The sequence below is a fragment of the Mycolicibacterium phocaicum genome (assembly GCF_010731115.1).
Lineage (GTDB): Bacteria > Actinomycetota > Actinomycetes > Mycobacteriales > Mycobacteriaceae > Mycobacterium > Mycobacterium phocaicum.
Genome location: NZ_AP022616.1, coordinates 4107828 through 4164754 on the forward strand (window position 1 = coordinate 4107828; position 56927 = coordinate 4164754).

Below are 56927 nucleotides of genomic sequence, written 5' to 3' on the forward strand. Positions count from 1 at the left end.
CACCGGGCAGGACACCAAGGTCACCTGGGGCGCCAACTGGGACGACGACCTCGGCGGCGGACCCGAGCAGGTCGGGCGGGATCCGTTGCTGGCCAAGGTCGAAGAGGTCAGTCAGAAGGTCAAGCTCGAATTCGAGCAGACGTTCATGTTCTACCTGCCCCGCATCTGCGAGCACTGCCTGAACCCGGCGTGTGCTGCGTCGTGCCCGTCGGGCGCCATCTACAAGCGCGCAGAGGACGGCATCGTCCTGGTGGACCAGGACAAGTGTCGCGGCTGGCGCCAGTGCGTCACCGGTTGCCCGTACAAGAAGATCTACTTCAACCACAAGACCGGCAAGGCCGAGAAGTGCACGTTCTGCTACCCGCGTGTCGAGGTCGGCATCCCGACCGTCTGTTCGGAGACGTGCGTCGGCCGGTTGCGGTACATCGGCGTCATGCTCTACGACGCCGACAAGGTGCTGGAAGCGGCGTCGGTCACCGATGACAAGGACCTCTATCCGTCTCAGCTCGGCGTGTTCCTCAACCCGCATGATCCGCGGGTGGTCGCCGAGGCCGAGCGCGCCGGCATCTCACCGGAATGGATTGAGGCCGCGCAGAATTCACCGGTCTACCGGCTGATCGTCGACTATCAGGTGGCGCTGCCGCTGCACCCGGAGTACCGCACCATGCCGATGGTCTGGTACGTCCCGCCGCTGTCCCCGGTGGTCGACATCCTCAAGGAGACCGGCCACGACGGCGAGAACAAGAACAACCTGTTCGGCGCCATCGACACCCTGCGCATCCCGATCGAGTACCTCGCCGAGCTGTTCACCGCGGGGGAGGTCGGGCCGGTTCGGGCCTCCCTGCAGCGGTTGGCCGCCATGCGCGCCTACATGCGGTCGGCCAACCTCGGTGAGGAGTTCGACGAGACCATTCCCGAGTCGGTGCGTCTCACCGGCGAGGAGATCGAGTCGATGTACCGGCTGCTGGCCATCGCGAAATACCAGGACCGGTACGTCATTCCGAGCGGTGCCGGTTCCGACGCGCACCGTCTCGACGCTATCGCGACCGGCTGCAGCCTCGACGGTGACGGTGGCCCGGGGATGTCGGCCTTCGACGCGATGGCCGACAAGTTCCACCTCGTCGACACCAACAGCGCTGTGCCGAAGGATGATCCGACGCGCGTCAATCTGCTCAACTGGGACGGGCGCAGCCCTGACGGGCTGGTGCCGACCCGATGAAGCTCCTGTCCCTGGGGCGCCGGACGGCGACCGGTCCTGACCTGTCCGAGCATCAGCAGCGCCTCGTGTGGCGCGTCACTGCGCTGTTGCTCGACTACCCGACCGCCGAAACAAGCGCGCTCACAGATGAATTGGCGGCGGCTGCGGGCGAACTGCCCGAGCCGATCCGTACCCACGTGACCGACTTCCTGCGGTACTTCTGCGAGACGGACGCGACCGAGCGTGCCACCCGTTACGTCGAGACGTTCGACATGCGCCGGCGGGCCAGCTTGCATCTGACGTATTACGCCTACGGTGACACCCGTAAGCGCGGGATGGCGCTGCTGCGGTTCAAGCACTCCTACCGGCAGGCGGACATCACCATCGGCGACGAAGAGCTGCCCGACTACCTGCCGCTGGTGCTGGAATTCGCGGCCACCGTGGACCAGGCGCGCGGCGAGCGCCTCTTGGCCGAGCATGTCCCGGTACTCGAACTGCTCCGGCTCTCGTTGCAGGACAGCAATTCTCCGTACGCCGGTCTACTGGCCGCGGTTCTTGCGACCCTGCCGCCGATCAACACCGCCGACCGTCGGCGCATCACAGAACTCGCCGCCGACGGTCCGCCCGAGGAGGACGTCGGCCTGGACCCGTTCGGCATGGATCCGATGATGATGGATCCGGCCCTGGCTGGAGGGCGACGATGACCAACCTCTTGTGGATGACGTTGCCGTACATCGCTTTCACGTCGTTCGTGCTGGGGCACATCTGGCGCTACCGGACCGACCAATTCGGCTGGACCACCCGGTCGTCGCAGATCTACGAGAGCCGACTGCTGCGGCTGGGTAGCCCGCTGTTCCACTTCGGCATCCTCGGTGTGCTGGGCGGACACGTTGTCGGCCTGCTGATCCCGGAGTCGTGGACCTCGGCGATCGGCATTTCCGAGCACACCTACCACCTGCTGGCGATCGGCATGGGCGCGCCGGCCGGGTTCGCGGTGATCGCGGGCGCCGCCATTCTGCTGTACCGCCGCACCACGGTGCCGGCGGTACGTGCCGCCACCACCGCCGGCGACAAGCTCATGTACCTGCTGCTGGTCGGCGCCCTGGTCACCGGCATGGTCAACACCCTGGGCAATGTCGTGTCGGCGTACAACTACCGGGAGACGGTATCCCCGTGGCTGCGTAGCCTGTTCACGCCGCATCCCACGCCCGAGTTGATGTCGACCGCGCCGCTGTCGTTCCAGGTTCACGTGCTCATTGTCTTGGCGCTGTTCGGTATCTGGCCCTACACGCGGCTGGTGCACATGTTCAGTGCTCCCGTCGGTTACCTGGTGCGGCCATACGTCGTCTACCGGAGCCGGGATCCGCAGCGCGCGAGCAACAGTCGGTACGCCAAGGCCTGGGTGACGCCGCAGGCACCGCCGCCACGCAACCGTTGGGTGTGAGCCGGCTCTCTTCACACCCCGGCGGCGCGGCAGGTGAGTGAATCGTCACCACCGGGTCATCGCCCGGAGCGTCGGGGAAACATGAAAACCCTACGTTTGCAGTATGTTTCGATCGCGAACCATCACCGACTGGAACCCTGAAGACATCGTTGCCTGGGAAGCCGGCAACAAGTACGTCGCCCGGCGGAATCTGATCTGGTCGGTGATCGCGGAGCACATCGGGCTCTCGGTGTGGACCATGTGGTCGGTCATGGTGCTGTTCATGCCGCAGTCCGTGTACGGCTTCACCGCCGGGGACAAGTTCCTGCTGGCGGCCACCGCGACGCTCGTCGGTGGCTGCCTGCGCATCCCGTACACGATGGCGACCGCGACCTTCGGTGGCCGCAACTGGACCGTCTTCTCCGCGCTCGTCCTTTTCATTCCGACGCTGGGCAGCATGTGGCTGCTGGCCCACCCCGGACTCCCGTTGTGGCCGTACCTGGTGTGTGCGGCACTCGCCGGTCTCGGCGGCGGCAACTTCGCATCGTCCATGACGAACATCAACGCGTTCTACCCGCAGCGGCTCAAGGGCTGGGCGCTCGGAATCAACGCCGGCGGAGGCAATCTCGGTGTGCCGGCCATCCAGGTGGTGGGCCTGCTGGTGATCGCCGTCGCGGGTAACCGCGCGCCCTACTGGGTGTGCGCGATCTACCTGGTGCTGCTGGCCGTCGCGGCGATCGGTGCCGCGTTGTTCATGAACAACCTTGCGCAGCATCGGATCGATTCCGGCGCCATGCGCGCCATCCTGACCGAGTCCGACACCTGGAGCATCGCGTTCCTGTACATCGGCACCTTCGGCTCGTTCATCGGCTTCTCGTTCGCCTTCAGCCAGATCCTGCAGATCAACTTCGTCGCCGGTGGCCAGACCGCCGCGCAGGCGGCGCTGCACGCGGCGCAGATCGCGTTCGTGGGTCCGCTGCTCGGTTCGGTGGCTCGGGTCTACGGCGGTAAGCTCGCCGACCGCGTCGGCGGTGCCCGGGTGACCGTGGCGGCCTTCGCCGGCATGATCCTCTTTGGTGCACTGCTGATTTCGGCGTCGACCTACCACGACCACACCGGCGGCGCTGTCGACGCGGCCACCCTGGCGTGCTTCATCGTCGGCTTCGTCGCGCTGTTCATCCTGTCGGGCATCGGCAACGGTTCGGTGTACAAGATGATCCCGTCGATCTTCGAGGCCCGCAGCCACGCCGTGGTGGGTAGCGAGACCGACCGGCTGAACTGGTCGCGCGGAATGTCCGGTGCCCTCATCGGTTTCGCCGGCGCCATCGGCGCACTCGGGGGCGTGGGCATCAACCTGGCGCTGCGGCAGTCCTACCTGTCCAGCGGTTCGGCCACCGCGGCGTTCTGGGTCTTCGTCACCTTCTACGTGGCGGCACTGACCCTGACGTGGACCCGCTACATCCGCACCCCGCTGACTGTGGTCGCGCCTGCCGCGCCGGCCGAAGTCGTCAGTGTGGCTTAGTGTTTCCCGGAGTAGGTCGCGGTCACGGTGGGTGATGCGAACGCGATCAGCGGAGTCGACGGCGGGGTGGTGCTGGTGACTGTCGCCGGCCCGCCGGATGCCTCGAGAACAGACTGATCGTGTCGGGCGGTGGTGACCGCCAGGGTTCCCATGACCGCCAGGGCGCCGGCGCCGGCGATCGCCGCAACCGTGCGAACCACCGACGAGGTGGGTTGTGTTGTGTTAGCCATGTGTGTCTCCTTGTGCTCGTTGGGAAATATTTAGTGCTGGTGCTATTCGCCGCTCGCGGCAGCCAGACCGGCGCGCCGGGCTTCGCGGCGTAGTGCCGTACTCAGGTTTCCGGCTGCGCGCGGGTCTGAAATACCCAGCGCGGAAAGGCGTTCGGACTCGGAGACGCCGCCCCAGATGCCGTACGGCTCGCCGGAAAGCAGCGCGAAGGCGGCACACGGGGCCTTCACCGGGCACTGCTGACAAATCTCTTTGGCACGTTGTTCACGTTGTCTGCGCGCCCGACCGCGCTCGTTGTCGGGATGAAAGAAAACGCTGGAATCCATTGAGCGGCAACGGGCAGACTCCTGCCATTCCCATTCGTCGGCCACCGGCCGGATGGCCGGCGCGGGCAGTGGCAACGCGGTTCGCTTCCCGGTCATGTTCTACCTCGTGCTTCCTACTTGGTTGTTGGTCATGCGGTGACCCGTTGGCCTTTGCCGACGACCGTCACGCCGCCCTCTGATATGACGAAGCCGCGTGCCCGGTCGTGCTCGCTGTCGACCCCGATCTGCGCGCCCGGCGGAATCACGACGTTCTTGTCGACGATTGCGTTGCGTACCAAGGCATGTGCGCCCACCACGGTGTTGTCCAGAATCACCGAGCGGTCCACCGTGGCGTACTCCTCCACGCGCACACCCGGCGACAGCACGGATTCGCGTACCAGCGCGCCGGAGATGATCACGCCGTTGGAGATGACGCTGTTGACGGCGCGACCGACCCGGTCGCCGTCGTCGTGGACGAACTTCGCCGGCGGGTGCGGTGGAATGTGCGTGAGGATCGGCCATGTGCTGTTGTACAGGTCGAACGCCGGGACCACGGCACACAGGTCCATGTGAGCGTCGTAGTAGGAGTCCAGCGTGCCGACGTCGCGCCAGTAGCCGCTGTTCTCGGCATGAGAGCCCGGGACCAGGTTGCTCTGGAAGTCATAGACCTGGGCGCGGCCTTGCTCGACCATCATCGGCATGATGTCGCCGCCCATGTCGTGCTTGCTGAACTCATCGTCGGCGTCGGCACTCAGCGCGTCGATGAGCGCCTCGGTCGAGAAGACGTAGTTGCCCATCGAGACGAATGCCTCGTCGGGGGAGTCGGGTAGGCCCGGCGGGTCCGCCGGCTTCTCCAGGAACGCCTCGACCTGCCGGCCGTCGGGTGCGGTCTTGATCACGCCGAAGGCACTCGCCTCGGTGCGCGGCACCCGGATTCCGGCGACGGTGGCGCCCGCACCACCGTCGAGGTGCTGCTTGATCATCTGTCGTGGGTCCATGCGGTAGACGTGGTCGGCTCCGAATACCACGACCAGATCCGGTTTTTCGTCGTGAATGAGGTTCAGCGACTGGTGGATGGCGTTGGCCGAGCCGGTGTACCACTGCGGGCCCAGGCGCTGTTGCGCGGGTACGGGCGTCACGTAGTTGCCGAGCAGGCTGCTCATCCGCCACGTCGTGGTGATGTGGCGATCGAGGCTGTGGCTCTTGTACTGCGTGAGGACGGCGATCCGCAGAACCCCGGCGTTCACCAGGTTCGAGAGCGCGAAGTCGATCAGTCGATAGAGTCCGGCGAACGGCACCGCGGGCTTCGCCCGGTCGAGTGTCAGTGGCGACAGCCGCTTGCCTTCGCCTCCGGCCAGGACCAGGCCGAGGATCTTCGGATCGGCCATGTGATTTCTCCTTCTGGGCAGCGGGCAACGCCGTGGTGGATCACGCGATGTCGGACTGGTGAACTCAGCTCTTCGCGAAAGTCGTTGGGGTATCGGTAGATATCACGCCTGCTCCACGGTCACTCCGGCAGCGGAGAGTTCGGAGAGCTGATGGCTGTCGACGCCGGTGTCGGTGATGAGTAGGTGGATGTCTTCCAGCCGGCCGTACTGGGCGCCGCTGACGGCCCCGAACTTGCTGTGGTCGGCGAGCAGGATGCGGCGGTGCGCGCACGCGAGCATGCGTCGTTTCACGGCGGCTTCGGACGGGGCGGGGGTGGTGAGCCCGCGGTCGGCGCTGACGCCGTTGGCGCCCAGAAATGCGACGTCGACGTTGATCTCGGCGAGTGCGCGGGCGGCCCAATCATCAACTTCGGCAAAGGTTTTCGAACGGACCCGGCCACCCAAGGTGTAGACCGTGAGCTGTGGCCTGCTGACCAGGGTCAGTGCCTGCGTCAATGAGTTGGTGTACACGGTGAGTTCGCGGTCGCAGGGAAACTGCTCGACCAGTTGTGCGGTTGTGGAGCCGGCGTCGATCAGCACCGACCCACGGTCGGGAAGGTGTGCGAGCGCGGCCTTTGCGATGCGGGCCTTCTCGGCGAGGAACTCGGTCCGGGTCTCGACGGCAGGCTCGTAGGAGAGGTAGTCGACGCGCACCGCGCCACCGTGCACCCGGCGTAACAAGCCCTGGCGCTCCAGGAGGATGAGGTCCTTGCGGATGGTCTCGCCCGTCACGCCGAGCTCGGACGCGATCCGGGCGGCGTCGATGCGACCATCGCGCCGGAGCGTCTCGAGCAATTGCTGTTTGCGCTGATCGGCGTAGAGGGCTGCTGTCGCATCGCGCGGAGCGGGCCCTGTGGTTGCCACGACACCTCCCTCCATTTGTGAGCTGCACCACTTGGATTTGGTTGTTAATAATTGCGTTTAGTTGGGAATCTGTCAAGAGTGCTTGCCGTCGGCCCGTGGATGACACCTGTCCTAGCGTGGAGACGGTGAACAGACGCGCCAGCATCACAGTGATCTGCGCGGCCCTGACGTTCAGCGTCGCCGCCTGCGGAATCGGAAGCATCGAGGGAACCCCGGCCACCGCAGTGTTCGTGCAACCGCCCGCACACCTCGACGTCAGCCCCGCGTGCGCGCATGCGCCGGTGACGGTGGAGCAGTTCGTCGGCAGCTGGATGACAGGCAGTAGTGGCGTCGTCGGCTTCGGTAGGGACGGCTCGGCCGTCGTCCAGGAGCGGGCGGTGGGCCGGCGGGGAACCTGGAGCTACCAGCCGCGCGTGCCCGGTGGTCCGTGCGTGTTGCGGATGCGGTGGACAGTCGGCTTCGTGGCAGGCAGGCCAGACGAACCCATCGAGCCGCCGTCGGAGTGGGCGCTGGAGCCCGTGTCGGTGACGCCGACAGCGTTCACCCTCAGATCGGTCGGCAAGACCGGAGAACCCGACACCCACTGGTGGCGCCGGAAATGACCTCGAACGCCGAATGGCCTGGTAACCCAGGCCATTCGGCGCGGCGAGCTACGGCTTGATTCGCATCTTGCCCGGTGACCACAGTCCGCTGTGGACCGCGGTGCCCAGGTCCAGCTCGGCCGTCGTCGCGTCGACGACCGTCGTGAACGCGCGCAGCGAGCCCCAGTCCCGGCCCCAGTCGTCGGACAGGTACGTCGACATCACGTGGGCTTTCAGCAGTACGTCGGTGATGCCCAGCAGGCCGCCGTTGATGCCGTCCTGCCAGGTATCGGTGTCCTGCTTCTTGGCGGTGTAGTCCGGGGTGATGCGGAACTTCGGCACCTCGGTCACGCCGTTGCGCACCAACATCGGCTGCTGGCACGGGAACGCCAGGCCGACGGCCCAGTCCATCAACACCGGCTGGGTCTTGCCGATGAACTGCTCGACGGTCTTGAGTTCGGGAACCCGCGGCGGGGTGACGGCGATCCAGTCGCCCTCATTGAGCGAAAGGTTCACTGCCACAACGCGAACGTACGTGGCGTCGGCCGGAATCTGGCGACGGTCGAAGCGCAGGTTGCGCCACGACGGCGTCGGGCCGATGTCGTAGGGCACGACCCGCCCGCCCGGCACGGGGCGGCCGTCGGGGCCGGTGCGGCCGTACTCCAGCTCGACAGTCTGCCCCTCGGTGCGGCCCTTCAGCGAGCTGTTCCCGGTGATGGTGCCGGCGGCGGTGACGACGACCAGCGGATGCGCGGCATCAGCGGCGGGCAGGCCGTACCAGGCCGACGTCAGCTTGGCCTGCGAGTGCGGGCCGGTGGTGTACGTCCCGGCGACCGGTACCCGCGCGGGGTCCAAACCGTAGGGCAGCGGCACCGTCGACCCGTTGATGCCCGGGGTCGTCAGCTTGACTGCGGCATCCCAGTCGGCGTCGGTACCCGACACCGGGAAGTCGAGTCGAATTGCTTCGGCCACAATGCGATTCGGCACGCCATTGGGAGTGAAGCCAACGGGACCCACGCCGCCCAACGCGCCCAGCGGCCCGTAGTCGCCGGCCTGCGGCGTCAGGAACCCGGCGTTCGAGTCGGGCTCCACCAGCACGTTGTCGGCCAGCCCGCAGCCGCCCTTCAATGCCCGCAGGTTGCTCGCCAGGTTCGAGTACGTCGGGTATTCGCGCACCGCGCCGATGGCCATCGACGCCACACACACCACGACCATGAACGCGGCGGCCAGCGGAATGGGTGCCGCAGTGACCAGCCGGGTGAGCCGGCCCTCTGGGCGGTCACTGTTGAAGTGCAGCCAGAACGCCCACACCGCGGTGATGACGAACAGCACCAAGAAGATCGTGCTGAGCTTGATTCCGCCGACGGCGACCATGTCGTTGTTGAACGGCACGCCATAGCTCGACACGTACCACCAGCCGTTGGTGGTGGCCGAGACCAGCGCCAGCAGGAACAGCACCGCCGAGGTGACGGCCATGCGGTTGCGCGCCGACTTCAGTACCGAACGCGACACCAGCACGGTGGCCACCGCGGCCATCGCGGCGCCCACGGCCGCGAACAGGCCGAAGTGGTGCACCCACTTGGTCGGGGTGAACATCAGGCAGAACATGGTGGCGAAGATGATGCCCATCAGGCGCCACACCGGGCCGCGCGCGATGCCGGGAACCCGCTTGCGCCGGAGGATCATGAACATCGATGTGAAGAGGCTCAGCGCGGTCAGCAGGAAGCCGAAGCGCCGGGTCATCGAGCCGTCGACCGTCGGCAGGAACAGGTAGTAGTACCGCAGATTCTCGGTGTACCAGGCCTGGCTCGGGCCGATCGCGGTGCGAATCCTGGTGGCCTCCAACACCCCTGCCGCGGTCTGGTTGACGAACACCACGGTCAGGATCACGAAGCCGGCGGCGAGCAGCGGCATGATCAGCGGCCAGGTGCCGACCTCGCGGCGCCGCTTCACGAGGATGCGCAGGATCGGGCGGCCACCGGCGAGCAGGGCCGCCACGGCGATCAGGCCCGTCGGCTGGATGCCCAGGGTGAACGCCGCGCTGATGATGGCCAGGGCGGCCGGGGTCAGCCGGCTGGTGCCGATGGCGCGTTCGATGAGGACATAGGTGATCAGGGCGCCGGTGGCGATCTGGCCCTCGGGACGCAGGCCGTTGTCGAACGGCATCCACGCGGCCATCAGGACCAGGCCCGCGGCCCACATGGCGGCCTTGCTGCCCGCCACCGCGGGCCCGAGCCGGGGGAGCACTTCGCGCGACAGCAGCAGCCAGCAGATCAGCGCACAGATCAAGTCCGGCAGGCGAATCCAGATGCTGGCGTCGCTGACGTGCGTCATCAGGGCCAGCACGTTGTAGTACCAGCCGAACGGGTCCTCGGGGCTGCCGAACCAGCGGAAGTAGTTGATCATGTACTGCGCGTGCGGCGCGACGCGCGCCATCTGCAGGATGTAGCCGTCGTCAGATGACCCGGCGCCCAACACATGCCACAGCAGGAACCCGCCGACCACGACGCCGTCGACGATGTTGAAGGTCCGCCAACGGCTGGGGATCAGGCGCTGCATGCGGCGCCCGTCGAGCCGGTCCAGCCGCCAAAGGGCCAGCAGCGCAACGATGGTCGCCGCGATACCGCCGAACATGGCGGTGTACTTGATGATGGTCGGCCGGTTGATGAACCGGGTGTCGATCGTTGCGGACACCGAAAGCCCCTGCGGTGCAGCGCCCTTCAGGTCGGTGAAGATACCGACGACGGTGGGCCGCAGGTTCGGGTCGGCGAACCCGGTGCGCAGTTCCTTGCCGTCGGTACCGGTCAGGCCGACGAACGTCGCGAACGTCCCGTTCTTGTCGGAGATGATCTCGATGCGCGAACAACCTGGATTACCAATGGCTTTCAGCCGCGGCACGCTGGCGATCACCACATTGCGATCGGTGATGTCGACGCGGCTGCTGGACACGTTGACCAGCAAGCCGTTGAGCGCGGCCTGCTTGCCGTCCTTGGGTACCGTGCCGAACACCAGCCCGCCCGACGGCGGCAGCGTCCGCAGCACGTCGCACGGGATCGTCGCCGTCATCGTCACCGGCGTCTGCGAGATCAGCGGCGCGGTCACGTTGCCGAACTGACCCTGCTGCGGCCAGTTCAGCTGCGCGGTCGTCTGCACCACGGGCAGCAGCGGCGTCAGCGCCGACAGCACGAAGCCGATCAGGCCCGCGACGATCGCCACCCATCGGGTGACCTTGACTTGCTGTGCGTTCATTCCCGTCCCGGTCATGGCAGGGCCCGGATCGGGCCGCGGCGGCTCCAGCCGTTGACGGTCATGGTGCCTTGGTCAATCGCTGCAGGCGGGGCCACGGACGGCGGCACCACCGGGTCGTACCGCTCGATGGAGCCCCAATCTCGGTACCAGTCGTTGCGCAGGTACGTCGGGATGGTCGACGTCCGCAGCAGGGCCTGGATGAACAGGAACGGGCCACCCTTCTGCGCGGACTGCCACATGTTCGACGACACCACGACCTGCTTGGTGTTGGGCAGGATGCGGTACTGCGGCAGCTCCGCCACACCCAGATGCTCGGAGAACGGGCGCTGGCACGGGAAGTTCGCGGCGGTGGCGATGTCCATCAGGATCGGCGTCTGCGTCCCGAGGAACTGCTGCGCGCTCTGCAGCGTCGGGACCCGCGGCGGCGTGAACCCGAACCACTGGTCTTCCGACAGGTTGGGATCGTCGGCGACGATGCGGGCGACGTTGGCCTCCGGCGGCGCCCAGGCGAGCGGGAACCGCAGGTTGCGCCAGGCGTATTGAGCGAAGGTGTCGATGGGCTGAACCTCGGCGAGGGCCTGGTAGCTGCCGTCCGGCCGGTGCACACCCCACTGCAGCTTGAGCGACTGGCCGTAGTGGAACTCGTGCTCCTCGTCGTAGTACCAGATGGCGCCGGCGGCGGCGACGGTGACGAGAGGCCGGTCGGCACTGCGCGGCGGCAGCTGGTACCAGGCCGAGGTGGCCTTGGCGGCGACGCCGTTCTCCTTGAAGCTGCCCATCACCGGGGTGCGGGCGGGGTCCAGACCGAACGGCAGGAACACATTGGAGCCGTTGACGCCCGTCGGGCCGTAGCCGCCGCCGGTGCCGGCTGCGAAGGCGACGCCGACGTTGGGTTTGTTGGGCGACCCGTCGGAGTTGACGGTGCCGGGGTTCGCGACCACCGGGTGCGGCGGGGCGAGCGAGTCACTGACGCCGTTCGGGGTGAAGCCGACGGGGTTCTCGCCGCCCAGCGGTCCGTACTTGCCCCAGGTCTGGCCGGGCACGGGCTGCAGCGTGCCGGCGTTGGTGTCGGCTTCGACCAGCACGTCGTTGGCCATGGCGCAGCTCTTGTCGGACAATCCGAGCGCGTCCAGGTTGGCGCGGGCCGTCGTGTACTGCGGGTAGCGCTGCACGAAGCCCTTGGCCATCGAACCGACCTCGAGCACGACCATGATCACTGCGACGATCAGCAGCGGCGTCGATGCCAGCGCGCGGTTGCGGCGCGTCTCGGCGACCTCGGTGTGGCCGGCGTAGTCGATGCGGAAGTGCAGCCAGCCGGCGAGCAGCGCCGAGATGATCGCGAGCACCAGGAACATCGACGTGACGGGGTGACCGGCCAGCACGGGCTGACGATCGAACCACGGCACGCCGTAGTTGCCGACGTAGAACCAGCCGTTGATCCCGGACGTCGCCCAGGCCAGCACGAACAGCAGTGCCGTTACGTACAGCGCCAGGTTCCGCCGGCTGTGCAGTCCGACCGTCGCGAACGCGAACGCGATGACCGCGCCGAACGCCCCCGACAATCCGGCGAACGCACCGAACTGCACGGCCCACTTGGTCGGCGTGAAGTGCAGGAGCAGCAGGCCGAGCATGGTGCTGCCGAGCAGACGCCACACCGGACCGCTGGCCAGGCCGGGGACGCGGCCCTTGCGCAGCAGCAGCGCCAGGGTGGCGAAGAGGCACAGCAGCAGGATCAGCACCGAGAACCGGCGGGTCATGGAGCTGTCGACGCTGTCCTCGACGGTGAGGAAGTAGTAGCGCAGGAATTCCTGGTACCAGGAGATGGTCGGGCCGACGGTGTACTTGATGCGCGCCGATTCGGCGACGGTCGCCAGGGTCTGGTTCCGGAAGATCACTGTCAGGATCAGCGACGCCGATGCGGCCAGCGTGGCGATCGGGGCCAGCAGACCCGTTCCGGCCCGGCGGCTGCGGATCGTGCGGACCAGCGCACGGGCGCCGACGAGCAGCGGGGCCAGCGCGATCAGGCCCTGCGGCGCCGTCGTCGCGGTGAACGCCGCCACGATGATCGCGACGGCCGCGGGCGCCAGGCGCCGGGTGGCGATGGCGTATTCGATGAGCACCCAGGTCGCGATCACGCCGAAGGCGATCAGCGGCTCGGGGCGCAGGCCGTTGTTGAACGGGTACCAGGCCGCCAGGAATACCGCGGCCGCGGTCCAGATCGCGATCGCGTTCGCCGACACCCCGCGGGCGCCGGGGCCGAGTCGCGGCAGCACCCAGCGCGACAGCAATGTCCAGGTCGCGATGCCGGCCAGCAGCGCGGGCAGTCGCATCCACACGCCCGCGGTGCTGACGGTCGCCATGTGTGCGAGCACCGACTGGTACCAGTCGAACGGCGCCTCGGAGGCACCGAAGTAGCGGAAGTAGTTGGCGACGTAACCGGCCTGGCCGGAGACCCGCGCGATGGTCAGGTTGTAGCCGTCATCGGATGAGATCGCGCCGATCAGGTGCCAGCCGGCGAGGCCGAGGAACACCGCGATGTCGGCGAGCCAGTGCCAGCGGCCGACCTTCCAGAAGCGCTGCCAGCCGTCGTGCACGCGGCGGCCGTCCAGGCGGTCCAGCAGTGCCAGCGCGACGATCGAGACCAGCGTCAGCAGCACACCGAGCGCCATGGCGGCCGACTTGACGAACGTCGGGACCACGATGAACCGGGTGTCGACGTCTACGCGCGCGGACAGGCCGGGCTGCGCCGGCACCTTGAGACCGGTGAAGATGCCGGCCACCTGAGGCTTCTTCTCGACGCTGCCGGTGCCGGAGGCGCCGGGCAGGCCGATGAAGTCGGCGCCGACGCCGCCGTTGGTCGCCCAGAGGTGCAGATTGCTGCACTTCCCGATGTCGGACCGCTTGGCGACCGCGGCCACGGTGTCCCGGAACGCGACGACGACGTCGGTGGCGTTGGCGCGGACGAACAGGCCGTTGCGGCTGGCGTCGATGCCGTCGGGCGGGATCGTCGAGAAGACCAGACCACCCTCGGCGGGAAGGGTGGCGATGGCCGCGCACGGGATGGAGACATCCAGCGCAAGCGGTGCACCGGACACCAGCGGGGCGGTGAGGTCAGAGACGTTTCCGCTGGCATTTGGGGCCTGTGGCCACAAGATGGTCGCGGTCGTCTGCTTGACGGGCAGCAGTGGGGTCAGCGCGCAGAGCAGCAGACCGGCAAGGCCCGCGATGATCGCGACGAGACGGGCAGTCCTGGCAGGCACGAGGCTCAAGACTAGGCGACAGTTATATGTGGCCTGGGCCACTGCTACGGAATGTCGAGGTTGGTAAGCCGGAATGTGATGGTTGGAACCGAAGCGGTGCTTCGCATTTGACTGTGTCGGAGTCGAAGGAACCATCTTGGTTGTAGATACTCTTGTCTACAAATAACATCTATATCTATGGCGACACCGACGACGACAATCCGGGTCCCGGTCGCGACCCGTGACCGCCTCAACGCACGAGCTCGCGACCACGGTATTTCCGTTGTCGCGTTGCTCGACGAATGGGCCAACCGCGCAGAACGCGAGGATGCGTTTGCAGCGGAGCGGGCTGCCACCGTGGCCGAGGCGACCAACGAAGCCGTCATCGAAGAGGACCAGGACTGGGGCCAGACGGACACCGATGACCTCGGCTGAGCCACGCCGCGGTGACTTATGGCTGGTCGCACTCGGTGCCGGTCGGGCCGGAGAACCGACGAAACACCGGCCCGCCGTTGTGCTGTCTGTTGATGATCTGCTCACCGGTGAACCCACCGAACTTGTCGTGGTGGTTCCCGTCTCCAGCTCGCGAATCGCCACACCTCTGCGGCCCACAATCCGGCCGGGCGAGGGCGTCGAGGTGGACAGCGTCGCCGTCTGCCGCGCCGTCCGTGGCATCGCCCGGGGTCGGCTGGTACGTCGGCTCGGGGTGCTCGCGGCACCAACGATGGGACAGATAGAGAAATCCCTGGCCCTGATCCTCGGTATATGAGCAGTAGCGGTCAGGAATGCCGCAGCGGCGCAGGCGCCCACCAGCCACTGCGCGTGGCTTTCCCGAGGTCGATCTGGGCCGGTTGGGCATCGGGGTAGTACTGCGTGAACTGCTGCAGTGAGCCCCAGTCGCGGAACCAGTCGTCCTTCAGATACGTCGGCACCGGGGTGGCCTTGAACAGCAGCTCGGTGATGCCCAGCGGCCCGCCGCCGAGGTAGTCCATGACGGGCGAGTTGGCCTCGGCGCCGAAGCGGTCCGGCAGGATGCGCCACTTGGGCACCTCGGTGACGCCGTTGTCGTGGCCGAACGGGCGCTGGCATGGGAACGCCAGGCCGACGAGCCAGTCCAGCATCACCGGATCCTTGGAGCCGACGACGTCCTGCAGGGTGCGCAGCTTCGGGATGCGCGGCGGGGTCAGGGCGATCCAATGCTGCGGCGCGAGGTCGTCGTCGGTCGCGACGATGCGGATCAGGGTGGCGTCGGGCGGGATCGCGGCCATCGGGGCGCGCAGGTTGCGCCAGGCGGGTGCGGCACCGACGTCGGCGAAGCCGACGGCCCCGGCGATCTTGCCGGCCGCGGCCTGGGCATCGTTGGCGTATTCGACGCGAACCTCGCCCTGGTTGAATCGGCCCGCGGCGGCGACGACGAGCAGCGGTCCGGCCTGGTCGCGCTGGGGTAGCCGGTACCAGCCCGAGCGCATCCGCGCCGGAATTTGCACGCCGGGGCGCCAGCTGCCCAGCACGGGGGTGGTGGCCGGGTCCAAGTTGTACGGGAGCTTGGCCCGCGAGCCGTTGACGCCCATCCCGGCGGTGGTGCCGCCTTCGGTGCCCGGCTCGGCGCCGCTGATCGGGCCACCGTCGCTGTCGGCGAAGTTGGTGCCACCGGGCGGTTCCATGACGGGGTCCGCGGAGACGTCGGCGGGAATTCCGTTGGGGGTGAAGCCTTCTGCGCTGCCGGCACCGAGGGCGTCACCGACCGTCCCGGACTGGGGGACGAGCTTGCCGGCGTTGGTGTCCTGCTCGACCATGACGTCGTCCGCCAGGCCGCAGGTCTTGCCGGTCAGCGCCTGCAGGTTCGAGCGGCCGACGGACCAGGCCGGCCACTGCTGCGTCATCCCGAGGGTCAGCGACAGCACTTCGAACAGCACGATGATCCACGACGCAATTGCCAACGGCGCCTGGGGAATCCGGCGGCTGACGGGCCGCTCGGGGTCGTGGTCGTAGAAATGCAGCCACGCCGCCCACAGCAGGGTCAGGAACGACAGGCCGAACAGGAACGTGGTGAAGCCGAAGTGCCACTCGGGGAACTGATTCGACCACGGCACACCGAAGTTGGACACGTACCACCAGCCGTTCACGGTGGCGAACGACAGCGCCATCACGAACAGCACGGTCGCGGCGAACATCGCCCGGTTGCGGCGCGAGCGCATCGCGACGGTGCCGACCGCGATGGCGGCCAGTGCGCCCAGCGAACCGGCCAGCCCGGCGAACACCCCGAAGTGGTGCGTCCACTTGGTGGGCGTGAACATCATGGCCAGGAACGAGATGATCGTGATGCCGACGATGCGGCGGGCCGGCCCGGCGGCAGTGCCCGGAATTCGCCCCTTGCGCAACGACATTGCCAGCGAGACGGCCAGTGCCAGCAGCAGCGTCAGCACCGCGAACCGGCGGGCCACCGAACCGTCGGGGCTGGTCGTGAACAGCCGCTCGTAGCGGATGTGTTCGTCGAACCAGCTCAGCGCGGGGCCGACGGTGGTCTTGAACGAGCTGGCGTCGAGCGCGGCGGCCAGCGTCTGGTCGCGGAAGATCAGGATGGCAGTCACCGTGCCCGCGGCGAGGATCGGCGCCAGGAGAGCCAGATAACCGAAGCGCGAAGTATGCCGCGCCACAATCGTTTTCAGCGGACCGACGGCGACCAGCAGGGCGCCGATCGCGGCGATACCGGTCGGGCCCGAGAACAACGTCAGGGCTCCGATGATGATTGCGATGGCCACCGGCAACAGCCGGCTGGTCGCCACTCCGCGTTCCACCGAGCACCAGGTCAGCAGGATGCCGAGCGCGATGATGGGTTCCGGCCGGATGCCGTTGTTCAGCGGCAGCCAGAACGCCAGGAACATGCCCGCGGCGGTCCAGGCGGCGGCGCGGCTGTTCTTGACGGCCTGGCCGAGCCGGGGGAGCACTTCACGGCTGATCACCCACCAGCACGCCAGGGCCATCAGGAGCGTGGGCAGGCGCATCCAGACGCTCGACGTGGAGACGTGCGCCCAGAGCGCCAGCAGGTCGTAGTACCAGCCGAACGGCGCCTCGGGAGTGCCGAACCAGCGGTAGTAATTGGCCATGTAGCCGGCGTGCTCGGAGACCCGGGCCATGGTGAGGATGTAGCCATCGTCGGAGGTGTTGGCACCCACGAAGTGCCACCAGACCAGCGTCGTGATCACGACACCGTCCAGTGGCTTCACCGACCACCAGCGCGACGGCAGGAACCGCTTGTGCGGGACGCCGTCGGCACGGTCCAGCACGTGGAGGGCGCCCAGTGCGACGACGGTCAGCACCACGCCGAAGATCATCGCGAGCATCTTCAACAGGGTCGGGGACGTGCTGTAGCGCGAATCGATGGTCGCCGAGAACGCCAGCCCTGGCGGAGCCGCGCCGGACAGGTCGGTGAAGACGCCGACGATCTGCGGGCGGAAGTCATAGCCGCTGAGCTCGCCGCGCACCGGCTTGCCCGGGTTCTTGTCCTTCGGGCCCTGCACCAGGCCGACGATCTCGCCGGTGACCTTGTCGGCGTGCGCGGTGAACTTCAGCTCCTTGCACGCGGGGCTGAGCACCTGCGTCAGCGGCGCGCTGACGACCGGGGTGTTGCGCACGATCACCAGCAGGTCGCCGCCGACGCGCTCGATCAGCAGACCGCGGTCGACGGCCTTGGGTGCCTGCTTGGGCACCGTGGACATCAGCACCGTGGCGGGACCGGTGAGCCCGGCTGCCGCCGAGCACGGGATGGTGATGTCGAGGTCGGTGGCCACGTAGCCGATCAGCGGCGCGTCGACGCTCTTGAGGACGCCCGCCTGCGGCCAGTTCAGCTGTGCAGTGGTCTGGGTGACCGGTAGCAGCGGCGTCGCCATCGCCAGGAACGCGCCGAGCAGTCCGGCGACGATCGCGATCCACCGCGCTGTGCGGTGATTGCGCTCTACCTCAGGTTCCCCGGCCACGGGGCTAGATGTTAGTGGCCGCTACGGATGGCCAGCACGAACGGGCCGATATCTGTGACCTGCCAGTGCTTGCTGTCGAACAGCCGCTCGTCGAGTGCCACCTGGTAGCGGCGCACGTTGGGCTGGTTGGGGTAGACGTCCTCGGCCAGCCGCAGCGTGTAGGTGCCGGTGCCGCCGTGGCGCATCAGGAACACCGTCGGAGCCGGCCAGGGCAGCATGTCGAGGGCCTTGGCGAAGTCGTCGGGGCTGGTCATGGTTGCCCAGCTCTCGATGGCGCCGGAGCGTTCCTTGAACTGCGCCAGCGGGTTCGCGTAGTGCGACGTGAGCCCCTGGAATCCGTAGTAGGGGTAGTAGGACAGGAAGCTGTAGTCCGCGGTCATCACGACGGTCTCGTTGCGGGGCTTGCCCGTCGCCGCGGTGATCTTCCGGTCGATCTCCTGGTAGAAGCGCTCCGAGCCGGGTGGACGACGGTCGGCGCGCTGGCCGTGGCCGTCGGTGTCGGTGTAGGCGACGGCGATGTCGGGCCGCAGGATGTCCGGGATCGCCTGGCTGAACGACACGGCGCCGATCGCACCGATGACAGCGGCCACCGCGATGATCCGGTTGGTGGTCGGCTGCGCGTACCGGTTCGCCAGCCCGCGGGCGGCTTCCAGGAAGCCGAACGTGCCGGCCGCGACGAGCAGCACCAGCAGGGTGGGCTGCAGCCGGAACGACAGCAGTGTCGTGCGGGCCAGGGTGGCCAGCATCGACAGCAGCGACCACGCGTACACCGCGATGACGGCCATCCCGAGGGCGGCCGCGCGGGTCGAGCTGCGGCCCTTGACCACCAGCCACAGCGTGCCGGCGAGGCACATGACGCCGAGCAGGGTGGCGTCGAGCATCGGGAAGGTGAGCTGCGCGCCGGACATCGGCAGGTAGTGCTGCGCGGTGCCCTTGTCGGCGGGGTGGCCGTTGAGCACGGCCAGGTAGTACGGCGCCCAGTGAATCGCCGCGATGACGCCGGAGATGGCGGCGATGACAGCAACTCGGATCAGCGGCTGGATTTGGCGCCGGGACACGGCCAGCAGCAGCGCCATGAGTGCGAGGGTGAAGGCCGCGTAGCCGAACAACAACGTGTAGAAGAGTGCGGCGATGCCGAGGAAAATCCCGGTACCGATCACAGCGGCCCACCCGCGGCCAGTGGCTTTCAATCCGGACCACGCCAGCACGAACACCGGCGGCAGCAGCACGACGAGGACCGCGGAATACGGCTCGGTGGACGAGTACGCGAGTGTGACGGCGGCCGTCGCCGTGGTCACCGCCAGTGCGTACTCGAAGCGAATCATGGCCGCCCACAACACGAATGCGGCCACGATCGCGGCGGTGATCGTGATGACCGCCCACGGCTTGAACATCTCCCACGCCGGCGTGCCGGTCAGCGCGGCCGCTCGACCGCCTAGCCAGAACCAGCCCGACGGGTAGTACGGCGGCAGCCCCAGATACGTCATGTCGTGCGGCACAGCGGTATCCGCGAGGCGCGTCAGGTACTCGGTGCGGAACTGCTGGTCGACCGAGATGCCGAACAGGTACAGCTTGGTCGCACCCAACGGCATGCCGAGGGTGACGACCGAGAACGCCGCCAGGAGCGACGTGGCAGCCACTTTGGCGCTCTTGCGCCAGCCGCGGCGCCACGCCCACCCCGCGAGCAGCAACCCGATCAGCACGGCGCACTGGCCGGCGGTGGTCAGGGCATGCAACTGGTTCGACGAGTTGAACGCCGGCCACTGCACGCGCGCAATCGCTTGCAGCGCAACGACCGCGATGATCACCGCCAGTGCCATGGCGGCCAGCATCTGGCCGCTCACCCTGGCGCTCGCGGCCAGCGCGCTGCGCATCAGAGCGGGAGTTTGCGGAAGACCGACCGCGGGATGTGCCGGATGACGGCCATCAGGTAGCGCACCGGGTTAGGTGCCCAGATGAGCTCCTTACCCTTGGCGGCGGCGACGACGGCCTGGTTGGCGACGTCTTCCTTGTCGACCGTGAACGGCGCCTCCTTGGCGCCGGTGGCCTTCCAGTGCTCCAGCGTCGTGGTGGTGCGCACCTGGCCGGGACGGATGACCAGAACCCGAACCCCGAACTCCCGCAACGCCTCTCCGAGGCCCAGGTAGAAGCCGTCGAGCCCGGCCTTGGTCGAGCCGTACACGAAGTTGGAGCGACGGACCCGTTCGCCGGCGACCGACGACATGGCGATGATCTGCCCGAAGCCCTGCGCCTTCATCTTGTCGCCGACCAGCACACCGACGGAAACGGCTGCGGTGTAGTTGATCTGGGCGGTCAACACGGCCTTGGACTGGTTCTGCCACAGTTCTTCGGCGTCGCCGAGGATGCCGAATGCGACGATGGCGACGTCGACATCGCCCTGCTCCCAAGCAGATTCGATGATCGCCGGGTGCGACTTGGTGTCCAGTGCGTCGAAATCGACGTACACGACCTCCTTGGCGCCGGCCGCCTCGATCTGGGCGATGGCGGCGTCCCGCTTCGGGGCATTCGGCAGGTCGGCGAGGATCACCCGAGCTTTGGCGTTCTTGAGGTAGCGCTCGACGATGGCCAGGCCGATCTCCGAGGTGCCGCCGAACAGCAGAATGGTCTGCGGGTTGCCGGTTGCGTCAATCATGGGTTTCCTTTTCAAGATTCAGAGGAGCTCGAGCCGACGGGCCATGTCGGAGGCGAACACGCCGTTCGGGTCGGCTTTGCGGCGGGTGGCGATCCACTCGTCGATCCGCGGGTACATCTTGTGGAAGCTCTCGGCGCTGACACGCGAGTCCTTGGCGGTGTAGACGCGGCCGCCGAATTCCATTGCGCGCTTGTCGAGTTCGTTGAGGAACTCGTTGACGCCGGGCCGGTTCGGGAAGTCCAGGGCGACGTTCCAGCCCTGCATCGGAAAGCTCAGCGGCGCCTTGTTGCCCGGGCCGAACAGCTTGAAGACGTTCAGCGCCGAGTACTGCTTCTGCGTGTGCATCCAGCGGATGATGCCCTTGAACTCTTCGAGCGCATCCGGGGGAACCAGGAACTGATGCTGGGCGAAACCCGCTGGGCCATAGGCATATTGCCAACCCGAGGTGATGTCGAGCATGTGGTAGAACTGCGTCAGGTTGACGATCTTGCCCTGGTAGTTGCCGCTCATCCGGTAGAACGCCTCGCCGATCATGGAGAGCGAGAGCTTGTTCATGAAGCTGACCGGGAACAGGTTCGGGATCGCCGGCAGCTGCGGCGCGGTGAACTTGAGTGGATCCTTGGCCAGCTTGGCGGGCAGCTGATCCACCTTGGCGAGGCTGCCCCGGCTCACCGCGGCGCGGCCGAGCTTGGGTTCCGGGCTGATCAGGTCGAACCAGGCGCTCGAGTACGTGTAGTTGTCCTCGCTGCCGTCCTGGTGCACCGCGACGGTTTCTTCCAGATCGTGCGTGGCGATGCCGTCGGCGATGAAGTAGGCGCTCTCGGTGCGCGTCATCTTGATGCGCGCCCGGATCACGATGCCCGTGAGCCCGTTGCCGGCCACGGTCGCCCAGAACAGCTCGCTGTCCGAGCCGTCGGGGGTGATGGTGTGCACCTCACCGTCGGCCATCAGCAGGTCCAGCGACAGCACGTGATTGCCGAAGCTGCCCGCGCTGTGGTGGTTCTTGCCGTGGATGTCGGAGGCGATCGCACCGCCGACGGTGACCTGTCGGGTGCCCGGCAGCACCGGCACCCACAGCCCGAACGGCAGCGCGGCCTTCATCAGCTGATCGAGGCTGACCCCGGCGTCGACGTCGGCGATGGCGGTCTCGGAGCTGATCGAATGGATCCGGTTCAGCGCCGTCATATCGACGACGATGCCGCCGCCGTTGCACGCCTGGTCGCCGTACGACCGGCCGAGACCGCGGCCGAGGATGCCCCGGCGCAGGTGGGCGGGGCTGGAAGAGTTTGCGTCCGCGACCCGCTTGACCGCCTCGGCGATCACTGAGACATCGGGTGTGGACAGCACGTTTGTCACGGACGGTGCCGTGCGGCCGAATCCCGTGAGGGCGCGGCGCGTCAGGGGCAGCGTGACGTCAGGCTGGGTAGACATAACGGTCAAAGGGTACCGGCCAACGTCACTTCAACCGGAAAATCACGGCTCGCTGCACCACGAAGTTGATCACTGTCGCCGTGCCCTGGGCGATGACAAAGGCCACCGGCCGCCGCCAGGATTCGCCCGCAAATTGCAGATAGAACAGCTGATTGATGCCGACCTGCAGTCCGAAGGTGACGGCGTACAAGATCACAACCGCGACGAAGCGCGCCCGGCTCGGTTCGGCCTGGAAGGTCCACCGCCGGTTGATCAGGTAGGCCGTCGTGGTGCCTGCGATGAAGCTGAGCGTCTTGGCGATGAGTGTGGCCCGCGCGTCCGGCATGCCGTTGGCCACGAAAACGAAGCTGAGCAGCACGTACAGGCCATAATCGACCACCGCGGACAGGCCGCCCGTCACGATGAACCGCCACGCCTGCGTCACCAGTCCCAGCGACGCCTCGACGGCTTTCTCGGCGCTGTGTTCTGCATGGTGTTCGGCGGGGATGTCCACTGGCTCGGCCACCCGGGCAGCTTACGTGCACCATGGACACGTGACCGATTTGCTTCAGGCATGGCACACCCTGTTGGCGCGGCATTCGTCGTCGCCTCGTGTCGACGACGTCGGGGCGTCGCTGCTCGGCCGGTGGGCCGAGCCGCACCGCAGTTACCACGATCTCAGTCACCTGCGCGGCATCCTGTCCGGGGTGGACGCCCTGGAGGAGTTCGCCGACGATCCTGACGCGGTCCGCCTGGCGGCCTGGTACCACGACGCGGTGTACGCGGGGCAGTCCGACGACGAGGAGAACAGCGCCCTGTTGGCGGAGTCGGACCTCGCCGATCTGGGTGTGGACCCGGAATTCGTGGCGGAGGTGGGCCGCCTGGTGCGCGTGACCATCGCCCACGATCCCGCAGCCGACGATCACAACGGCCAGGTGCTGTCCGACGCTGACCTGGCGGTGCTGGCGGTGCCGCCGGCCGACTATCAGCACAACACCGCGCGGGTGCGGGCCGAGTACGGCCATGTCAGCGACGCGGATTTCGGTCTGTGGCGCGGCCGGATGATCGCGGCGATGCTCGCCGGGCCGTCGCTGTACCGCACCGATGCGGGGCGGCGGCTGTGGGAGGACGCGGCGCGGACCAATCTGAAGGCGGAGCTGGCGGCGCTCAGCGGCTGACCGCCTTCAACACGTCATGCAGCGCGTCGAGCGCCGCGGTGAACTCGTGATCGGCCGGCGTGCCGAAACTCACCACCACGCCGTCCTGGGGTGGGGTGTCCGCCGCGTCGGGATGACGCAGCAGCGCCAACCCCGACAACGCGATGCCGGCGTCGGCCGCGCGCCGCATGACCTCATGTTCGGTGCCGTCGGGCAGTCGGATCAGGGCGTGCAGTCCGGCGGACAGTCCGCTGATCTCGACATCCAGACCCGACAGTTTCGCCGCGAGCGCGTCACGCCGGCGCCGGTAGCTGTTCCGCATGCGGCGAATGTGCTTGTCGTACTGGCCGGATTCGATGAAGTCGGCCATGGTCAGCTGGTCGATGGCGTTGACGTAGAACTGCTGCCCGCCCGCCGCCGTCAGTACGGGGTCGATCAGGTTGTCGGGCAACACCATCCAGCCCAGCCGCAGCACCGGTGCCAGGCTCTTGCTGGCCGAGCCGAGATAGGCAACCCGATCGGGATCCAGGCCCTGCATCGAGCCGATTGGTTGCCGGTCGTAGCGGAACTCGCCGTCGTAGTCATCCTCCAGGACATAGCTTTTCGTGCGGATGGCCCAATCGAGGGCGCGCGTGCGTCGGGTGGGATGCAGTGGTACGCCGTGCGGAAAGTGATGCGCCGGCGTGAGAAGAACCGCTGCGGCGCTGGTCTTTTCGAGGTCGTCGACGACGGCGCCGTGGTCATCGATCCGGATCGGCACGGTGCCGGCCCCGTTACCGGCGATGGCGTCCCGGAACAGGAACAGCCCGTAGTTCTCGACCGCGATGGTGCCCGGCGCGAACACTTTCGACAGCAACTCGACGGCGTGCCGGGTCCCGGCGCAGATGACGATCGATTCCGCCGTGGTGCGCACGCCGCGGGCTCGCGCCAGATACGTGGCCAGTGCAGCGCGCAGTTCCTGCCGGCCGCGGGCGTCGCTCGTACGCAGCGCCTCGGTAGGGGCGTTGGTCAGGGCCCGCCGGGCCGACGCCAGCCAGGCCTGCCGCGGGAAGGCTGCGACGTTTCCCGAACCGGGCATGAGGTTGTGGGTGGGCGTACCCGGCCCCGCGCGCTGGGCGGCCGGTGCCGATTCGGTGTGCGAGCCGATGACCCACGTACCCGCGCCCTGGCGGGAGCCCAGCCAGCCCTCGGCGACCAATTCGGCGTAGGCCTCCGCGACGGTGTTGCGGGCCAAGCCGAGGTCGGTCGCCAGTGATCGGGAGGGCGGCAGCATGGTGCCGGCCGGTAGCCGGCCCGACCGGACCGCGTCTCTGAGCGCCTGGATCAGCTGGTCGCGAGTGCCGCGCCGGCCCGGCTGGACGGACTGGCCGAGGTCCAGATGCAGGTCCAGTCCGGCACCGTCCGCCGCAGAATTGGCCCATGAAACCACGTAGAAATTGAACCATGTTCGCGGGTTTTTGATGGCTAACGTGGATGACATGACCGAGACACTGAACGCACCGACCACCGCCGCCCACACCAAGCGCATCGATATCTACGACGCAGCTCCTGAGCTGTACGCCGGGATGATGGCATTCAGCAACGCCGCGTCCAAGGAGCTCGATTCGACCATCGGCGAGCTCATCAAGATTCGTGCCTCACAAATGAACCACTGCGCCTTCTGCCTCGACATGCACGTCCACGATGCGCGCCGGTTCGGCGAGACCGAGCAGCGGCTGGCCCTGGTCGCGGCGTGGGAGGAAGCCGGCGACCTGTTCACCGAGCGCGAGCGGGCCGCGCTGGCCATCACCGAGGCCGTCACCGATCTGAGCCACGGACCGGTTCCCGACGATGTCTACGCCCAAGCGGCCGCCGTGTTCACCGACCGCGAGCTCGCTCACGTCGTCGGCATGGCCGCTGTCATCAACTCGTGGAACCGGCTGAACGCCGCTACTCGGAAGGCCGTTCCCCGCCGGCGCTGAAAGCGCGGACCGCAGCGGCGAATTCGTCAGGGGCGTCGGACTCGACATAGGTTCCGGCGCCCTCGACGATCACCGTCGTGTGGTCGGGGAGCGCGACCTTCGGCAGCGCGGCTTCGACCTCCGTGAAGAAGTCCCGGCCGCTGTCCGCGCGGTCTTCGGCGGCTGAGCGGGCGTCAGGAGCGGCTGTCGTGTAGCAACTGCTCCCGCTCCGGCCCGGCGGTGCCGAGCTGACTGTGGGAGTGCGCCGCGCGGATTGCCGGCGCTGCGGGCCGCCTCTGCGTAGCGAGCGAATCTGTGCAACCCTTGAGCGCTGCGGGCGACCAGTAGCTTGTGCAATATTTCCAATTGGCAGCAATTGTCCTGACGCAGAGCTGGCGTCTGAAATATCTGACGAAACAGTCAATTATGAATGCATCTAACGGCTGGTTCCCGGCCTCGATTCTGATCTGAACTGCTAATAAGTGCGACGCTAATGGGCGTTCTAGCTGGTCATTTATCGAAACTGGAACACGTTCTATCGGCTGATTTCTGTCAAATTGTTGGCAATATCCCTTTATGGTTCTGTGGTCAACATCACACCAACTGTTCAGGGGAAAGCACCATGCAACATGCTGTTCGCTCCAGCCTCACGACCGGCGTTGCGCTGATCGGGGCCGGCGTCATCGCCGTTTCTCCCGTCACGCATCAGCCTCTGCCAGACCTGCACCTGCCGGCATTCCACGCCAGTGCGGTCCAACTCACGGCGCAGGTGAACCCGATCACCCAGTGGGGGCAGATCATCACCGAGGCTCTGCAGAACACGAAAGGTCTCGTCACCGAGGTGATCGCAGACCCGGCCCCCGTCCTCGGTCAGGTGGTGCGGAACCAGATCGCCAGTGCCGTCGCCGTCGGCGGGTCTGTCCGGGACTATCTGGTTGCGGTCGGTCAGCAGTTGGGCACGACGCCGGAGGCCCTGAAGCAGGCATTCCAACAGCTCGCCGCCGGGCACGTCGCCGGCGCGGTGCAGACGCTGTACAGCGCGGTACTGACGCCGTTCGTGCTGCCGATCCTGACCACCAGCATCCTCACCGATGTTCAAGCCGCATTCCGTAAGCCGGTGCAGAACATGCTCAATGTGATCGACACAGCCATCACCTCACCGAGCGGCGCGGGTTGGGTCCTGGCGGCTGGATTCCCGTTGCTTGCGGTGATGAGTGACGTCGTGACAGCCACTGGCGATGGACTCCAGAACATCGTCAACGGGCTCAACGCGAGGAATCTGGCTGCGGTCGTGAACGCGATCGTTGCCATGCCGGGGGCGATCACCGGCGCGGTGCTCAATGGGTACAACGGTGACGGCGCAGGCATCCTCGGGCCGAACGGCATCGTGCAAGGGCTGCGAAATGCATTGGGCATCATCGCAACTGCGATCAAACCAGTGGCTCCGCCGCCTGTGGCCGCAGCCAGTGTCCCGTCGCCGGCGCCGACCATGGTCGCGTTGTCGACGGCAACACCCACCGCCAAGCCGGCTGTCGAGACGAAGTCGCTCGCAGCGGTTTCGATGGTGTCGGCGGAGAAGGCGGCGTCTGACAAGACCGCAGCCGGCAAGACGGCGCCGGTCGCCGAGAGTGGGGCGACGACAACCGCCGCGGCTGGTGCCGATGTCGACTCCGCACCGGCCAAGACCCCCGCATCCGACAACGCGGGGTCATCGGCTTCCGCGGCTGATGGCGATGGCGCCGCTGCTCCGAGCGCGCCCGCGACGAAGCCCGATCACCCGACACCCGGCGCGAAGCCGTCGAGCGGTGACGCCGGCGGTGCGGAGGCGTCGACCGCGGGCGGTGCCAAGGGCGCCGATGCGTCGACGACGTCGACTCGCAAGGGCGCCACGAAGCCCAAGCGGGGCGCCGGAAAGGCGAAGGGCGCGGACAGCTCTGCGTCTGACTCGGGCAGCGGCAGCGGCCGTTCGCACGATTCGGCCGGCAAGGGTGCGGGCAAGGGCACGCACCGCGCGGCCAAGGCCGGCGGTGAGTAAGAAGCAGTGAGGCGCTGAGGCCGGGCGCAGCCACCCGCCCGGATCTGCTGGTGCTCGGGATCGGCCCGTACTCCGACCGATCCCGAGCGTCGCAGTAATCAGGCAGTCGTGTCGAAAGCGTCCCGGATGCTCTCGCGTGAAGCGGAAACCTGCGCTTCGATGGCCTCGCGGGCCGAGGTGGCGGTCGTGCGCAGCTCGCTCCACTCGCGGGTGGCGACCTCACGCACGTCTTCGACGCCCTGGGCCGCAGTGCCGGCGACGGTGAACAGGCCGTCCACGGCGGTCGCGGTCAGGGCGCCCTGGGCGCGCACCAGCGAGCCGGCCACCTGCGACGCACCGGCGATGATGGCGTTGGGGCCCACCGCATTACGGCCGACGTACTCGCCGACGGCGCTGCGGATGTCGCGGCCCGATTCGGCCAGCACGTCCTGAACGGCGGAACCGGTCTCGCTCACCGCGTCCGGCAGGGTGGCGCCGTCACGGATGGAGGAGATCACCTTGGCCGGCGACTCGACGACCGCTTCGGTGGCGGCCGAGGTCGCGCTGACCAGCTGGCGGGTGAGGCTGTGGCCGGCGTCGAGCTGACGCTCCAGCACGCCGCTCAGCACCTCGCGGATGGCGAGGCCGGTGTTGGTGGCTTCTTCGGCGGCAGCCTCGGCGGTCTGGACGAGCTCGGCCTCGATGACCTGCCCGTTCGCGGTGTCGTTGGTGGTGGGGTTTTCGGTGATGGTCATGGTTGCTCCTGTTGGAACGCGGAAAGCCGGTCGCCCCAATTGAACTCCGCGCCACCGAACCTGAGGTGACGCTGAGGTGACCGGCCGGATCCGTGGAAACAACCAGCTAAGCGCGCGCAGTGACGTACGCGACACCTCATCAGCCGAATCCGCACGCCGGATCGGTGCGGAGGCGAACTACACCCAGTACGGCACGCGGGCGCGGTACTGCCGCATCGCCAGCGCGGCGACGACCCAGCCCAGCACCGTCAACGTGATCACCACGAGCCAGTGCCGCAACTCCTGGGGCTCGCCCAGCAGCGGCGCACGGACGATGTCCACGTAGTGCAGAAGTGGGTTCAGCTCAATGATTTTCGACCAGGTGCCCGCGCCCTGGAGGCGCAGCGTCTGGTCGTTCCAGATGATCGGGGTGATGTAGAACAGCAGCTGAACCAGGCTCGCGAGCAGCGGGCTGATGTCCCGGTACCGCGTGGCCAGGATGCCGAAACACAATGCGACCCAGACGCAGTTGGCCACGATCAGCGCCAGCGCCGGGATCACCGACAGGTCGGCCCAGGACCACGGCTTGGGGAAGATGATCGCGATGATCACGAAGATGATGATGTTGTGCGCGAACAGCAGTACCTGGCGCCACACCAACCGGTAGACGTGCACCGACAGCGGCGTCGGAAGTTGTTTGATGAGGCCCTCATTGGCGATGAACACGTCGGCGCCTTCGAGGATGGACGCGTTGATCAGGTTCCAGATGATCAGGCCGAGGGTCACGTAGGGCAGGTGCTCGGCCAGTGGCAGATGGAACAACTGGGAGTACAGGCCGCCGAGCGCGACGGCCATGGTGCCTGTCGCGATGGTGATCCAGATGGGACCGAGCACCGAGCGCCGGTAGCGCTGCTTGATGTCCTGCCAGCCCAGGTGCAGCCAGAGTTCGCGCTTGCCGAAGCCGGTCACCAGGTCGGCCCAGGCGCGGCGCAGCGTCTTGGACTGCGCGGCCGCGTCGGTGAACGTCATCGCTGCCCTCCTGTAGTGGGTCCGCCCGAACCGGGCCTGCTGAACTTCTCGTCTCGTCCCAAGCGGCGCAACCGCATCCAGTCGCGCAGCCCGGCCGGATCACGCCGGGTGATCAGGAAGTACCACCCGAACCGCACCCACTCCTGGGGGACCAGCTTCCGCAAGCCCGGTTGGGACTGTAGATATCCGCGGTTGCGGTAGGTGAAATAGCGCTTGGTGGCATCGTCGGGGTACTGCGTGTGCATGCGCCCGCCGAGGATCGGCTTGAACTCGTCGGACCCCTGCGGGTGCAGATACACCGCGTTCAGGCAGGTGCCGAACGGCAGACCGGAGCGGACCAGCCGACGGTGCACCTCGACCTCGTCACCTCGGACGAACAGCCGAATATCCGGTACGCCAACGGCTTCCAGTGTCGCGGCGCGGAACAGCGCACCGTTGAACAACGACGCGATCCCGGGCAGGAGGTCGACGCCGGCGTCCTTGTCGACCTGCAACTCCGACACATACCGCCGCCACACCAACCCGCGGCGCAACGGAAAGGCCAGTCGGGCAGGCTCATTCAGGTCGCAGACCATGGGCGACACCTCGGCCAGGTCGTGCTTGGCCGCACAGTCCAACAGCGTCGCCAGCACCGACGAGTCGGCGGGCCGCCCGTCGTCGTCGGCCAGCCACACCCACTCGGCGCCCAGCGCCAGGGCATGCAGGATGCCCAGGGCGAAACCGCCTGCGCCGCCGAGGTTCCGGGCCGATCCGAGGTACGTCGTCGCGACCGGCTGGGACTCGACAAGAACCCGCACCGCCGGATCGTTGTCGTTGTCGACGACGACGACGTGGTCGGGCAGTCGCGTCTGGGAGCACACCACGGCAAGAGATTTCGCCAACAGCTCCGGCCGCCGGTGGGTGACGATCACCGCGCACAACATGTCGGTCACGCCTGGCGCTCGCGCTCGTTCTCTTCGAGCACCTCGCGCACGTGCCGTGCCGCGTCCTCGCCCTCATAGGCGCGCACGACGTCCTCGATGCCACCGGTCATGCGGATGGTGCCGTGGTCGACCCACATCGCGGTCTGGCACAGCCGGGCCAGGAATTCGTTGGAATGGCTTGCGAACACCAGGATTCCGGAGCGTTCCACCAAGGCTTGCAGCCGGGTGCGCGCCTTTTTCAGGAATTCCGCGTCCACCGCGCCGATGCCCTCGTCGAGCAGCAGGATTTCGGGGTCGATGCTGGTGACCACACCCATGGCCAGGCGCACGCGCATACCGGTGGAGTACGTGCGCAGCGGCATCGAGAGGTACTCGCCGAGTTCGGTGAACTCGGCGATCTCGTCAACCTTGGCCAGCATCTGCTTGCGGGTCTGCCCCAGGAAGAGGCCGCGGATGATGATGTTCTCGAAACCGGAGATCTCCGGGTCCATGCCGACACCCAGGTCGAAGACCGGGGCCACGCGGCCGCGGACGGTCGCCGAACCGCGCGTCGGTTCGTAGATGCCCGACAGCAGGCGCAGCAGCGTCGACTTGCCGGCGCCGTTGTGCCCGACCAGGCCGACCCGGTCGCCCATGTTGAGCGACATGGTGATATCCCGAAGTGCTTCGATCACAACGACATTCGACTCGTTGCGGTTGATCCCGCCGCCGGCCTTGCCCAGGAAGGCCTTTTTGAGCGAACGGGACTTCGCGTCGAAGATCGGGAATTCGACCCACGCGTTCTGCGTGGAGATGTGCGGTTCGGTCACGTCTACAGGTACTGGCCGGTGCCGGACTGGAACGGGCCGCGGCCGGCGTCGGCGCCGGGCGGCAGGGCGCCCTGGCGCATCTGCTCGAGCTGTGCCCGGGCGGCCATCTGCTGAGCGAACAGGGCCGTCTGGATCCCGTGGAACAGGCCTTCGAGCCAGCCGACCAGCTGGGCCTGCGCGATGCGCAGCTCGGCGGCCGACGGCACCTTCTCCTCGGAGAACGGCAGTGACAGCCGTTCCAGCTCCTCGGTCAGTTCCGGGGCGAGGCCGTCCTCGAGCTCCTGGATGCTCGACCGGTGGATGTCGCGCAAGCGGTTCCGGCTGGCCTCGTCGAGCGGCGCGGAGCGCACTTCTTCCAGCAGCTGCTTGATCATGGTGCCGATGCGCATGACCTTGGCCGGCTGCTCGACCAGGTCGGTCAGCGATTTGCCTTCGTCGCCCTGGTCGGAGTCCGGTCCCGGTTCCCCGCCCAATGCCAGGTCCCCGCCGATGACCTCGATGTTGTCGTCGTCGTCTTCTGGTTTCAGCGTCATGCCTGCAGTGTTCCTATCTGTTCGCCGGTGCGGCGTCGCCGCGCCACTCGTAGATGCGGGACCGCCCATTGTCGTAGATCTTCGCCCACGACTTCGACCTATCCAGCGACACTAGTCCGTCGGGCATGACGAACCCCTTGACGATGGTCGAGCTGGTGATCACGTACTTGATGTTCAGGGCGTGCACGGCCTCCGCGATCCGCCGATCGGAGTCGGCGTCGTCGGCGTAGGCCCAGAAGATGAAGCGGTGGTAGCCGGGGCCCTGTTGCTGCGGATAGTCGTAGTGGGTCCACAGCGGATGCAGGCCGGCGACCGCGTACATCCACGACGTGCCGTCGGTGTTGGCGTTGCCGATCAAGGTGTTCTTGGCGCCGGGCAGCGTCGCCAGGTAGGCAAAGGCCTGCAGGTTCTTGTCGTTGACCATGATCTGGTCGTACTTCTGGCCGATCAGGTAGCGGTGCCGCGGGAAGTAATGCCACGCCAGGCCGACCGTCGAAAACACGAGCAGGGCCACTGTCACCACGGCCCAGAACCGCTCTGTCCGGGGCGCACGTTTCTGCATCCAACCGACGGCGAAGGTGATGACGGCGAACAACGCGATGCCGGCGAACGGCGTGATCAGCAGGGTCACGACGGCGGACAACCGGCGCGGGTCGCTGTAGTAGAGGTCGGCGTACGGCCCGATCAGCGCGCCGATCGGGCCACCGAACGGCGCACCCGAATGCACGATCGCGACCATCAGCAGCACCCAGACCGCGGCCGGCCACCAGACCCGCTTGATCAGCAGGATCAGACCGCCGACGCCGCCGAGCGCGATCAGGATGTTCTGGATCGGGTAGTCGTTGAGGTGGCGGGTGTGCTGCACGATCGCGTTGAACAGCGTCCGCAGCCGGCTCAAGTGGGTGACGAACGCATGCCCGACGATGATGTCGGCCTGCGCCAGCACCCCGATGAACTGGGGCAGTAACAGCAGCAGCGACGGCACGGCGACGGTCGCCAGTGTCACGAAGTCGGCGAGCCGGCCGCGCACCGGATTCCGGAGCGTGTCGCACAGCCACCAGGCGCCGACGAAGGTGACGACTACGACGCCGCCCGTGATGTGGGTGGAGAACACCCCGATCAGCGCGATGACGGCCAGCGGGATCCGGTCGCGGTGCCGCAGGCACGACATGACCAGCACGGTCGTCGGCCCGGCGAGGCCGTAGGCCACCAGGTTGGGAACGGCGGCAACGTCGAACTCGACGTAGGGCACCGCGGTGAACGACGCCGCCAGCGCCCCCGCCGCGGCGGCGGCACCGGCGCTCCAGCGCTGGCACTTGTACGGCCGGACCATGGCCCACGTCAGACTCGCCGCGCTGACGGGGAACAGCCAGATCGAGGCAGCCAGCGAGTGCAGGGTGTAGGCCGTCGTCGGGGCGGCGCCGGTGAGTTGGCAGAAGACGGCGGCCAGCGCGTGGAATGTCGACGGGTAGTACAGCAACGCGTGCGTCTCGACATTGCGAAGCTCACCCATGTGCAGCGGTGACGCCTGACCGACGTCGAGAATCCAACGGATGGTGTTGCCGTGCCAGACCGAGTCCCAGGTGCTCGGAATGGATTGCCAATGCGGCATGCCGAGGATTGCTGAAATTGCAATCGCCGTCGCGCCGACGAGAATGCCCGCGGCAACGAACAGGGCCGGGCCGCGGCCGATCGCGAGGGCTTCCGCCGCGGTGTCCCGGTAGCGCCCCAGCGCGCGACGAAGCCCGGCAACCACCGCGACCACGATGACGAACGCCAGCAGGGCCGTCCAGCCGTTCCACGGGACGCCGACGGCACCGAGTGGCACGACGGCCAGGGCTACGATGCCGTAGGTCACTGCGGGGCCGACTGCAATGGGGCCGACTGCAATGGCAACGGGCCAGGTTAGCTGTGCTACGCGGGCGGTGATTGCTCCAGGTATCACCATGATCAACAGGGCGACAAGGACGCCGGACGCCAAGCTCACTGCACTAGTATGGCTGTTCGGGTAGCCCGGCTTTCGCCGGTGTGTGCAGCGGGGCGCGCCCGCCGGATAAATATTGGCTTGGCAGGCCTGAATCGCTCGAAGGTTGGCATGGCATGGCATACGACGTCGCCCGGGTGCGCGGTCTGCACCCGTCACTGGGCGGCGGCTGGGTGCATTTCGATGCCCCGACCGGAATGCTGCTGCCGGACTCGGTAGCGACCACCGTTTCGACCGCCTTCCGCGGTTCCATGTCGTCGGCCGCCGGCCCGCATCCGGCCGCGCAGCGTAGCGCCGCGGTTCTGACCGCCGCGCGCCAGGCGGTCGCCGATCTCGTCGGTGGCGACCCGCGTGGCGTGGTGTTCGGCGCCGACCGGGCCGTGCTGCTGAACTCGCTGGCCGAGGCGTCGGCGTCGCGGTCGGGCCTGGGCTACGAAGTGGTCGTCACCCGCCTGGATGACGAGGCCAATATCGCTCCGTGGCTGCGGGCCGCGAATCGCTATGGCGCCAAGGTGAAGTGGGCCGAGGTCGACATCGAGACCGGCGAACTGCCCAGCTGGCAGTGGGAGACGCTCATCACCCGGCCGACCCGGCTGATCGCGATCACGTCGGCATCCTCGAAGCTCGGCACCGTCACCGATCTGCGGCCCGTGACCAAGATGGCGCGGGAGAACGGTGGCATGGTCGTCGTCGACCACTCCGTGGCCGCGCCGTACCGCCTGCTGGACATCAACGACGTCGACGCCGACGTGGTGGCGCTCAACGCGATCGCGTGGGGTGGCCCGCCGATCGGTGCGCTCGTGTTCCGCGACCCGGCGATGATCGACACCTTGGCGGCGGTGTCGCTCGATCCGAATGCCACGGGGGCCGCGCGTCTGGAAGTCGGCGCGCACCAGTTCGGCCTGCTCGGTGGCGTCGTCGCCAGCATCGAGTACCTGGCCAACCTGGACGATGCCGCCACCGGCACCCGTCGCGAACGGCTCGCGCGCTCCATGCAGTCGGCGGAGGCCTACCTGGGCCGGGTGTTCGGGTACCTGCGTAACTCGCTGCGGTCGCTGCCGTTGGTCATGGTGCTCGGCGCACCCGAGGCCGCCATTCCGGTGCTGAGCTTCGCGGTGCAGGGCGTGCCCGCCGACACCGTGATCAGCCGGCTCGCCGACAACGGCGTGCTGGCCGTGTCTGACGGCAACTCCCGGGTGCTGGAGGCCATCGGTGTCAATGACATCGGCGGCGCCGTCACGGTCGGCCTCGGGCACTACACGACCACGGCTGAAGTGGATCAGCTGGTCCGCGCGCTGGCCTCGCTCGGTTAGTTACGCGTAGTCCAGCGCGTCGCGCAGCAGCTGCGGAGGTTCGACCTTCCCGGAGCCATCGGTCGCGATGCAGACGTAGACGGTCTTTGCGGTGACGATGGGCCGCGTGGAATCGCCTGCGTGGATGAGGAATTCGACGGTGAACGAGGTGCGTCCCCGGGCGGGCACCGTGACGTCGACGTGAATCTGGTCGCCCCACTTCAGAGAGCCCGACCAGTCCAGTTGGGTGTGGACCACCTGGGCGTCGACGCCCGCTTCGAAGATGTCGCGCCACGACGCCGTCTGCGCGACGAACGCGCCGAAGGCCTCGTCCATGTAGGCCAGGTACCACATGTTGAAGACCACGCCCTGCTGGTCGACCTCGAGATAACGGACCGGCGCGGTGTAGGTGAACGTCACACCGTCAACCTAATCCCGCACCCGCAGAAGCACTTTGCCGGACACGGCGCCTTCCTGCAGGAGCTGGTGGGCTGTTCCCGCCTGCTCGATGGGCAGCTCGGTACCGATGATCGGACGCACCCGGCCGTCGGCGATCATGGGCCAAACATGTTGCACCACTTCGGAAATCACCGCGGCCTTGCCGGACGGCCCGTCCAGCGGGCGCGAGCGCAACGCGGTGCCGATGACGCCGGCCCGCTTGGCCAGGAGCTTGGCGATATTCAGCTCGCCCTTGACGCCGCCCTGCATGCCGATGATCACCACGCGGCCGTCGGGGGCGAGCGCGTCAATGTTCCGGTCCAGGTACGAGGCTCCCATGATGTCGAAGATGACGTCGGCGCCGCCCGCCTCCGCCACCCGCTCGACGAAGTCCTCGTCGCGGTAGTTGATCAGGATGTCGGCGCCGAGTTCGCGGCAGAGCTCGAGCTTTTCGAGTGACGCGGTGACCGCGACGCGGGCGCCCAGCGCGTGCGCGACCTGGATGGCATGCGTGCCGATACCGCTCGCGCCGCCGTGCAGCAGCACCAGCTGGCCGGCGCTCAGGTGGGCGGTCATGCCCAGGTTGGACCACACCGTCGCGGCGACCTCCGGCAGGCCGGCGGCATGATGCAGCCCCACACCCGCCGGGATCGGCATGACCTGGGCTGCCGGCACTGCCACCTTCTCGGCATAGCCACCGCCCGCGAGCAGCGCGCACACCTCGTCACCGACAGCCCAGTTCTCGACGCCGGCGCCGACGGCGGAGATGACGCCCGAGACCTCCAGCCCGAGGATTTCGCTGGCGCCCGGCGGCGGGGGATAGAGGCCGGCGGCTTGCAGCAGGTCGGCCCGGTTCACCCCGGCGGTCGTCACGTCGATGACGACTTCGCCATCGGCGGCCGTCACCTCCGGTACCTCGGACCATGCCAGCTGACCTGGGGATTCGACGACGATGGCGCGCATGGAGGCAACGCTACACACGGACCCTCCGAGCCTGCTCGAGCCCCGACCCCTTAGGCTGTTCCGCGGTGGCGTGGCAGAGCGGCCTAATGCACTCGCCTTGAAAGCGAGAGTTGGTTAAACCCAACCGGGGGTTCAAATCCCTCCGCCACCGCCAAGTCAGCACCAGCAGCCGCCGAAGGACGAGTTGTGCTCGTCGGTCTCGATCGACTGCTCGCGCACCACGGCGCTGCCGCCGCGCGGATCGAAGTGCAGCACCGAACTCACAGGGTCGTGCCGGATCCACGCGGCCACCGACAACGGATGCCCCTGGCCGATCATGTAGGAGGCCAGCTCGATGTGGCCGGGCGTCCCGAGACCGTGGAAATCGGACACCGCCGCGCGTATCCGCGGTCCCGACAGATCCCCTGCGGTGACGGCGACGTACTTCGCCCGGTGGTTCGGGCGTGGCGCATCAGGGGTGCCCATGGTCCGATGTTTCCACAGCGCCGTGAGCCGTTGGGGAGGCCGTCGAACAGTGGCTCACCGCGAAGTCCGAATGCCCCTGGTGGACCCAATTCCAGTCGTTCCGCTTGTTCTTCGGAACATGTTGACCGACAACAATATTCGGATACCTAATCCGCTCGCAGTACCTCAAGCATCCCCGGCCGCAGTAGATCGGCGATCCGGTCCCACGGCACTGTGACAGCCACATAGTCACCCAGGGCATGGGCCACCGGTGCATAGACCTGAAGCCCGGTCGGCGTCGGCAGCCAGTTGACGTCGATGTCGTCCTGCGACAACTGCTGCGCATCCAGCCGTCCGCTGGTGTCCAGTTGCGGCAGCAGCGTCCGTAGCCGGGTCATCGCGGCCGCGTGATCCTGGTAGAGGTCGTTGACGGTAACCGGCGACGCGGTGCGGGTCGCGATCACCACTGTGCCCAGGCTTTGATTGGGGTGCGCGGCGCCCTTTCCGTACCAGAACAGCACGATGCGTCCGGCCACGACGCCGGAGCCGATTCTGGTTACGCCGCTGCGGAATCCGTCGATTACGCCATCGTCGACGCTCGTGGTGGCGGACTGCTCGGGCATGTCGGCCCGGGAGGCCCGCATGGCGGCGTTGAAGCGGTCGGTGACGGCTGGGTCGCCACCGGAAAGCTGCGGGATGGTCACCGACTTACCGGGCTGTGACCCGGGCGTGGTGATCGACGTGATCGCGTATCCGTGCGTTTCGGCGGCCGGCGGTGCGGTCGAGGTGGCACGGGTGGTCGTTGTGGTGCTCGTGCTCGTGCTCGCGGTCGTTGCGGTCGGCCTCGGAGTGGCCGGTGTACAACTAGCGAGGGTGACAACGGTCAGTGCCGCGGCCGTGATCAGGCGTGGTGCGGGCGTCATCGACGGCATGACGCGAATCTATCGGTCAACCAGTGATCAGCTGGGTACTTACCGGCGTCGTGCCGGTGGTCAGGTCCAGCACCGGGCAGTGCGCATCCACCGCGTCCTGGAGTTCCTGGTAGCGCTCGGCGGTCTCCGGACCGGAGACGTTGACGGTCACCCGAATCTGCTGGAAGCCGGGTCGGACGTTGTCGTCCAGCCCGAAGAAGCCGCGCACATCGAGGTCGCCTTCCGCGCTGGCGCTGAGGGAGTCGACCTGGATGCCGAGCCGCTCGGCCCAGAATCGGTAGGTCACCACCTGGCACGACAGCAGCGAAGCCAGGTAGTACTCGACGGGGTTGGGCGCCGTGTGCTGCCCGCCGAGGGCGGGCGGTTCGTCGACGTGCACCTGGTACTTGCCGAGGGCGATCTCACTGCCGACGGTGCCTTCCGGCTGAGCCGAGGCCTTGAACAGCACGGCGGCCGCGGCGGGATTGTCGGTGACGGCCGCCCGGGTGGCATCGGTGATCGCGTTGAGGGAAGTCACGGAAGCAGTCATGCGCCGACGTTATTTGCGTCGGCGTCGGGATTCGACCGTTGCGCCCACGATGAATTCAACTTTCGGTTTACGCTTCGGCCATACAACGGCTCAGATTGGACGAGAAGATGCCCGGTACCGCGGTTTCGGCCATGAGCAAGTTGATGTTTCGCGGCATGGACAAACTGCGGCACCGGGAGGCCTTCGACATCGGGGAGCCGACTGCCACCGATTTCGCCGGCTTCGACAAGGCGCGGCAGATCGTGCTCGTCACGTTCAAGCGGTCCGGTGAGGCCATGCCCAGCCCGATCAATCACGGTGTCGCCGACGGGAAGTTGTATGTCCGCACCGATGCGTCGACGGGGAAGGTGAAGCGGCTGCGCAACGATCCGCGCGTGGTCGTGGTCCCGTGCAATCTGCGGGGCAAGCCGACAGGACAACCGGCGGCCGGCATCGCCCGCATCCTTCCGGAGGCCGAGCATGCCCACGCCGACGCCGTGATCGCCGCGAACTGGTCGCCGGCCATGAAGCTGTTCGAGCGGACGCTCGACAAGAGCAGCTCCGCGTTCGACATTCCGATGGCCTACATCGAGATCAGCCCGTGCGCGTCCTGAGGTTCATCTGGAGCGGGGTGCTGGCGTTCGACCGTGTCGGCAGACGTATTCCGCAGTTGATCCAAATCTGGCTCGGCGAGCTGTTTTTCGTTGTCCCGCTGATGTTCTTCATCGCCAAGATCATCGACATCCGCGGGGGATTCGGGGTACCGGGCACGGGTGGACGGCTGCCGGCCGTGTTCTGGGGCGCGCTGGCGGTCTCGCTGGTGGCGGGCTTCTTCTTCGTGCGCGGACTGGTCCGGCCCCGGGTGGTGGACGGGAGTTGGACGCCGATCTCGACCGCGGACATCGGTGACATCACCGTGGGCGTCGGGGTCAAGAGCTGGACCGTCGAATACAAGTACCTGACGAGCCACCCGTCGTATGCCCTGCTGCTGCTCCTCACCCTGCCGATTCCGCTGGTGATGGTGCTGGCGACCATCGACCACGGCGGCAGCACGTTCTACTTCCGGGCGGCGGGCATCGTCGGCTTGTGCATCCTGGCCGCGATGGCACTTGCGCGCGTATTGGCTTGGTATGTCTTCCGGTTCGGTCGCAAGCAGCTGGAGAAGCAGGGCTCGCGTCAGGCGTGGGAGATCGCGTGGAAGCCGGTGTTGATGCTGCTGGTGATGATCTACGCCATCATCGGCATCCCGCTCGGCTGGATGTGGTTCCAGGAACAGCGGACCATCGCCGCCTTGCCGGTGGTCTCGGTGCAGGACGGTGTCGACCACGTGGGGCAGTACCGTCGCGTCGACGGCGAAGTCGCCTCCGAGCCGGTGTACTGGGCGCCACGCGGAACGGGCCGCGGGGGTGACAACTACGCGGGTTCCGGTGTGCTGGTGAAACTTCCGTCCGGCGGCGACGCCCTGCTGCTGGCCGAGTCGATGTCGGTGCCCGACTTCATCGGCGTGATGCGTGACGTCAGAGACGGCAGGCTCAAGGCCCAGGGCAAGGTCATCGACGCCATCACCGACACCCAGGTGGAGTACTACGGCTTCCAGGTCGATGCGTTTCCGGAGCCGTCACCGGACGGCCGGGTGATGGTCCTGCTGAGCTACCCCTGACGGCGGACCTGAGGCGCTTCGTCTTCTGGCTTCACCATCTTTATTGGTAAGACCACTAGACCTCTTACCTTTTGCGGGCTACTGTCGTCGTCATGGAGTTGATGTCCGATCTTGTTGAACATTGCAGTCCGGCCATGGCGGTTGGTGAGGTTTGCAAGGTCCATCAGGACAATGCGCTGCGGTTCGTCCCGAAATACTTTGCATTTTCTGTGCACGGCGGGTTACGTTGATGCGCGTACGGGCGGCCCGGTCGACGGGTCCACATCGCTCGACCGAGCCACCAGCCCCAACAACAAGATGGCGCTTTGCGACACTCCAGATGAAAATCCGGCATCCGTCTTTCCGGGGCTGCCTCGTGCCATTCGACCGATCGCGCATAATGTTTGCTGTGTGACTAGCATCAGTCGGCGCAATCTTCTCCGCGCGGCAACCGGGCTAGCCGGCTCCTATGGGGTGTCGCAGTTGACCGGTTGCGCGACGTCGAACGATGCGCGCGCCGTCTCTCGTCCAACCATGGCTACAGGTTCGTTCACGTCAGCGGCTCGTGGTGGGGTGCAGACCAATTGGATGATCGCCCGCCCCCCCGGTAGTTATCCGCCTTTGCGACCGATCATTGCCCTGCATGGCCAAGGCCAGAACGCCGACGAAGTGATGAGCATGGGTGTCGAGAAAGTCTTGGCAGATGCAGCTGCCGCGAATCTTCCTCCGGTCGCGGTCGTCTCCGTTGACGGCGGTACCACCTACTGGCACAAGCGCTCCTCCGGAGAGGACGCCGGCGCCATGGTGCTCAACGAGCTTCTCCCTATGTTGCCGAGCCTGGGCCTAGCCACCGAGCGCGTCGCATTCATGGGCTGGTCGATGGGTGGATATGGCGCGTTATTGTTGGGCAACAGGCTGGGCGCCAAACGCACCGCGGCGATCTGTGCGGTCAGCCCTGCGCTCTTTAGCCCGCCAACCGGGAAGAATTTTCCCGACGGCGCGTTCGACGACGCGAGCGAATACGCGGCTAACAACGTCTGGGGGCCAAATGCGGTACCCCTGGTGCCGATACGAATCGATTGTGGCGACAGCGACCAGTTCGCCGCAACCACGAAGCAATACATAGCCCAGCTCAAACAGCAACCGGCCGGCAGCTTCACCCCCGGCGGACATAATCACAGCTACTGGGATAAACAGTTGCCAGACCAAATCCGATGGATCATTCCGCACTTGACCGCCTAGCTATTTCGACTTGAAATGGTTGAGCTTTGGGTGCACTCGCGATCTAGACCCTCGTCGCACGCTGTGAACGCTTCAGCGATCGCCAGATCGAGCTGCGCGCAGCCGCTCGGTGCCTAAAAACAACCCCATCGGTGGCTTGAGTGCGGGTGATCCACTTGTACAACCACCACACGCGCACCATTCGCGCGGATGCATAGGCCAAGTCAGGGGTTGTAGCTGCGGTTAGTCAGCATGCTGACTAACCGCACCACATGAACAGTCCGAATAGCACTGGCAACGCGGTAGCGATGATATCGGTGGGCCAAGACGTGTCGCAGTGATCGCTACTGCTTGTCGCCGCCCGGTGCTCTCTGAAAGTACTTATCTCCGAATTGCTTGGTGATTTTGAGTAAGCGCTTCTCGACAATGAGGTGAAATAAGATACCTGCGCCGACAGATGCGGCCAGAATTAGCGCGATCGCGACGTAATCCGGTAGCCCTCTGGTACGCAGCTTCATGGCGACCTTCATTAAAATCGACATTGCCGGATAGTGAATGAGGTATATCGAATAGGACGCGGCGCCGAGGAAGCTCAGGAATCGCGGCGCGGTGACCTTGCCTAAATGCTCTAGGCTGGCCAAACCGGCCAAGATCAACACGGCCCCTGCGCCAAAACTGAGAGCGTCGACTGGCAACTTGTCAGGTACGGCGGTTGGTACGAACAGACGCGTCAGCCACATAAGATAGGCGATACCGCCGACCATCACTGATATCGCAGCGATACGTGACGACATGCGCTGAAACACGAAGCCCACGATCATTCCGGCGGCGAATATCAAAGGATACGGTGCGACGAAAAAACCTAGAATCCCCCGTGGGACAAGCCAAATACTCGCAAGTCCAATGCCGCACCATGCCAGCCATATCACGACTCCCGTTCGTCTCCAGCGGATGCATATCGCGAACAAGAGATAAAAGACAATCTCGTAACGCAGCGTCCACTCGACGGAAAGTACTCGTTCCCTTGGATATGGGATCACCGTTACCGCCGCAACGATGTCTCCGGTGCTCAACCTGCCGGCCCACTGCAACGCGGGTACGGCAACCATTGCGATGATTAACACTCCGACGACGACCCACAAGGTCGGGTACAACCGTTGGAATCGCTTCCAAAGGAACCTGGCGGTTCCGCTGTGAGACACCAAGTCCTTGCGGTGCGCCACCACCATCACGAAGCCGCTCAGCACGAAGAAGTACTCGACACCGGAATACCCGCCACGGAAGAAGGGCAACGCCTCGTAGCCGAAGTACTTCGCGTCTCGGCCGGTTTCGTTGCAATGGAACAGAACAACCATCAGCGCAGCAAATGCGCGGCCAGCCTCCAGTGAGGTGAATTTCGGCGTGATCTTGCGGGGTGTCGAGGCGCCTGTCGCATCGGACATAAGCCGCGACCCCCTCGTATCGGTTATCGGGGCAACGCGAAGAAACGCAGCCCGTCACGCTGCTGCGACGCAACCATTCCACCCCGTACGAGGTTCAGTGTAGCCGCATAGGTCTCGGCTCTCTCGGCAAACCGTGAGCAGTTTGCTAAGGCTGCTGGTTTCTGATTATGACGTCGGAGCCGTTGGGTAGACACCCTGATCGCTCGAATGGCCCTGTGGTTGGACAGGATTGCACCTGATGGGCCCGAAGATGAAGTCGCGCACCCCCCACCTGTGATGCGACAGGCGGTGTATCTGCTGATCGATGCCATCCAGGCGATGGCTGAGGTCGCGCGGGAGATCGGAATAGGAACACCGCGGTCGGTATGACCGGGAGTTCCGGCCGGATTGATATCGACGCCTACCGTAATGAAATCGTTACCTATGAATTTGTTGCTAGATGTGCAGAATCACGTCGCAGTCAAGGTACTTTCGCAAGCAGCGGGGGCGCCAGTTTCGACAGGGGGTCACCTTCACGGGTCCGGCTGCGGGCGCAACGTGTTAACGCTGTGCGTTCGTTCTCTTCGAAGCTCAACATCGCTAGGAAGTACTCAACTTCTGGAGGAAAGCATGGCCGTCACCTCGGTTAGCGGTAATTCAGCGAACGGTATGACCGTCTCGGTGGCAAACCCGACTACCACACCGCAGATTACCGTTGGGACCAGCGTCAGCGGGATGCTGAAGGGCAACGGCACCGCGATCACTGCAGGGGTGTCAAGGACCGACTATCTGGCGCCTGGACAGGCACGCGCCCAATTCACCCCCGAATCGTTCGGGGCGGTGGGCAACGGCACCACAGATGATTCCACCGCGCTGAACAACTGCTTCGCCGCCGCCGGCGGTGCTGACGTCTACCTCAACCCGGCCAAAACGTACATGCACCAATCGGTACTTACCGTCGGGCAGAACGATACACGCATCCTCGGGGGTGGCACACTACTTGCCACTGCCGAAGCCACCTCGGCGGTCCATGTCACCGGGAACTACTGCTCCATCGAGGGCGTTACCGTGTCGTTTTCACAAGCAGGGGCCACCCGCCAAAGCGTCAACCAAGCGCAAAAGCTATGGGTTGAGGGCAGCAACTTCACCGCTACCAATGTCTACATAAATGGGTCGGCGGCGGCCGGGGTGTTTATGTACGGCGCCGCCTACTTTGTACTCACCAATGTGTACGTATATGGCACCCTGGCCGACGGTATCCACTGCACCCACGGCTCACATGATGGCCGAATTATCGGTTGCACCAGCGACACCACAGGAGATGACAGTTTCGCCGTCGTGTCCTACGCCAGCGACGGAACTCCCGTCAAAAACATCGTCAACATCGGCAGCTACTCCTACACAAGTGCCGCCCGTGGTTTCTCCGTGGTCGGTGGCAGCAACATCCGTTACTACGGCGGCTATGTGGTCAACTCAGCGGACGCGGGGATCTACATCGCTGCTGAATCTAGCTTCAACACTCTCGGTGTGAGTCGCGCTGTTGTAGACGGCTTCGATATCGCCGGCGCCAATACTGCAGCGGCCACCAGCCCGCAGGCGGGTGTTCTGATCACTAACCAGCAGCCATCTGGCACGGTGATAACCGATGTCACCGTCAGGAACATCACCTTGACCAATACAAACACGGGCGCCGCATCGCAATTCGCCATCTACGCGAATTCCGGGGCTAACAACGTCCTCGACGTCGTCATTGACACTGTTCAGATTGTCGGCACAGGGCCGTCGCAGATCTTGGGAATCAGTAACATCGCGCGGTCAATCTACCAAGTACCGCAGAGCTTCCTGACGAAGCGACTCTATGTCACGAGTGCTGCAACTGCCGACCCTGGTATTGACCAGGTGCTTCTGCTGGGCGGCGGTGCGGTCCTGACCCTGCCGCCAGCTGCGGGTAACTATCGTCGTTACTCGGTACGCAACGTCTACAGTACTTCGCTATCGATTAGCCCCACTGGCAGTGATCAAATCGACGGCGCTGGCTCCTACACGATCGCAGCTGGCGCCAATACTGATTTCGTCAGCGACCAATCGTCTAACTGGTACACGTATCCGTAAGTCTGAAGCTATCGGGGCACTTCACGCTGTGCACCGAGCGCGGCGTGATTCAGGAACTGCGGAGTCGTCCACCGATGGAGCAGTAATCGGGCGCACCCTTAGCGAATAGTATCTCCGATCAAGCGCAGCGAACTCAGCTGGCCTAAGCGGGAACAACTGTGCAAACCGAAAGGCGATACCAGACAACGAATTTGGCACGCCCCGAATTCCCCAGAACGACTGACGGGTCGACCTCGGTCCGCTTGCTCTATTTAGCGTTTGGAGCGTGCTGTCGGGCGTATTCCTGTGTGCGGATGCCGCCGTAGTCGTGCAGCGATGCGCTAGCCGAGATTGTGGCGGTCATGTCGGCCATCTCGGTGGCCCATTCACGGACGAGAACGGGCCGAACGTGCCGGTGGTGCACGATGCTGCTGCCGCCGCACCGCTTGACCGCGAACCAACGGGCTTCGCGCTCGGTGCGCTCGCGGCTCGCACTGTTGGGATTGGCTGGCCGGGTCGCCCTGTATTCACGGGTTTCGGGGAACGTCTTGTCCGGACGGCTGGGCGGCCGATGGCTGTCGAAGATCATCCAGTGCCGGATCGCGTCGGCCCGGTCGTCCTCGAGGTCGGGGACGGCTCGACCAAGGCGGCGGCACGCCTCGGTCAAGAACACACGTTGCTCGGCGGTGTCGCCGTGGGCGAGCTGGCGCCAGGTCGGGTGTGCAGTCAGTTCGGCGAGGCTGACCGCTTCGGGATACACGGCGGCGAACAGCAGCGAGGTGGAGTAGGTGATGGGCTCCGTTCCCGGCGGGATCAGCCACCGCGCCCGTTGTTCCCACCGGCGAACGGCCTCGGTGGCGCGGTCACGTTGTGGCCAGCGGGTCCAGAAGTGACCGCAGATCAGGAAACCGGTCAGTACCGCATCGAACACCGCCGCCGAACCGTAGCGGGCCAGCATTCGGTTATGCCGGTGCTGGGCGGCCACGATTTGGTCGCCGACCCGATCATGTAGCGGTGTCGGCTGTTGCCCGGCGTCCGGTGGGCCGATCCAGTAGCGGTGCCGGGTGCAGACGTAATGGTGGTGCGGCAACAGTCGCAGCACCGGCCCGCCGTCGTGGCGGGCGTCACAGCGGCCGCAGCCTGGCTGGGACTGGTGGCGCCACGCTGCCCAGTCCGGTGCCGGGTCGCGCAGTTCGGGCAGCGCCAGCCCGAGATGCTCGACCTGGCGGCCGGTGACGAACGCGAGCCGCTCGGCCAGCACCACCCGGCCCCGTGCGCGGCCGGTCTGGTGTGCGGTATTGGTGGTGGCGACGTGTTCCCACAGTTCGCGCGCTGGGAGGCCGTGCAGTACGGCCAGGCGGGTCAGGTAAGACTGGACGATCTCGTGGCGGGCCGGTCCGGCGGGGATCGGCAGGCGGGCCAGCACGATCAGCCGATCGCCCGGCGTGAACGATCCCCGGCAGCACCACGTTCGGCGGCGTGATCGACCGGGACGATATCGAGCAGCGGGCGGGTGATCCGTTCGCTGCCGTCCTCGATGGCCAGGACCGCTGCGCCGCGGACCAGGTGGGACAGGCTGCCGATCATGCCGCCGCTGCGCCGGTAGAGGTATTCGTCCAGCGTGACCAGGGATCCGGTCTTGTGCCGGTGCAGCCGCAGGGTGGATTCCATCGTGGCGACCAGTGCCCGCCACTGCTCACGCTGCTCGCCGGTGCCGTAGGCGAACGCGCTGGCCCCGATCATGGTGAAGCGGCCGGCGATCTGCCGGCCCCGGACCCCGGCGAACAGCCCGGCCGCTTCGACGTCGATGCCGGCGTAGATGAACGTTGCTGGTAGCCGCTCGGCGAAATACTTCAACTGGTCGGACACTTCGGCACCGGGGCGGGTGGACAGGTTCAGGTTGTGCACCTCATCGACGAGCACCAGCTCAACACCGGTACGGGCCGCGGTGTGGCAGACCGCGTCGACGATGTCGGTGATGTTGGCCCGGCTGGTGAACGACAGGCCGAGGAAGCGGGCGAACTCCATTGCAAGCATCCGCGCGGTCGAGGCGGGCGGGACGGTCACATAAAGAACCGGGAGTCGATTCGCGTCGTGCGGGAATCGGCGGCGGATATGCAGTTCGTGGGTGCGGCCCAACTGTGTGAGCGCGGTGGTCTTGCCGGTGCCTGACTCCCCGGACACGATCAGGCCCCGCCGGGCGGAGATCTGGTTGCGGTTCAGCTGCACCAGCAGTCGCGCGGTGGAGATGACCTTTTGGATCGTCGGGGTGTTCGCCAGAGGCAGGTCGCCGTGGTAGGCCTGCCGCGCCTCCGTGACCGCCTCGCGCTCGGCGTCGGTGAGTAACTCCAGCGTGGCCGGGTTATGCCCATCGGGCGCGACAGGTTGGCGGTTCACGAACCGCCGCCACCCTTCCTTGGTGGTCAGCGGCTCATCGGCCCCAACCTCGGCCCCGCCGTCACTGTCGTTGCAGGTCACCATTTGTCGGCCTCGGCGGCGGCGTCGAACACCCCGAACGGGATCACCGTCGCCAATGGCTCGCCGGTTGACTCGGGCTCGGGCTCGGGATGGTCGGACGGCGCGATCAGCGAATTGGTCACGCTGGTCAGGCGGGTGCGGGCGGCGACCCGGTCGGTGCGCTTGTCGACCGGTCCGGCGGCTGCGCGGGTCAACAGGTCATCCAGCACGCGGGCGACCTGCGTTTCGTTGCTGTCGTCACCGCCGCGCTGCGCGGTCAGGACGCGGGCGTGCCGCCAGGTGAACTCGGCGAACGGCGCGGTCACCATCGGCAGATGCGTCCACGGGACGGTCAGCCACCCGTCGCCGGTGCGCACGAACACCCGGGTCGCGTCATACGGGTCGTAGTGGACCTCCCAGAGCCCGCGGCGGGCGGTCACGCCGGAGTGCTGCAACCGTAGTGGCCCGAGTTCGGGAATGTCGTAGGTGCGGTAGTTGATGGTGATGCCGTAGGCGTTGATCTGCCGCCAGGTCACCGGCAGCAACTCCAAATAGTCTTCTCCGGTCAGGGTCAGTGGCAGATATCCGGCCGCGGCGACCAGCGCGGCGTACATCTCGTTCGGGCTGAGCATGCGGCGCGGTGCCAGTGGGTCGCGTAGCGCGTCGTGCGGGCGGGTCTGCCAGCCGGCCAGCAGCCACTCATCGAGCAGGTCCTGCAACTCGGTCAGCGTCCACGCCCCGGACACGTCGGCTCCGCGCCGGGTCGGGTTCGGACCGGTGTAGGAGGCGACGTGTTGGCAGAACAGCGTGTTGATCGACCCAAACGTGGCCTCCACGATCGCCTTGTCCGTCGGGGTGCGGGGCCGGGCCTGCTGCACGGAAATCCCTAACCGCTCACATGCTCTGGTGAACGTTTCGGACACGAACACTTTTCCGCCGTCGATGGTGATCGTGTCCGGCACGATCACCGGCTTGGCTGCCGCCAGCTCCATCCGCGCGTCGATGTCCAGCAGCCGTGCGTGCGGCAACACCGATGCCGACATCCGCAACGCGTGATTCCAGCCGGGGCGCATCGGTTCGGGCACCAGCATCCGCGCCAGCAGCAACGCGGCGTCCACCGCTTTCGTTCCGACCGGCCGCAGCACCGCCGCGCAGATCGTGCGGGTGGCCACGTCCACCACGATTGTCAAGTCCGCGCGTGCCGGTGTGCCGTCATCGAGCAGGACCAGCACGTCGATCGGGGTCGAATCGATCTGCACCTGCTCACCGGGCCGCGCGGCGAAGGACGGGGTGAACATCCCAGCCGGACGGTTCGCCGTCTGCCGCCGTGTGACCGCCGACCCGAAACTGTGCCGACCGGTAGCCAAGGCGTCGATCAGCCGGTAAAACGCGGAGCGACCCGGCAGCGGCACCACCCCCGGCCCGTGCTCAGCCTCCAGTTGTTGAACGACCCGGCGCATCAGCCGCGTGCGCGTGCCGGTCGAGGTGTTCGTCTCGGCCTCCAGCGCCGCCCGTACCGCCGCGACCACCCGCGCATCAGCGCGTCCAGTGATCGCTGCCTCACGCGCACCGCGTTGATCAACCAAACCCCACAAACCCTGCTGTGCATAGCGGGCACGGCGCGAGTGCATCGTGCGCACGCTCACCCCCAGCTCTGCCGCTTTACGCTCAGCCCGCTGGCTCACCGTGCTCACCGCCGGGTCGAACCCATCCCGAGGCACCGATCCCGGCTCCGCTCCCGGCGCCAGCCCTGTGTCGACCTCGACTACATGCCGCTCCCACTCCCGCGCCGCGTCGACGACGCCAGTCGGCAGGCCGTCCAGCAGCCCGAACGGCTCCACCCCGACCCGCTCAACGTGACCCAGCAGCTCGAAGTCCGGACAGGACAACAGATGCGATACCAGCACGACCTGCTCGACACCGTCGTCCGACCGCAGCCGCACCGACGTGCCAACCAGCCCCAGCACCTGGTGCTCGCCGCCGTCGAACACCACCCGGTCGCCCGGGCGCAGCACCGCCGGCCGCGTCACGCGCTCACCACCGGTGTCGCCTCACCCAGCGGAACCGACAAGTCCGCGGTCAACCTTTGCCGCCAGAGCAGATGAAACAACACCGGCAGCACCGCAATCGGATCCCCCACCGCCTGCGCGCCGGCCAGCAGCGGCATCGGCGCAGCGAACGCCCCCAGCAGCGATGCGGCCACCGCCGGGACGTCGTGGCGCTCGTGGCGGTAGCTCGACAGCCATCGCAGATTGCCTTGCAGCACCGGGTCCAAACCTGTTGGCCGTCGTTGAAGATGACGATGTCGGCGTCATCGGTGTTGATGACGATGCACTGATGAGAACGCCCCGCTCGACTGTGGCGAGCGGGGCGTTTGTGATCTCGGTGACGGGATCCTCGTCGCGGTGACGTGGTCGTCGCCGTGGTGAAGCGGATCGGGTTCAGTCGGTTGCTGTTTCGCTGATGGCGATGCGGGCGGCTTTCTCCCCGACGATGGAGTGCCCGGCGGCGAACGCGGCCGTGAGCGCGTGCAGGGCGAGATTGTTGACCGCACGCGGATGTCCACGGGAGGCGTTGTGGATCAGGGTCATCGCGTCGTCGGCGAACAGCGCATCGGAGCGGCCGGCGATCTTGGTGTGATGCCCGATGTAGTCGGCGGTGTCGGCCGCTGTCATGCCGGGCAGGGTGTAGCGCACGGCGATGCGCTGATCCAACGCGGCCAGAACACCCAGACGCAGTCGGTGCCGCAGGGTGGGTTGCCCGACCAGGACCACGGCGAACGGTGAACCACTGTCCATGTCGTGGTTGGTCAGCAGCCGGATCGCTTCGAGTTGATGGTTGTCGAGCAGGTGGGCTTCATCGACGACTAACACGGGGTTGCGGCCACGTTCAGCGTGCTCGGCGGCCAAGGCGTCTGCGGCTTGGGGAGCCAGCCGGGCGGTGTGAAACGCCGGGGTGTGCCCGAGGGTGGCCACGATGTGGGTGAGCATGCCGCGCACCCCGATGGTGGGGTTGGCGAGGTAGATGATTACGTGCCGCGCCGGATCCAAGGTGGCTGCCGCGCGGATCGCGACGGTTTTGCCAGCGCCGACTTCGCCGGTGATGACGCCGATGGCGCATTGGTCCACACACCAGCCGATGCGGGCGATCGCTTCGCTGTGGCCGGGGTGGCGGTGCAGCATCGACGGCGCCAGATCCCGCCCGAACGGCATCCGTGTGAAGCCCCAATGTGATTGCAACCGTTGAATACTCACGCCGACACCCCGTCCTCGAACTCGTCCTCGGTGGGAGCGAGGTCGGTGATCGAGAGCTGAGCGGCGACCTGGTCGCCGTCGGAGTCGGTTCCGTAGAGGGCGTGATAGCCGATACGTTCATCCTCACGCAGCTGCTCGTGATGGGCGGCAGCGGTCAACGCCAGGTAATCGATCCCCGTCGTTGCCGGCGGGTCTCGACGGTCTCGGGTCGGGCTTTCGGGTGGGCATGGCGGCTGATGGTGTGCGGTGTCGCGGCACCGAAACTCTGGTCGCGGTGGCGGACCTCGACGGTCTGCAGGTCGAACGGGGAGAACACCAGCTCCACGCGGCGCCCGGCCAGGGCGGGGTCGACCTGGTAGGTGTTGGAATGCAGGGAGACGGTGGCGGTCTTGGTCACCACCCGAAATTCCGACCACAAGAACGCCTCGGTCAGATCCGCCGCCGTCGGCAACTCCGGAGTGTGACCAAGGCGGTCCCAGCCGGTGTCCCAGCGCTCCAGTGGGGATTGCCCGGTCTCGGTATGGGTGCGGCGGTGGTATTCGGTCTCGACCCAGGCCATGAACAGCCGGTTGAGCTCCAACAGCGCACCGGTGTGGTCGACCCCGGCGGCGGCGAGGTCCTCGGTGGTGGTGTCGGTGACCTCAACGAGGAACTGCCCACGCACGGTGCGGAAGAACCGTTCAATCTTGCCCCGTCCTGCGGGCGCCCGGGCGCCGAATGTACCAGTCGGATACCGAGTTTCGCGCACGCCCGCAGCAGCCAGGCATCGACGAACGCCGAACCATTGTCGACATAAATCGAGGCTGGCACGCCGCGGGCGGCCAGCGCGGGTTTGAGCGCGGCCGCCAGACGCACGGTGTCCTCGGCGAACCCGAACCGGTGACCGACCACCAACCGAGAATGGTCGTCGAGGAAGGCGAACAGGTAGGTCTTGCGGTCACCGACCCGCGGACCGTGCAGAGCGTCGCCGACCCACAGTTCGTTGGGGTCGGCGGCTTCGAACCGGCCGAACACCTCCCTGGCGCCACCGGCGGCGGGCCCATCAGCTCGCAGCGATGGAAATGGCGCAGCAGGGTCGATTCCGAGGGCGCCCAGCCGGTGGCGGTGCGCAGGATGCGGGCCACCTGGGCGGTGGTGCGTGACGGATTCTCCCGCTTCAACGAGGCGGCCAGCTCCAGCACCCCGACGTCGGTGCGGGTGGCCAGCCGGCGCGGCTCGGGCACCAGGGCTTCGAACCCGCCGGCCCGGTAACGCCGGATCCAGCGGTCCAGGGTCGGTCGTGCGATCTGCACCCGGGTGCCGAACGGGTCGACATGGGTGCGCTGCGCGATCTCGCGGACCAGTCGGCCACGCTGTTTGGTCGACAACCCGGCCTCCAGGGCGGGGCAGATCAGCTGATACCGGAACAAGCCGATCGCCTGGACCCGCTCGCGACGCTTGTGTTCTTCCAACGACACCGTTTCTCCTCACACATTCGATGGCCCGACCCGAAACCATTTGTCGGGCAGGTGCCTTCGCGAGGATCACCGATTCCCACGTGGCGCATCAGGGGCAACTGGTGTTGCGAACGGCGTCTGCCGCGTCGTCGGCCAGCCCGGTGCTAGCAGTTGGCCGCCGCTGACCGCGACCATCACCTGTACCGGCGTCACCGCGCCCACCAACCCGGCCGGCCCGAACCGCTGCCCGATCGCCACCGCCGCGGCATCGACCGCGGCCACCACCTCACCCCAGCCGCAGCCTTGATCGTCACGTCGATCCCGATGAGCACCGCCATCTGAATGAACCACGCCCGGATCGCCTCCAGTCGGCCGCCGGCCCGGCGCAGCCAGCCCGCACCGTGGTCGCCGGCACGTTGAGTCGAGCAGCGATCCGGCGATGCCCAACCCCCTGTGCGCGAGCAGCCAATGCCATCCAAATCTGTTCGGCTGCATACGCTCTGCGCAGCATCACCGTGACCGGCAACAACACGTGCGTCACCAGACACGATCGGCATCGCGCCCGCCGTGGCCGAACCGCACCGGCCAGACCCACCACGCGGCGACTGCGGGCGAATCCCCAACCACCCAGCACGCCCTGTGAGCACGCCGGGCATCTGATCAGCCCGCCGCCAACCGGGACTCGACGCAGACCAGATCAGCCTCTACCGTCACCATCGGTGCCTCCGTGCACTACAGCGCGGCACCCTGCGAGCCCGCCAAGACTTCAGCGGGGTGCCGCGCGACCCATCAGTTCCTCATCACACTGATGGTGCACACGACCAAGATCAAGCCGGCGGGCCACGCCACCGATCACATCGGCAAGATCAATGACGAATGGCCACCCCGTGATAGCCATCCAGAGAGACGGTCAACACCAAACCTGCGACCAGCCGATACTCCCAACCCAGCCTCTCGCACACCCGCTCTGTGACGGCGAACTTCACCAGGTCCCGCGCACGGCGCCGCTCCACCGGGCGGCAGTCGATCACCAACACGCAGCCGTCGCTACAGCGGGCGAACAAGTCCGGCGCGTGCGACACCGGCTTGCCGTGCGCATCGGTCCAGTGAAGCCAGAACGGCTGCGCCGCAATGCCGACCACCCGCGAATCGAAATCCAACAGCATCACGTGATCGCGCTCCAACCACGACTCGAACCCGACATGGCCACCGGTCGTCGCGCACCACCACCGGCCACTCAAATGCCGCTGCCCCTTACGCGGTCTGTACCGCCGCACCGGCAGCCCCTCCTCGAACGGCGCACCCGCAGCCGCATCGAGAGCGGAACGCTGCCACTCACCGTCGGCGGTCACCCACTCGAACTCCACGCACCCGGTCTCGATCACCATCGTGGCCGCCCCGGCCAGGATCGCCGTCACGGCCAACATGCTTCCCCATTATCGGACTACTGCACCGTAGCGACTCGCACCCAACTGCAACCTCTACCCGGACACTGCAGCACCCACTGCAACCTTCATCGGGGCACTGCAACCTTCGCCCGGACGCGACAGTTGACGTCGATCAAGCGACGCTCGGCAGCGGACGAGGTGCACGACCAGCTGCTCAAGCAGCTCGTCGCGGGCGCCCAGCCGCCAGGCTCGCGCCTGCCGAGTGAGCGCAAGCTGGCCGAGGTACTGGGCGTATCGCGGCCCGTGGTGCGTGAGGCGATCCAGCGGCTGGTCGCGTCCGGGCATCTCGATGTCCGGCAGGGTGACGGCGCCGTCGTCAACGACATCACCCGCACAGGCGGCCTTGATCTACTGCCCTACCTGCTGGTGGAGGCGCCCGACGGGGCGATGGTGAACCCGTCGGTGGTGCGCAGCGTCCTGGAGGTGCGGGAGTACCTCGGCCCGTGGATCGCCGAACGGGCGGCGGCGCGGTCGGGACGCGGTCTCGCCGAACCACTGGCGCGGGCCCTCGCCGACATCGAGCGCGCGCAGAGCGGGCCGACGCAACAGCTGGCCGCCCTTGATTTCTGGAATTGCCTTGTCACCGGGGCGAATTCGATCGCGATGACGCTGATCTTCAACGGGATGCGCCGGGTGTACGAACCGATGCTCGCGGTCGTCGCCGACGCCGTGGCCGCCGCCGAACCCGCGGCCGGGTACCGCAAGCTCGCCGAGGCGGTGACGTCGGGCTCCGCGCTGAAAGCGCGCCGAGCCGCGTCGACCGTGCTCGGCGGCGCCACGACGGTGCTCACCGAATTTCTCGACCAGATGGAGGCGCAGTGACGATCACCGGTACCCGGGGCGTGACCCTCGGCCAGGCGGCCCGCGAGTTCTGGCGTCATCCGACGCCGTGGATGATCCTGACGCTCGTGGTCGGGGCGGTCGCAGCGCGGATCGCCGTCGGCGGCCTGGCGCTACGCGACCTGTGGGCGCCCCTGGTACTCGCGCTGCTGTTCCCGTTCGTGGAGTGGGTGATTCACGTCTTCATCCTGCACTGGCGACCACGGAAACTCGGCCGCGTCACAGTGGACACCCTCGTCGCCCGCGACCATCGACGACACCACGCGAATCCCCGCGAGATCGACCTGGTGTTCATCCCGACCCCGACACTGCCGTGGCTCATCGCGGCGATCGTGGCACTGCCGCTTGGCATCGGCGCCCTGGTGGGTGCGCCGGTTTCGGCCACGCTGTCGTTCGTCGTTGTCGAATCGCTGATCCTGATGGGCTATGAGTGGACGCACTACCTCGTCCACACCGACTACAAGCCGCGCCACCGCTTCTACAAGGCGGTGTGGCGCAATCATCGCCTGCACCATTTCAAGAACGAGCACTACTGGTTCTCGGTCACCACGTCAGGCACCTCCGACCGGGTGCTCGGCACCTACCCGGACCCCGCCACCGTCGAGACCAGTCCCACGGCGAAGAACCTGCACGGTTCCCTGAATTAGGGATGCGGGTCGGTAACAAGGATGGGGTCCTCATCGATTTTTGCGGATGACTGTGCGTCTACGCAGTTGGGTACTCGTACTTTTTCTACGGCAGTGCACAGTCAACGTCCACAAGACATTTGCTTGTCAAGTGCCCAGCACTTGGCGATCCGACGGTGCAACCAGAGCGCCTCTGCCCACGAATTTGCGATCTGACCGCACGCTCGCGCTACACCCCACCCGAACCGTTACCGACCCACGCTCCTAGCCGCCCTTACACGAGATGTCCACCCACGCAACGGTCATCTTCGTCCGGTCGATGATGGCGCCCGCGGAATCGACGTTGTCGTTGCGCAGCCCCTCGATGCCGAGGACCTTGCATCCGGAAAGGGGATACACGGCGGCGCCATTGAGCAGCACGGTGAACCCTTGCGCCTGAAGCGCATTGATGGTGTCTTGTGCGTTGCCGAAGCCGCCGGGACCACCTACGGCCTCGGCCGGCCCGGCCACCGCTGTCGCCGCCGCGATGAGGGCACCCACGGCAGCGCCGACGGCCGCCCGGCTGATTTTGGGCATGCGAGTACTCCGATTGTGCTGCAGGAGAATTCAGGGCTGGACGAAGGGCTTCACGAAGGCGATCAGGTCGTCTTTGGGCGGCGGCACGTTGTACGTCTTGGTCTGCGTGTCGTCATCGAAAGACATGAACATCGGGCAGGTGGTGTCCGAATCGGACAACTCGGTGCTGCCGAGCTCTGTCCCGGTCGCGGCCGCCCGGACCGAGACGGCGTAGACGGTGGTCCGAAGGTCGACCTTGTTGGCGGTCGAGTGCCCGTTGTCCTGGTAGCCGGTGCATTCCTTGACGGATTGCTCGGTTTTGGTTTCCACGCAGACCACGGTGTCGATGGCGGCATAGGTGTTGCGGTCCGCATCGAATTGCACCGTCCAGTCGGACGGCAACGTGCTGGTGTCCTCGACAAGGTCGTGGCCCAGCGGAGTGAAGAGAATCGTCTTGTGGGACTTGGTATCCGGGCGGTAGCTGGCGGCGCGTGATTGTGTTGCGCCCTGACACACGGCCATGAAGTCCGCGCTCGTCAGCTTCGCGGGCGCAGGCGGGGTGGTGGGATCGAGGGTGGACGTCGGCTTAGCGGAGTCGACACCGGAGCAGGCGCCGAGAAATGCGGTTCCCGCGACCACGATGGTGACGACGCACGCGCGATTGAGTTGGGGCACTGCGGTTCTCTTTCCCCTCGAGACGAGTTGCCATGGGCTGGCTGCCACTGACAGATAGGCAGCCGGGTTACAGCCCAGGGCAACTCGTCTTCAGGTGGGGAACGCGACCGCGCTCAGTGCAGCGTCAGCCAGGCCAAACTGCCCAGTCCGGCCACCACGCAGTAGATCGCGAATGGTGTCAGCGTGCGGGTCTCGAAGTACTTCACCAGGAATCGCACCGACAGGTACGCCGCGACGAACGCGGCCGCACTGCCGGCCAGCACCTGTCCGCCGATACCGTCGCCGGCGGGTCCGAACAGCTCCGGAATCTTCAACGCCCCTGCGGCCAGGATCACCGGCGTCGCCAACAGGAACGAGAACCGTGCGGCGTCCTCATGCGACAAACCGCGCAGCACGCCGGCGACCATGGTGGCGCCGGATCGGCTGATACCGGGCAGCAGCGCCAGAATCTGGGCCGCACCGATGCCCATGGCCTCCGGGATCGGGAGCCGGGCCAACCGCTCGTCGGAGTTGTTGAGGCCTTCCGAATGCACGGCGGCGGGCACGGCCGACGCGGTTCGATGCCGAAGCCGTTCGCCCGCAAAGAGAACGACGCCGTTGATCGCCAGGAACGCCGCGGCCGGGATCGGCTTGCCCAGCGTTGTGCGCAGTGCGTGGTCCAGCGCCAGCCCGGCGATGCCGACGGGGATGGTCGCCAGGATCAGCAGCCATGCCAGTCGCTCGGCGGACGTGGTGATCTTCCGGTTCTTGATCGACGACACCAGACCACCGGCGACTGCCACCCAGTCCCGCCAGAAGAACACCAGCAGTGCCACGGCCGTCGCGACGTGCACGGCGACCAGGAACGCGAGGTACGGCGACTTCTCGGCCGTCATGCTCAGATCCTGGGCCCACTGGCCGCCGGCGAGGGCCGGTACCAGGATCGAGTGGCCCAGGCTCGAGACCGGGAACAGCTCGGTGACACCCTGGAACGCACCGACCACAATCGCTTCGATGTAGTTGAGGCTCAAGGTGATCGGTTCCTACTCGCCCTTGAATTCCGGCGTGCGCTTCTCGAACATCGCGGTGATGCCTTCGCTCAGGTCCTTCGACGCGATGAACGCCGAGTTCCACGCCGCCACGTACCGCAGGCTGGCCGAAACCCGTTCCGTGCGTTGCTCATCCAGCACATCCTTGACACCGCGCACCGTCAGCGGCGGGTTGGCGGCGATTTCGCGGGCGGTCTCGTGCGCGGCAGCCAGCGACGCGTCGGCGTCGGCGTAGACGTCGTTCACCAGACCGATCTTCTCGGCGCGGGCAGCGTCGAAGTCCTTGCCCGTCAACGCCAATTCGCGCAGATGTCCGTCGTTGAGGATCAGCGGCAACCGGGCCAGCGAGCCCACATCGGCGACGATGGCGAGCTTGACCTCACGCACCGAGAACTTGGCGTCGGCGCTCGCGTAGCGGATGTCCACCGCCGAGATCAGATCGACGCCGCCGCCGATGCAC

General features: G+C 66.6%; 53 protein-coding genes, 1 tRNA gene and 1 pseudogene (2 of these 55 cut by a window edge). 20 read left to right on the forward strand and 35 right to left on the reverse strand.

Going from position 1 to position 56927, the window contains the following annotated elements; all coding sequences use genetic code 11:
* From narH to G6N46_RS19665, 4 genes are all read left to right on the forward strand, one after another.
* Positions 1-1219 carry the 3' portion of a nitrate reductase subunit beta gene (gene narH, locus G6N46_RS19650; RefSeq protein WP_061006214.1) on the forward strand. 386 nt of this gene lie to the left of the window's left edge, so only the last 1219 of its 1605 coding nucleotides appear in the window; its start codon lies beyond the left edge, outside the window; it ends in the stop codon at positions 1217-1219.
* A complete protein-coding gene (narJ, locus tag G6N46_RS19655; protein WP_138251106.1) occupies positions 1216-1902 on the forward strand; it encodes a nitrate reductase molybdenum cofactor assembly chaperone in 687 nt (228 codons plus the stop codon). Before narH ends, narJ begins: the two co-directional genes overlap by 4 nt.
* Complete coding sequence (gene narI / locus G6N46_RS19660) at positions 1899-2642, forward strand: respiratory nitrate reductase subunit gamma (protein WP_138251105.1); 744 nt, start codon at positions 1899-1901, stop codon at positions 2640-2642. The genes narJ and narI overlap by 4 nt, the downstream gene beginning before the upstream one ends.
* A 103-nt stretch (positions 2643-2745) precedes the next feature.
* Positions 2746-4143 carry a nitrate/nitrite transporter gene (locus tag G6N46_RS19665; RefSeq protein WP_138251104.1) on the forward strand — a complete coding sequence of 466 codons (1398 nt, stop codon included), beginning with the start codon at positions 2746-2748 and terminating at the stop codon, positions 4141-4143.
* Here the strand turns inward: G6N46_RS19665 and G6N46_RS19670 are convergent.
* The 4 genes from G6N46_RS19670 to G6N46_RS19685 all read right to left on the reverse strand — a co-directional run bounded on the left by G6N46_RS19670 (position 4140) and on the right by G6N46_RS19685 (position 6967).
* A complete protein-coding gene (locus tag G6N46_RS19670) occupies positions 4140-4373 on the reverse strand; it encodes a hypothetical protein (protein ID WP_138251103.1) in 234 nt (77 codons plus the stop codon). The genes G6N46_RS19665 and G6N46_RS19670 overlap by 4 nt on opposite strands.
* 42 nt (positions 4374-4415) lie before the next feature.
* Entirely contained in the window at positions 4416-4772 is a 357-nt protein-coding gene (locus tag G6N46_RS19675) for a WhiB family transcriptional regulator (protein WP_407665198.1), read from the reverse strand.
* Positions 4773-4825: 53 nt separating this feature from the next.
* Positions 4826-6064 carry a glucose-1-phosphate adenylyltransferase gene (glgC, locus tag G6N46_RS19680; protein WP_138251101.1) on the reverse strand — a complete coding sequence of 413 codons (1239 nt, stop codon included), beginning with the start codon at positions 6062-6064 and terminating at the stop codon, positions 4826-4828.
* A 102-nt stretch (positions 6065-6166) separates the two neighbouring features.
* Positions 6167-6967, reverse strand: coding sequence for a DeoR/GlpR family DNA-binding transcription regulator (locus G6N46_RS19685; protein ID WP_234880817.1), 801 nt, complete (start codon positions 6965-6967; stop codon positions 6167-6169).
* A 125-nt stretch (positions 6968-7092) separates the two neighbouring features.
* Here G6N46_RS19685 and G6N46_RS19690 point away from each other — a divergent pair, with 125 nt between their 5' ends.
* Positions 7093-7569 (forward strand): hypothetical protein, encoded by a 477-nt coding sequence (locus G6N46_RS19690; RefSeq protein WP_131808866.1) that lies wholly within the window; start codon positions 7093-7095, stop codon positions 7567-7569.
* Between the two features lie 48 nt (positions 7570-7617).
* Here G6N46_RS19690 and G6N46_RS19695 read toward each other — a convergent pair whose 3' ends face one another.
* Positions 7618-10797, reverse strand: a complete 3180-nt coding sequence (locus G6N46_RS19695; RefSeq protein WP_138251100.1) for an arabinosyltransferase domain-containing protein — start codon at positions 10795-10797, stop codon at positions 7618-7620.
* 11 nt (positions 10798-10808) lie between these two features.
* Positions 10809-14057, reverse strand: coding sequence for an arabinosyltransferase domain-containing protein (locus G6N46_RS19700; protein ID WP_138251099.1), 3249 nt, complete (start codon positions 14055-14057; stop codon positions 10809-10811).
* A 177-nt stretch (positions 14058-14234) separates the two neighbouring features.
* On the opposite strand from G6N46_RS19700, the gene G6N46_RS19705 reads away from it, so the two are divergent.
* Positions 14235-14471 (forward strand): hypothetical protein, encoded by a 237-nt coding sequence (locus tag G6N46_RS19705; protein WP_064861194.1) that lies wholly within the window; start codon positions 14235-14237, stop codon positions 14469-14471.
* Positions 14458-14805 (forward strand): type II toxin-antitoxin system PemK/MazF family toxin, encoded by a 348-nt coding sequence (locus G6N46_RS19710; protein WP_082934949.1) that lies wholly within the window; start codon positions 14458-14460, stop codon positions 14803-14805. Before G6N46_RS19705 ends, G6N46_RS19710 begins: the two co-directional genes overlap by 14 nt.
* A 10-nt stretch (positions 14806-14815) precedes the next feature.
* On the opposite strand, the gene G6N46_RS19715 is transcribed toward G6N46_RS19710, so the two are convergent.
* The 5 genes from G6N46_RS19715 to G6N46_RS19735 are packed head-to-tail and all read right to left on the reverse strand — an operon-like array spanning position 14816 to position 22584.
* Complete coding sequence (locus tag G6N46_RS19715) at positions 14816-18013, reverse strand: arabinosyltransferase domain-containing protein (protein WP_138251098.1); 3198 nt, start codon at positions 18011-18013, stop codon at positions 14816-14818.
* 11 nt (positions 18014-18024) lie between these two features.
* Complete coding sequence (locus G6N46_RS19720; protein ID WP_138251097.1) at positions 18025-19887, reverse strand: galactan 5-O-arabinofuranosyltransferase; 1863 nt, start codon at positions 19885-19887, stop codon at positions 18025-18027.
* Entirely contained in the window at positions 19887-20666 is a 780-nt protein-coding gene (locus G6N46_RS19725; RefSeq protein ID WP_138251096.1) for a decaprenylphospho-beta-D-erythro-pentofuranosid-2-ulose 2-reductase, read from the reverse strand. The genes G6N46_RS19720 and G6N46_RS19725 overlap by 1 nt, the downstream gene beginning before the upstream one ends.
* 18 nt (positions 20667-20684) lie before the next feature.
* A complete protein-coding gene (locus tag G6N46_RS19730; RefSeq protein ID WP_138251095.1) occupies positions 20685-22097 on the reverse strand; it encodes a decaprenylphosphoryl-beta-D-ribose oxidase in 1413 nt (470 codons plus the stop codon).
* A 25-nt stretch (positions 22098-22122) separates the two neighbouring features.
* The gene (locus G6N46_RS19735) at positions 22123-22584 is read right to left on the reverse strand and encodes a GtrA family protein (RefSeq protein ID WP_138251128.1); all 462 of its coding nucleotides are present in this window, start codon (positions 22582-22584) and stop codon (positions 22123-22125) included.
* Between the two features lie 46 nt (positions 22585-22630).
* Between G6N46_RS19735 and G6N46_RS19740 the strand changes: the two genes are divergently transcribed.
* A complete protein-coding gene (locus tag G6N46_RS19740) occupies positions 22631-23254 on the forward strand; it encodes an HD domain-containing protein (protein WP_138251094.1) in 624 nt (207 codons plus the stop codon).
* On the opposite strand, the gene pdxR is transcribed toward G6N46_RS19740, so the two are convergent.
* Positions 23244-24662 carry a MocR-like pyridoxine biosynthesis transcription factor PdxR gene (gene pdxR / locus G6N46_RS19745; protein WP_138251093.1) on the reverse strand — a complete coding sequence of 473 codons (1419 nt, stop codon included), beginning with the start codon at positions 24660-24662 and terminating at the stop codon, positions 23244-23246. The genes G6N46_RS19740 and pdxR overlap by 11 nt on opposite strands.
* Positions 24663-24711: 49 nt before the next feature.
* Between pdxR and G6N46_RS19750 the strand changes: the two genes are divergently transcribed.
* Complete coding sequence (locus G6N46_RS19750; RefSeq protein ID WP_138251092.1) at positions 24712-25194, forward strand: carboxymuconolactone decarboxylase family protein; 483 nt, start codon at positions 24712-24714, stop codon at positions 25192-25194.
* A gap of 601 nt (positions 25195-25795) precedes the next feature.
* A complete protein-coding gene (locus G6N46_RS19755) occupies positions 25796-27208 on the forward strand; it encodes a hypothetical protein (protein ID WP_138251091.1) in 1413 nt (470 codons plus the stop codon).
* Positions 27209-27306: 98 nt separating this feature from the next.
* Here the strand turns inward: G6N46_RS19755 and G6N46_RS19760 are convergent, their stop codons facing one another.
* The 6 genes from G6N46_RS19760 to G6N46_RS19785 form a co-directional block, all read right to left on the reverse strand.
* Positions 27307-27942, reverse strand: coding sequence for a hypothetical protein (locus G6N46_RS19760; protein WP_138251090.1), 636 nt, complete (start codon positions 27940-27942; stop codon positions 27307-27309).
* 177 nt (positions 27943-28119) lie between these two features.
* Complete coding sequence (gene wzm, locus G6N46_RS19765) at positions 28120-28950, reverse strand: galactan export ABC transporter permease subunit Wzm/RfbD (protein ID WP_138251089.1); 831 nt, start codon at positions 28948-28950, stop codon at positions 28120-28122.
* A complete protein-coding gene (glfT1, locus tag G6N46_RS19770) occupies positions 28947-29873 on the reverse strand; it encodes a galactofuranosyltransferase GlfT1 (protein ID WP_138251127.1) in 927 nt (308 codons plus the stop codon). The genes wzm and glfT1 overlap by 4 nt, the downstream gene beginning before the upstream one ends.
* Positions 29874-29878: 5 nt before the next feature.
* Positions 29879-30682: a galactan export ABC transporter ATP-binding subunit Wzt/RfbE gene (gene wzt / locus G6N46_RS19775; protein ID WP_138251088.1), complete on the reverse strand. Its 804-nt coding sequence runs from the start codon at positions 30680-30682 to the stop codon at positions 29879-29881.
* A gap of 2 nt (positions 30683-30684) precedes the next feature.
* A complete protein-coding gene (locus G6N46_RS19780; protein ID WP_138251087.1) occupies positions 30685-31215 on the reverse strand; it encodes a bacterial proteasome activator family protein in 531 nt (176 codons plus the stop codon).
* Between the two features lie 13 nt (positions 31216-31228).
* The gene (locus G6N46_RS19785) at positions 31229-33202 is read right to left on the reverse strand and encodes a DUF6541 family protein (RefSeq protein WP_167526419.1); all 1974 of its coding nucleotides are present in this window, start codon (positions 33200-33202) and stop codon (positions 31229-31231) included.
* 113 nt (positions 33203-33315) lie between these two features.
* Here G6N46_RS19785 and G6N46_RS19790 point away from each other — a divergent pair, with 113 nt between their 5' ends.
* Positions 33316-34512, forward strand: coding sequence for a cysteine desulfurase-like protein (locus tag G6N46_RS19790; RefSeq protein WP_061006244.1), 1197 nt, complete (start codon positions 33316-33318; stop codon positions 34510-34512).
* Here G6N46_RS19790 and G6N46_RS19795 read toward each other — a convergent pair whose 3' ends face one another.
* Both G6N46_RS19795 and G6N46_RS19800 read right to left on the reverse strand, forming a co-directional pair.
* Positions 34513-34911 carry an acyl-CoA thioesterase gene (locus G6N46_RS19795; protein WP_138251086.1) on the reverse strand — a complete coding sequence of 133 codons (399 nt, stop codon included), beginning with the start codon at positions 34909-34911 and terminating at the stop codon, positions 34513-34515.
* Positions 34912-34920: 9 nt separating this feature from the next.
* The gene (locus G6N46_RS19800; RefSeq protein WP_133426168.1) at positions 34921-35892 is read right to left on the reverse strand and encodes an NAD(P)H-quinone oxidoreductase; all 972 of its coding nucleotides are present in this window, start codon (positions 35890-35892) and stop codon (positions 34921-34923) included.
* Between the two features lie 64 nt (positions 35893-35956).
* Between G6N46_RS19800 and G6N46_RS19805 the strand changes: the two genes are divergently transcribed.
* Positions 35957-36046, forward strand: a tRNA-Ser gene (locus G6N46_RS19805).
* 2 nt (positions 36047-36048) lie between these two features.
* Here G6N46_RS19805 and G6N46_RS19810 read toward each other — a convergent pair.
* The 3 genes from G6N46_RS19810 to G6N46_RS19820 all read right to left on the reverse strand — a co-directional run bounded on the left by G6N46_RS19810 (position 36049) and on the right by G6N46_RS19820 (position 37797).
* The gene (locus G6N46_RS19810) at positions 36049-36357 is read right to left on the reverse strand and encodes a hypothetical protein (protein WP_133426167.1); all 309 of its coding nucleotides are present in this window, start codon (positions 36355-36357) and stop codon (positions 36049-36051) included.
* Between the two features lie 146 nt (positions 36358-36503).
* Entirely contained in the window at positions 36504-37268 is a 765-nt protein-coding gene (locus G6N46_RS28765) for a hypothetical protein (RefSeq protein ID WP_234880816.1), read from the reverse strand.
* Between the two features lie 16 nt (positions 37269-37284).
* The gene (locus G6N46_RS19820) at positions 37285-37797 is read right to left on the reverse strand and encodes an OsmC family protein (protein ID WP_138251085.1); all 513 of its coding nucleotides are present in this window, start codon (positions 37795-37797) and stop codon (positions 37285-37287) included.
* A 131-nt stretch (positions 37798-37928) separates the two neighbouring features.
* On the opposite strand from G6N46_RS19820, the gene G6N46_RS19825 reads away from it, so the two are divergent.
* The 4 genes from G6N46_RS19825 to G6N46_RS19840 all read left to right on the forward strand — a co-directional run bounded on the left by G6N46_RS19825 (position 37929) and on the right by G6N46_RS19840 (position 40657).
* Entirely contained in the window at positions 37929-38390 is a 462-nt protein-coding gene (locus tag G6N46_RS19825) for a PPOX class F420-dependent oxidoreductase (protein WP_174814070.1), read from the forward strand.
* Entirely contained in the window at positions 38378-39436 is a 1059-nt protein-coding gene (locus G6N46_RS19830) for a hypothetical protein (protein ID WP_138251084.1), read from the forward strand. The genes G6N46_RS19825 and G6N46_RS19830 overlap by 13 nt, the downstream gene beginning before the upstream one ends.
* A 92-nt stretch (positions 39437-39528) precedes the next feature.
* The gene (locus tag G6N46_RS19835; protein WP_163692513.1) at positions 39529-39666 is read left to right on the forward strand and encodes a hypothetical protein; all 138 of its coding nucleotides are present in this window, start codon (positions 39529-39531) and stop codon (positions 39664-39666) included.
* Positions 39667-39826: 160 nt separating this feature from the next.
* Positions 39827-40657 (forward strand): alpha/beta hydrolase, encoded by an 831-nt coding sequence (locus G6N46_RS19840; RefSeq protein ID WP_275938044.1) that lies wholly within the window; start codon positions 39827-39829, stop codon positions 40655-40657.
* Between the two features lie 323 nt (positions 40658-40980).
* On the opposite strand, the gene G6N46_RS19845 is transcribed toward G6N46_RS19840, so the two are convergent.
* On the reverse strand, positions 40981-42078 hold the full coding sequence (locus G6N46_RS19845) for an acyltransferase family protein (protein WP_138251083.1): 1098 nt from the start codon (positions 42076-42078) through the stop codon (positions 40981-40983).
* Positions 42079-42687: 609 nt separating this feature from the next.
* On the opposite strand from G6N46_RS19845, the gene G6N46_RS19850 reads away from it, so the two are divergent.
* Complete coding sequence (locus tag G6N46_RS19850) at positions 42688-44169, forward strand: right-handed parallel beta-helix repeat-containing protein (protein WP_163692903.1); 1482 nt, start codon at positions 42688-42690, stop codon at positions 44167-44169.
* Between the two features lie 247 nt (positions 44170-44416).
* On the opposite strand, the gene G6N46_RS19855 is transcribed toward G6N46_RS19850, so the two are convergent.
* From G6N46_RS19855 to G6N46_RS19880, 6 genes and pseudogenes are all read right to left on the reverse strand, one after another.
* Positions 44417-45574 carry a TniQ family protein gene (locus tag G6N46_RS19855; RefSeq protein WP_197746729.1) on the reverse strand — a complete coding sequence of 386 codons (1158 nt, stop codon included), beginning with the start codon at positions 45572-45574 and terminating at the stop codon, positions 44417-44419.
* Between the two features lie 2 nt (positions 45575-45576).
* Positions 45577-46629 carry a TniB family NTP-binding protein gene (locus G6N46_RS19860; protein ID WP_138251081.1) on the reverse strand — a complete coding sequence of 351 codons (1053 nt, stop codon included), beginning with the start codon at positions 46627-46629 and terminating at the stop codon, positions 45577-45579.
* A complete protein-coding gene (locus tag G6N46_RS19865) occupies positions 46623-48635 on the reverse strand; it encodes a TnsB C-terminal domain-containing protein (protein WP_138251080.1) in 2013 nt (670 codons plus the stop codon). The genes G6N46_RS19860 and G6N46_RS19865 overlap by 7 nt, the downstream gene beginning before the upstream one ends.
* Positions 48632-48880, reverse strand: coding sequence for a hypothetical protein (locus G6N46_RS19870; protein ID WP_220098078.1), 249 nt, complete (start codon positions 48878-48880; stop codon positions 48632-48634). Before G6N46_RS19870 ends, G6N46_RS19865 begins: the two co-directional genes overlap by 4 nt.
* A 166-nt stretch (positions 48881-49046) precedes the next feature.
* Positions 49047-49817 (reverse strand): ExeA family protein, encoded by a 771-nt coding sequence (locus G6N46_RS19875; RefSeq protein WP_235688667.1) that lies wholly within the window; start codon positions 49815-49817, stop codon positions 49047-49049.
* Between the two features lie 38 nt (positions 49818-49855).
* A pseudogene (locus tag G6N46_RS19880) lies at positions 49856-51316 on the reverse strand (DDE-type integrase/transposase/recombinase).
* 150 nt (positions 51317-51466) lie between these two features.
* Here G6N46_RS19880 and G6N46_RS29100 point away from each other — a divergent pair.
* Positions 51467-51637: a hypothetical protein gene (locus G6N46_RS29100; RefSeq protein WP_174814071.1), complete on the forward strand. Its 171-nt coding sequence runs from the start codon at positions 51467-51469 to the stop codon at positions 51635-51637.
* Between the two features lie 524 nt (positions 51638-52161).
* Here the strand turns inward: G6N46_RS29100 and G6N46_RS19890 are convergent.
* Positions 52162-52722 (reverse strand): TnsA-like heteromeric transposase endonuclease subunit, encoded by a 561-nt coding sequence (locus G6N46_RS19890; RefSeq protein WP_138251075.1) that lies wholly within the window; start codon positions 52720-52722, stop codon positions 52162-52164.
* A 123-nt stretch (positions 52723-52845) separates the two neighbouring features.
* On the opposite strand from G6N46_RS19890, the gene G6N46_RS19895 reads away from it, so the two are divergent.
* Positions 52846-53565: a FadR/GntR family transcriptional regulator gene (locus G6N46_RS19895; protein WP_197746731.1), complete on the forward strand. Its 720-nt coding sequence runs from the start codon at positions 52846-52848 to the stop codon at positions 53563-53565.
* Entirely contained in the window at positions 53562-54230 is a 669-nt protein-coding gene (locus tag G6N46_RS19900) for a sterol desaturase family protein (RefSeq protein WP_138251073.1), read from the forward strand. The genes G6N46_RS19895 and G6N46_RS19900 overlap by 4 nt, the downstream gene beginning before the upstream one ends.
* Positions 54231-54473: 243 nt before the next feature.
* On the opposite strand, the gene G6N46_RS19905 is transcribed toward G6N46_RS19900, so the two are convergent.
* The 4 genes from G6N46_RS19905 to G6N46_RS19920 form a co-directional block, all read right to left on the reverse strand.
* Positions 54474-54785, reverse strand: a complete 312-nt coding sequence (locus G6N46_RS19905) for a hypothetical protein (RefSeq protein WP_138251072.1) — start codon at positions 54783-54785, stop codon at positions 54474-54476.
* 30 nt (positions 54786-54815) lie between these two features.
* Positions 54816-55439 (reverse strand): hypothetical protein, encoded by a 624-nt coding sequence (locus G6N46_RS19910; RefSeq protein ID WP_138251071.1) that lies wholly within the window; start codon positions 55437-55439, stop codon positions 54816-54818.
* 113 nt (positions 55440-55552) lie between these two features.
* Positions 55553-56455 (reverse strand): undecaprenyl-diphosphate phosphatase, encoded by a 903-nt coding sequence (locus tag G6N46_RS19915; protein WP_138251070.1) that lies wholly within the window; start codon positions 56453-56455, stop codon positions 55553-55555.
* A 6-nt stretch (positions 56456-56461) separates the two neighbouring features.
* A protein-coding gene (locus G6N46_RS19920; RefSeq protein WP_138251069.1) for a crotonase/enoyl-CoA hydratase family protein crosses the window boundary here: on the reverse strand, positions 56462-56927 show its 3' portion. The gene runs 365 nt beyond the window's last position; 466 of the gene's 831 nt are visible here — the last part of the coding sequence; its start codon lies beyond the right edge, outside the window; the stop codon is at positions 56462-56464.

What these genes read in the sequence shown, in the direction of transcription:
- G6N46_RS19810 (WP_133426167.1), bottom strand. Translation starts at nt 36,357, where the DNA reads ATGGGCACCCCTGATGCGCCACGCCCGAACCACCGGGCGAAGTACGTC.
- narJ (WP_138251106.1), top strand. Translation starts at nt 1,216, where the DNA reads ATGAAGCTCCTGTCCCTGGGGCGCCGGACGGCGACCGGTCCTGACCTG.
- narI (WP_138251105.1), top strand. Translation starts at nt 1,899, where the DNA reads ATGACCAACCTCTTGTGGATGACGTTGCCGTACATCGCTTTCACGTCG.
- G6N46_RS19875 (WP_235688667.1), bottom strand. Translation starts at nt 49,817, where the DNA reads ATGCCGTTCGGGCGGGATCTGGCGCCGTCGATGCTGCACCGCCACCCC.
- G6N46_RS19720 (WP_138251097.1), bottom strand. Translation starts at nt 19,887, where the DNA reads ATGCGCAGCGCGCTGGCCGCGAGCGCCAGGGTGAGCGGCCAGATGCTG.
- G6N46_RS19760 (WP_138251090.1), bottom strand. Translation starts at nt 27,942, where the DNA reads ATGACCATCACCGAAAACCCCACCACCAACGACACCGCGAACGGGCAG.
- G6N46_RS19670 (WP_138251103.1), bottom strand. Translation starts at nt 4,373, where the DNA reads ATGGCTAACACAACACAACCCACCTCGTCGGTGGTTCGCACGGTTGCG.
- G6N46_RS19905 (WP_138251072.1), bottom strand. Translation starts at nt 54,785, where the DNA reads ATGCCCAAAATCAGCCGGGCGGCCGTCGGCGCTGCCGTGGGTGCCCTC.
- G6N46_RS19725 (WP_138251096.1), bottom strand. Translation starts at nt 20,666, where the DNA reads ATGATTGACGCAACCGGCAACCCGCAGACCATTCTGCTGTTCGGCGGC.
- G6N46_RS19825 (WP_174814070.1), top strand. Translation starts at nt 37,929, where the DNA reads ATGAGCAAGTTGATGTTTCGCGGCATGGACAAACTGCGGCACCGGGAG.
- glgC (WP_138251101.1), bottom strand. Translation starts at nt 6,064, where the DNA reads ATGGCCGATCCGAAGATCCTCGGCCTGGTCCTGGCCGGAGGCGAAGGC.
- glfT1 (WP_138251127.1), bottom strand. Translation starts at nt 29,873, where the DNA reads ATGTTGTGCGCGGTGATCGTCACCCACCGGCGGCCGGAGCTGTTGGCG.
- G6N46_RS19780 (WP_138251087.1), bottom strand. Translation starts at nt 31,215, where the DNA reads ATGACGCTGAAACCAGAAGACGACGACGACAACATCGAGGTCATCGGC.
- G6N46_RS19665 (WP_138251104.1), top strand. Translation starts at nt 2,746, where the DNA reads ATGTTTCGATCGCGAACCATCACCGACTGGAACCCTGAAGACATCGTT.
- G6N46_RS19730 (WP_138251095.1), bottom strand. Translation starts at nt 22,097, where the DNA reads ATGTCTACCCAGCCTGACGTCACGCTGCCCCTGACGCGCCGCGCCCTC.
- G6N46_RS19860 (WP_138251081.1), bottom strand. Translation starts at nt 46,629, where the DNA reads ATGGTGACCTGCAACGACAGTGACGGCGGGGCCGAGGTTGGGGCCGAT.
- G6N46_RS19750 (WP_138251092.1), top strand. Translation starts at nt 24,712, where the DNA reads ATGACCGAGACACTGAACGCACCGACCACCGCCGCCCACACCAAGCGC.
- G6N46_RS19850 (WP_163692903.1), top strand. Translation starts at nt 42,688, where the DNA reads ATGGCCGTCACCTCGGTTAGCGGTAATTCAGCGAACGGTATGACCGTC.
- G6N46_RS19710 (WP_082934949.1), top strand. Translation starts at nt 14,458, where the DNA reads ATGACCTCGGCTGAGCCACGCCGCGGTGACTTATGGCTGGTCGCACTC.
- G6N46_RS19835 (WP_163692513.1), top strand. Translation starts at nt 39,529, where the DNA reads ATGGAGTTGATGTCCGATCTTGTTGAACATTGCAGTCCGGCCATGGCG.
- G6N46_RS19790 (WP_061006244.1), top strand. Translation starts at nt 33,316, where the DNA reads ATGGCATACGACGTCGCCCGGGTGCGCGGTCTGCACCCGTCACTGGGC.
- G6N46_RS19845 (WP_138251083.1), bottom strand. Translation starts at nt 42,078, where the DNA reads ATGTCCGATGCGACAGGCGCCTCGACACCCCGCAAGATCACGCCGAAA.
- G6N46_RS19890 (WP_138251075.1), bottom strand. Translation starts at nt 52,722, where the DNA reads ATGTTGGCCGTGACGGCGATCCTGGCCGGGGCGGCCACGATGGTGATC.
- G6N46_RS19755 (WP_138251091.1), top strand. Translation starts at nt 25,796, where the DNA reads ATGCAACATGCTGTTCGCTCCAGCCTCACGACCGGCGTTGCGCTGATC.
- G6N46_RS19800 (WP_133426168.1), bottom strand. Translation starts at nt 35,892, where the DNA reads ATGCGCGCCATCGTCGTCGAATCCCCAGGTCAGCTGGCATGGTCCGAG.
- G6N46_RS19705 (WP_064861194.1), top strand. Translation starts at nt 14,235, where the DNA reads ATGGCGACACCGACGACGACAATCCGGGTCCCGGTCGCGACCCGTGAC.
- G6N46_RS19695 (WP_138251100.1), bottom strand. Translation starts at nt 10,797, where the DNA reads ATGAACGCACAGCAAGTCAAGGTCACCCGATGGGTGGCGATCGTCGCG.
- G6N46_RS28765 (WP_234880816.1), bottom strand. Translation starts at nt 37,268, where the DNA reads ATGCCGTCGATGACGCCCGCACCACGCCTGATCACGGCCGCGGCACTG.
- wzm (WP_138251089.1), bottom strand. Translation starts at nt 28,950, where the DNA reads ATGACGTTCACCGACGCGGCCGCGCAGTCCAAGACGCTGCGCCGCGCC.
- G6N46_RS19820 (WP_138251085.1), bottom strand. Translation starts at nt 37,797, where the DNA reads ATGACTGCTTCCGTGACTTCCCTCAACGCGATCACCGATGCCACCCGG.